At 69.6% G+C, this 57671-nt stretch carries 42 protein-coding genes and 14 pseudogenes (1 of these 56 running past the window's edge); 33 read left to right on the forward strand and 23 right to left on the reverse strand.

The window, feature by feature from the left end; all coding sequences use genetic code 11:
- Nucleotides 1–1130 precede the first annotated feature (1130 nt).
- A pseudogene (gene tnpA, locus LMU33_RS24490) lies at nucleotides 1131–1366 on the reverse strand (IS200/IS605 family transposase); the annotation flags it as partial.
- Here tnpA and LMU33_RS24495 point away from each other — a divergent pair.
- Nucleotides 1253–1489 (forward strand): hypothetical protein, encoded by a 237-nt coding sequence (locus LMU33_RS24495; RefSeq protein ID WP_228622961.1) that lies wholly within the window; start codon nucleotides 1253–1255, stop codon nucleotides 1487–1489. The pseudogene tnpA and the gene LMU33_RS24495 overlap by 114 nt on opposite strands.
- Before the next feature lie 55 nt (nucleotides 1490–1544).
- Here the strand turns inward: LMU33_RS24495 and LMU33_RS24500 are convergent, their stop codons facing one another.
- The 5 genes and pseudogenes from LMU33_RS24500 to LMU33_RS24520 all read right to left on the reverse strand — a co-directional run.
- Entirely contained in the window at nucleotides 1545–2114 is a 570-nt protein-coding gene (locus tag LMU33_RS24500) for a DinB family protein (protein ID WP_228622944.1), read from the reverse strand.
- A gap of 148 nt (nucleotides 2115–2262) precedes the next feature.
- Nucleotides 2263–2370, reverse strand: a pseudogene (locus tag LMU33_RS42050) (transposase); the annotation flags it as partial.
- Between the two features lie 62 nt (nucleotides 2371–2432).
- A pseudogene (locus tag LMU33_RS24510) lies at nucleotides 2433–2897 on the reverse strand (transposase); the annotation flags it as partial.
- Nucleotides 2898–3031: 134 nt separating this feature from the next.
- Nucleotides 3032–4300 (reverse strand): IS110 family RNA-guided transposase, encoded by a 1269-nt coding sequence (locus LMU33_RS24515; RefSeq protein ID WP_228622780.1) that lies wholly within the window; start codon nucleotides 4298–4300, stop codon nucleotides 3032–3034.
- A gap of 181 nt (nucleotides 4301–4481) precedes the next feature.
- Nucleotides 4482–5315, reverse strand: a pseudogene (locus LMU33_RS24520) (IS256 family transposase); the annotation flags it as partial.
- A 93-nt stretch (nucleotides 5316–5408) separates the two neighbouring features.
- Between LMU33_RS24520 and LMU33_RS24525 the strand changes: the two are divergent.
- Both LMU33_RS24525 and LMU33_RS24530 read left to right on the forward strand, forming a co-directional pair.
- Complete coding sequence (locus LMU33_RS24525) at nucleotides 5409–6947, forward strand: ISL3 family transposase (protein WP_249814206.1); 1539 nt, start codon at nucleotides 5409–5411, stop codon at nucleotides 6945–6947.
- Between the two features lie 64 nt (nucleotides 6948–7011).
- Nucleotides 7012–7791, forward strand: coding sequence for an IS5 family transposase (locus tag LMU33_RS24530; protein ID WP_228622947.1), 780 nt, complete (start codon nucleotides 7012–7014; stop codon nucleotides 7789–7791).
- 9 nt (nucleotides 7792–7800) lie between these two features.
- Here LMU33_RS24530 and LMU33_RS24535 read toward each other — a convergent pair whose 3' ends face one another.
- Nucleotides 7801–8946, reverse strand: coding sequence for an FAD-dependent oxidoreductase (locus tag LMU33_RS24535; RefSeq protein ID WP_228622781.1), 1146 nt, complete (start codon nucleotides 8944–8946; stop codon nucleotides 7801–7803).
- Between the two features lie 236 nt (nucleotides 8947–9182).
- On the opposite strand from LMU33_RS24535, the gene LMU33_RS24540 reads away from it, so the two are divergent.
- Nucleotides 9183–9776 carry a TetR/AcrR family transcriptional regulator gene (locus LMU33_RS24540; protein WP_228622782.1) on the forward strand — a complete coding sequence of 198 codons (594 nt, stop codon included), beginning with the start codon at nucleotides 9183–9185 and terminating at the stop codon, nucleotides 9774–9776.
- Nucleotides 9777–10031: 255 nt separating this feature from the next.
- Here the strand turns inward: LMU33_RS24540 and LMU33_RS24545 are convergent, their stop codons facing one another.
- The gene (locus LMU33_RS24545; RefSeq protein WP_228622783.1) at nucleotides 10032–10886 is read right to left on the reverse strand and encodes a patatin-like phospholipase family protein; all 855 of its coding nucleotides are present in this window, start codon (nucleotides 10884–10886) and stop codon (nucleotides 10032–10034) included.
- A gap of 83 nt (nucleotides 10887–10969) precedes the next feature.
- On the opposite strand from LMU33_RS24545, the gene LMU33_RS24550 reads away from it, so the two are divergent.
- Together LMU33_RS24550 and LMU33_RS24555 are read left to right on the forward strand one after the other, a co-directional pair.
- Nucleotides 10970–11530, forward strand: coding sequence for a TetR/AcrR family transcriptional regulator (locus LMU33_RS24550; protein WP_228622784.1), 561 nt, complete (start codon nucleotides 10970–10972; stop codon nucleotides 11528–11530).
- A 78-nt stretch (nucleotides 11531–11608) separates the two neighbouring features.
- Nucleotides 11609–12505, forward strand: a pseudogene (locus LMU33_RS24555) (transposase).
- 57 nt (nucleotides 12506–12562) lie between these two features.
- On the opposite strand, the gene LMU33_RS24560 reads toward LMU33_RS24555, so the two are convergent.
- Nucleotides 12563–13552, reverse strand: a complete 990-nt coding sequence (locus LMU33_RS24560; protein ID WP_228622785.1) for a helix-turn-helix transcriptional regulator — start codon at nucleotides 13550–13552, stop codon at nucleotides 12563–12565.
- A 93-nt stretch (nucleotides 13553–13645) separates the two neighbouring features.
- Between LMU33_RS24560 and LMU33_RS24565 the strand changes: the two genes are divergently transcribed.
- Entirely contained in the window at nucleotides 13646–14044 is a 399-nt protein-coding gene (locus tag LMU33_RS24565; RefSeq protein WP_228622786.1) for a VOC family protein, read from the forward strand.
- A 339-nt stretch (nucleotides 14045–14383) separates the two neighbouring features.
- Here LMU33_RS24565 and LMU33_RS24570 read toward each other — a convergent pair whose 3' ends face one another.
- Nucleotides 14384–15613, reverse strand: a complete 1230-nt coding sequence (locus tag LMU33_RS24570; RefSeq protein WP_228622787.1) for an IS701 family transposase — start codon at nucleotides 15611–15613, stop codon at nucleotides 14384–14386.
- A 100-nt stretch (nucleotides 15614–15713) separates the two neighbouring features.
- Here LMU33_RS24570 and LMU33_RS24575 point away from each other — a divergent pair, with 100 nt between their 5' ends.
- The 4 genes and pseudogenes from LMU33_RS24575 to LMU33_RS24590 all read left to right on the forward strand — a co-directional run.
- Nucleotides 15714–16157, forward strand: a complete 444-nt coding sequence (locus LMU33_RS24575) for a zinc-binding dehydrogenase (protein ID WP_249814221.1) — start codon at nucleotides 15714–15716, stop codon at nucleotides 16155–16157.
- 101 nt (nucleotides 16158–16258) lie between these two features.
- Nucleotides 16259–16537 (forward strand): hypothetical protein, encoded by a 279-nt coding sequence (locus LMU33_RS24580; RefSeq protein WP_228622788.1) that lies wholly within the window; start codon nucleotides 16259–16261, stop codon nucleotides 16535–16537.
- Between the two features lie 241 nt (nucleotides 16538–16778).
- The gene (locus LMU33_RS24585; protein ID WP_228622789.1) at nucleotides 16779–17282 is read left to right on the forward strand and encodes a hypothetical protein; all 504 of its coding nucleotides are present in this window, start codon (nucleotides 16779–16781) and stop codon (nucleotides 17280–17282) included.
- Nucleotides 17266–17538: pseudogene (locus tag LMU33_RS24590) on the forward strand (FAD-dependent oxidoreductase); the annotation flags it as partial. The gene LMU33_RS24585 and the pseudogene LMU33_RS24590, both read left to right, overlap by 17 nt.
- Nucleotides 17539–17567: 29 nt before the next feature.
- Here the strand turns inward: LMU33_RS24590 and LMU33_RS24595 are convergent.
- The gene (locus tag LMU33_RS24595; RefSeq protein ID WP_228622790.1) at nucleotides 17568–18701 is read right to left on the reverse strand and encodes an IS630 family transposase; all 1134 of its coding nucleotides are present in this window, start codon (nucleotides 18699–18701) and stop codon (nucleotides 17568–17570) included.
- An 87-nt stretch (nucleotides 18702–18788) separates the two neighbouring features.
- Here LMU33_RS24595 and LMU33_RS24600 point away from each other — a divergent pair.
- Nucleotides 18789–19106, forward strand: a pseudogene (locus LMU33_RS24600) (oxidoreductase dimerization domain-containing protein); the annotation flags it as partial.
- A 230-nt stretch (nucleotides 19107–19336) separates the two neighbouring features.
- On the forward strand, nucleotides 19337–19996 hold the full coding sequence (locus tag LMU33_RS24605) for an alcohol dehydrogenase catalytic domain-containing protein (protein WP_228622962.1): 660 nt from the start codon (nucleotides 19337–19339) through the stop codon (nucleotides 19994–19996).
- Between the two features lie 491 nt (nucleotides 19997–20487).
- On the opposite strand, the gene LMU33_RS24610 is transcribed toward LMU33_RS24605, so the two are convergent.
- Nucleotides 20488–23325, reverse strand: coding sequence for a type 1 periplasmic-binding domain-containing protein (locus LMU33_RS24610; protein WP_228622791.1), 2838 nt, complete (start codon nucleotides 23323–23325; stop codon nucleotides 20488–20490).
- Nucleotides 23326–23621: 296 nt separating this feature from the next.
- Nucleotides 23622–24221, reverse strand: coding sequence for an Rv1733c family protein (locus LMU33_RS24615; RefSeq protein ID WP_228622792.1), 600 nt, complete (start codon nucleotides 24219–24221; stop codon nucleotides 23622–23624).
- A gap of 298 nt (nucleotides 24222–24519) precedes the next feature.
- Between LMU33_RS24615 and LMU33_RS24620 the strand changes: the two genes are divergently transcribed.
- Nucleotides 24520–25500, forward strand: coding sequence for an Acg family FMN-binding oxidoreductase (locus LMU33_RS24620; RefSeq protein WP_228622793.1), 981 nt, complete (start codon nucleotides 24520–24522; stop codon nucleotides 25498–25500).
- A gap of 93 nt (nucleotides 25501–25593) precedes the next feature.
- On the opposite strand, the gene LMU33_RS24625 is transcribed toward LMU33_RS24620, so the two are convergent.
- Nucleotides 25594–25983 carry an STAS domain-containing protein gene (locus LMU33_RS24625; protein WP_228622794.1) on the reverse strand — a complete coding sequence of 130 codons (390 nt, stop codon included), beginning with the start codon at nucleotides 25981–25983 and terminating at the stop codon, nucleotides 25594–25596.
- 175 nt (nucleotides 25984–26158) lie between these two features.
- On the opposite strand from LMU33_RS24625, the gene LMU33_RS24630 reads away from it, so the two are divergent.
- From LMU33_RS24630 to LMU33_RS24645, 4 genes and pseudogenes are all read left to right on the forward strand, one after another.
- On the forward strand, nucleotides 26159–26599 hold the full coding sequence (locus LMU33_RS24630; RefSeq protein WP_228622795.1) for a pyridoxamine 5'-phosphate oxidase family protein: 441 nt from the start codon (nucleotides 26159–26161) through the stop codon (nucleotides 26597–26599).
- Between the two features lie 175 nt (nucleotides 26600–26774).
- Entirely contained in the window at nucleotides 26775–29036 is a 2262-nt protein-coding gene (pflB, locus tag LMU33_RS24635) for a formate C-acetyltransferase (protein WP_228622796.1), read from the forward strand.
- On the forward strand, nucleotides 29033–29812 hold the full coding sequence (pflA, locus tag LMU33_RS24640) for a pyruvate formate-lyase-activating protein (RefSeq protein ID WP_228622797.1): 780 nt from the start codon (nucleotides 29033–29035) through the stop codon (nucleotides 29810–29812). The genes pflB and pflA overlap by 4 nt, the downstream gene beginning before the upstream one ends.
- Before the next feature lie 127 nt (nucleotides 29813–29939).
- Nucleotides 29940–30302 (forward strand): annotated as a pseudogene (locus LMU33_RS24645) (universal stress protein); the annotation flags it as partial.
- On the opposite strand, the pseudogene LMU33_RS24650 reads toward LMU33_RS24645, so the two are convergent.
- Together LMU33_RS24650 and adhE are read right to left on the reverse strand one after the other, a co-directional pair.
- A pseudogene (locus LMU33_RS24650) lies at nucleotides 30255–30739 on the reverse strand (pyridoxamine 5'-phosphate oxidase family protein). The pseudogenes LMU33_RS24645 and LMU33_RS24650 overlap by 48 nt on opposite strands.
- A gap of 214 nt (nucleotides 30740–30953) precedes the next feature.
- Entirely contained in the window at nucleotides 30954–33641 is a 2688-nt protein-coding gene (adhE, locus tag LMU33_RS24655; protein ID WP_283844194.1) for a bifunctional acetaldehyde-CoA/alcohol dehydrogenase, read from the reverse strand.
- A 642-nt stretch (nucleotides 33642–34283) separates the two neighbouring features.
- Here adhE and LMU33_RS24660 point away from each other — a divergent pair.
- The 4 genes from LMU33_RS24660 to LMU33_RS24675 are packed head-to-tail and all read left to right on the forward strand — an operon-like array spanning nucleotide 34284 to nucleotide 38964.
- Nucleotides 34284–35774 (forward strand): APC family permease, encoded by a 1491-nt coding sequence (locus LMU33_RS24660; protein WP_228622798.1) that lies wholly within the window; start codon nucleotides 34284–34286, stop codon nucleotides 35772–35774.
- Nucleotides 35775–35802: 28 nt separating this feature from the next.
- Nucleotides 35803–37017 (forward strand): arginine deiminase, encoded by a 1215-nt coding sequence (locus LMU33_RS24665; RefSeq protein ID WP_228622799.1) that lies wholly within the window; start codon nucleotides 35803–35805, stop codon nucleotides 37015–37017.
- Nucleotides 37018–37035: 18 nt separating this feature from the next.
- On the forward strand, nucleotides 37036–38037 hold the full coding sequence (gene argF, locus LMU33_RS24670; RefSeq protein WP_228622800.1) for an ornithine carbamoyltransferase: 1002 nt from the start codon (nucleotides 37036–37038) through the stop codon (nucleotides 38035–38037).
- A 3-nt stretch (nucleotides 38038–38040) separates the two neighbouring features.
- A complete protein-coding gene (locus LMU33_RS24675; RefSeq protein WP_228622801.1) occupies nucleotides 38041–38964 on the forward strand; it encodes a carbamate kinase in 924 nt (307 codons plus the stop codon).
- Here LMU33_RS24675 and LMU33_RS24680 read toward each other — a convergent pair.
- A pseudogene (locus LMU33_RS24680) lies at nucleotides 38951–40727 on the reverse strand (SulP family inorganic anion transporter). The gene LMU33_RS24675 and the pseudogene LMU33_RS24680 overlap by 14 nt on opposite strands.
- Before the next feature lie 232 nt (nucleotides 40728–40959).
- On the opposite strand from LMU33_RS24680, the gene LMU33_RS24685 reads away from it, so the two are divergent.
- The 4 genes from LMU33_RS24685 (at nucleotide 40960) to LMU33_RS24700 (ending at nucleotide 44629) form a co-directional block, all read left to right on the forward strand.
- Nucleotides 40960–41586: a hypothetical protein gene (locus LMU33_RS24685; RefSeq protein WP_228622802.1), complete on the forward strand. Its 627-nt coding sequence runs from the start codon at nucleotides 40960–40962 to the stop codon at nucleotides 41584–41586.
- A 158-nt stretch (nucleotides 41587–41744) separates the two neighbouring features.
- Nucleotides 41745–42689, forward strand: a complete 945-nt coding sequence (locus LMU33_RS24690) for a universal stress protein (protein ID WP_228622803.1) — start codon at nucleotides 41745–41747, stop codon at nucleotides 42687–42689.
- Between the two features lie 39 nt (nucleotides 42690–42728).
- Nucleotides 42729–43751, forward strand: coding sequence for a zinc-dependent alcohol dehydrogenase (locus LMU33_RS24695; protein ID WP_228622804.1), 1023 nt, complete (start codon nucleotides 42729–42731; stop codon nucleotides 43749–43751).
- A 5-nt stretch (nucleotides 43752–43756) separates the two neighbouring features.
- A complete protein-coding gene (locus tag LMU33_RS24700; RefSeq protein ID WP_228622805.1) occupies nucleotides 43757–44629 on the forward strand; it encodes a universal stress protein in 873 nt (290 codons plus the stop codon).
- Between the two features lie 17 nt (nucleotides 44630–44646).
- Here LMU33_RS24700 and LMU33_RS24705 read toward each other — a convergent pair.
- A pseudogene (locus tag LMU33_RS24705) lies at nucleotides 44647–45248 on the reverse strand (polyphosphate kinase 2 family protein).
- A 78-nt stretch (nucleotides 45249–45326) separates the two neighbouring features.
- Between LMU33_RS24705 and LMU33_RS24710 the strand changes: the two are divergent.
- Nucleotides 45327–45954 (forward strand): annotated as a pseudogene (locus LMU33_RS24710) (type I glyceraldehyde-3-phosphate dehydrogenase); the annotation flags it as partial.
- 11 nt (nucleotides 45955–45965) lie between these two features.
- Here LMU33_RS24710 and LMU33_RS24715 read toward each other — a convergent pair.
- Nucleotides 45966–47594, reverse strand: coding sequence for an ISAzo13 family transposase (locus LMU33_RS24715; RefSeq protein ID WP_228622806.1), 1629 nt, complete (start codon nucleotides 47592–47594; stop codon nucleotides 45966–45968).
- Between the two features lie 50 nt (nucleotides 47595–47644).
- On the opposite strand from LMU33_RS24715, the pseudogene LMU33_RS24720 reads away from it, so the two are divergent.
- A pseudogene (locus LMU33_RS24720) lies at nucleotides 47645–48040 on the forward strand (type I glyceraldehyde-3-phosphate dehydrogenase); the annotation flags it as partial.
- A gap of 136 nt (nucleotides 48041–48176) precedes the next feature.
- On the opposite strand, the gene LMU33_RS24725 reads toward LMU33_RS24720, so the two are convergent.
- The 3 genes and pseudogenes from LMU33_RS24725 to LMU33_RS24735 form a co-directional block, all read right to left on the reverse strand.
- Nucleotides 48177–48452: a DUF5808 domain-containing protein gene (locus tag LMU33_RS24725; RefSeq protein WP_228622807.1), complete on the reverse strand. Its 276-nt coding sequence runs from the start codon at nucleotides 48450–48452 to the stop codon at nucleotides 48177–48179.
- A 141-nt stretch (nucleotides 48453–48593) separates the two neighbouring features.
- Nucleotides 48594–49022: a hypothetical protein gene (locus LMU33_RS24730; RefSeq protein WP_228622808.1), complete on the reverse strand. Its 429-nt coding sequence runs from the start codon at nucleotides 49020–49022 to the stop codon at nucleotides 48594–48596.
- Between the two features lie 140 nt (nucleotides 49023–49162).
- Nucleotides 49163–49643, reverse strand: a pseudogene (locus tag LMU33_RS24735) (transposase); the annotation flags it as partial.
- Nucleotides 49644–49927: 284 nt separating this feature from the next.
- Between LMU33_RS24735 and LMU33_RS24740 the strand changes: the two are divergent.
- From LMU33_RS24740 to LMU33_RS24750, 3 genes are read left to right on the forward strand one after another with little or no spacing between them, the layout of a single operon-like run.
- Nucleotides 49928–52621 (forward strand): bifunctional acetate--CoA ligase family protein/GNAT family N-acetyltransferase, encoded by a 2694-nt coding sequence (locus LMU33_RS24740; RefSeq protein WP_228622809.1) that lies wholly within the window; start codon nucleotides 49928–49930, stop codon nucleotides 52619–52621.
- Between the two features lie 13 nt (nucleotides 52622–52634).
- Nucleotides 52635–53366 carry a CBS domain-containing protein gene (locus LMU33_RS24745; protein ID WP_228622810.1) on the forward strand — a complete coding sequence of 244 codons (732 nt, stop codon included), beginning with the start codon at nucleotides 52635–52637 and terminating at the stop codon, nucleotides 53364–53366.
- A gap of 16 nt (nucleotides 53367–53382) precedes the next feature.
- Nucleotides 53383–53880, forward strand: a complete 498-nt coding sequence (locus LMU33_RS24750) for a flavodoxin domain-containing protein (RefSeq protein WP_228622811.1) — start codon at nucleotides 53383–53385, stop codon at nucleotides 53878–53880.
- Between the two features lie 26 nt (nucleotides 53881–53906).
- Here the strand turns inward: LMU33_RS24750 and LMU33_RS24755 are convergent, their stop codons facing one another.
- Complete coding sequence (locus tag LMU33_RS24755) at nucleotides 53907–54368, reverse strand: universal stress protein (RefSeq protein ID WP_228622812.1); 462 nt, start codon at nucleotides 54366–54368, stop codon at nucleotides 53907–53909.
- Nucleotides 54369–54624: 256 nt separating this feature from the next.
- Here LMU33_RS24755 and LMU33_RS24760 point away from each other — a divergent pair, with 256 nt between their 5' ends.
- Nucleotides 54625–55524, forward strand: a complete 900-nt coding sequence (locus tag LMU33_RS24760; protein ID WP_228622813.1) for a universal stress protein — start codon at nucleotides 54625–54627, stop codon at nucleotides 55522–55524.
- Nucleotides 55525–55540: 16 nt separating this feature from the next.
- Nucleotides 55541–57671: the 5' portion of a pyruvate, phosphate dikinase gene (ppdK, locus tag LMU33_RS24765; protein ID WP_228622814.1), read on the forward strand. 554 nt of this gene lie beyond the right edge of the window; the window shows 2131 of its 2685 coding nt (coding positions 1–2131); its start codon is at nucleotides 55541–55543; its stop codon lies beyond the right edge, outside the window.

Genomic DNA, 57671 nt, shown 5'->3' on the forward strand with positions numbered 1-57671 from the left:
GACTCGAGGCGTCTCCCTGGCCGGGAAGCCGCCCTCCGGCCCTCATTCACCGGCGCAGCGTCAGCCCAGGGAGACCCCCCAACTGCTCCCGGGACGCGGCGGTGAAGCGGGCCCAAAACGCCGGGCACCCAAGCCTGTCTCACCCCTTCAGGCCGAAGGCGGCGAGCGCTCGGTGGGGCGCCGGGATACTTCGAGCGGCCGGCCCGGCAAGCACTGTTCGCCCCAGATCACCTTGCCCGAGGCGTTAGGACCACTCCCTCCCCCCGGCGAGCCGGGACACGAGATAGTCGAACTGCCAGGCGCGCTGCACGGCCCGGCGGATGCCCATACCGCTGGCGGCAGGAGGTCGGCGCACTTGAGCCGGCGGACCCGGAAACATCCGCGCGGACCACAGGCCGACGCCGCACACCGCGGTGCCGCGAGCGCAGCGGCGTCGTCGATGCCTGCATGTCCTCCAGGCCGATGGCCCCACCGCCTGGCGCCGGGCGAGGTCGTGCAGGTGGCTCGCCATGGCCCGGGACAGTCCGCAGAAGCGCAGACCCCCCACGTCCAGGACGAGGAGCCCCTCGAGGCTGACGGAGCCGCCCGCCACGGCGGTAGATGGTGAGGGCCGCCGCGGTGGAGATCTGTTGGCCCACGATGTGCAGGGCCATGTCCTCGAAGTTCGTCGACGACGGGTAGTCGCGCTCCGCCCAGGTGAACGGGTCGGGCCGCCCGACCCGCTCGGCGAGCTGCGCGAGGACGGGATCCGCGGCGGCCAGATGGTCGTAGGCCGCTGTATCGCGGAGAGGCAAAGCTGCGCCATGCATGTCGTGGCGGAGCGATGCGGCCGGCCTCGCCACGTGCGTGGTCCCTGCGGCACTGACAGCCGCGCTGCCGGGCCTGGGCCTGGGCAGGAGCGGCCCATGCGGCCGGCTTGCCCGCGAACGTCCTCCCTCACGACCGGTCGCCGGCCCCCGGTCTTCCCACGCGCGGCTCCCGGCACCCCTGAGTACCTGAAGAGCGCGTGCCGGGTGCGCCCTCGGCATCTACCTTTGGTCTTGGCCAGTGCTCCGGCGTTCACGCCGGGGGCGAAGGCCGTCTCAGAACTGCTCTGACCCGCGCGTGAGTATGGGTTCGCAGTGCTCAGCTCAGCCCACGGGGCGCTTCTGGTTCTCGATGTACTGCTTCACAACGGTCAGGGGTGCCCCGCCGCAGCTTCTGGCGAAGGAGGAGCCGGACCAGAAGTGTCCGCCCACAGGTACCTGCGGACGTGCGCGTCGTACTCCTTGCGAAGCAGGCGGGAGACTCCCTCGAGGGAGTCGACCGGGTTGGGGAGCTGAACCTTTGCCGGGTAGTGCACGAGCAGGTGTACGTGATCGTGCTGCACGCGGCGGAGGGCGGCCGCGATGTTGCTGTGGCCGTCCTGGCGGTGGACGCGGTCATGGGCTTCGACACCCACATGATCACTGGCGCCGTGCCTGCTCTCGCTTCCGGACGGGGCTTCTGAGGCTTTCACTTCGGGGTGACGTGCTCGTGGAAGCGGGTGTAACCCCCGGCCCTCGTCACTGGCCCACCCTCCCGTCGATGCGCTCGCGCAACAGGTCGGCGTGCCCGCAGTGACGGGCGTACTCCTCGATCCTGTGCACCATCAGCTCCCGAACTGCGATCCGGTCCTTCCCCAGACGCTCGCCCAGATCCGGGTGCTCGGCCAGCGCGGCATCGGTCGCGGCCTGCTCGCGCCCCAGAGCGGAAAACGCGGCGTCGACCTCGGCCTGCTCGGCGACAGCTGCGTCGAAGTCCGCGTCCTTCTCGCCGTACAGCGTCGGCAGCGGGTCACCGTCGCTGATCCAGTTGCGCCAGTCCCGTTCCACCTCTGCGAGGTGCCGAACCAGGCCGAGCAGCGACATCGTCGACGGCGGAACCGACCGACGCGCGAGTTGCCGCGCATTCAGGCCCTCGCACTTCATCCGCAGGGTCATGCGGTAGTTCGTCAAGAAGTCCTGCAGCGTCGCAAGTTCGCCGTCCGGGCCGGGACCTTCTGTGTTGCGGGGGTCGTCATCCGGATTGGCCCACATGTCGGGGTAGACGGTTGCCTGGCTCCATCGCGCGGGTTGGTCACTCATACGTTGCATGTTCGTCTGTGACGGCCCAAGCCAGCCACTGGGTTTTCGCTTCGAGGTGATGTCACCCACCCGCACGTCACCTCGAAGTGAAAGCCTCGGTTGTGGCTCTCGGGCGCGGAGGAGACACCACCGCGTTTCCCTATCAATCACCCAACTCCACTTCTCCCAGAGACCCTGGCATCTCATCGGTGAACGCCTTCCGCCGATACTTGGTGACAAACACCAAGTGGACATCAAGGTTGTAGACGACGTGACGTCCGCTTCGAGCAAGCCGTGGCTGGGCGAGGAGGGTCTGTGTAGCGAACGGTGGAACTCAGTCGGAGTTGTTCAGCGGCGTCCGGCGGTGAGCCGGCCGTCGAAGGTGATGTCGAAGGCTTGGAGTGCGGCCTTCCAGCGCATGGTCCAGCGTTTGCGTCCGGTGCCGGTCGGGTCCAGGCTCATGACGGCCAGGTAGACGCATTTGAGGGCGGCCTGGTCGGTGGGGAAGTGTCCCCGGGCCCGGACGGCCTTGCGGATGCGCGCGTTGATGCTCTCGATCGCGTTGGTGGTGCAGACGATCTTGCGGATCTCCACGTCGAACCGGAGGAAGGGCACGAACTCCGCCCAGGCCGCCTCCCAGAGCCGGACGATCGCCGGATACTTCCCGCCCCAGGCGTCGGTGAACTCCACGAACCGCTCGAGCGCGGCGTCCTCGGTCGGCGCAGTGTAGACGGGCCTGAGCGCCTTCGCGATCTTCTCCCAGTCCTGCCGGGCCGCGTAACGGAAGCTGTTCCGCAGCAGGTGAACGATGCAGACTCCCCCTGTCAACCTTCCGGTTTGTGGATCACGAGGCGTTTGTTCTTTCGGCAGGGTTGCGCGCATGCCAAAGAGCCGAGGGTCGATGACGTGATCATCCCGCGGCTTCGGTCAGACGGGCCAGGAGGTCTTCAGGCTGTCAGGTCGGCCTCCGGGCGGTTGCCGACGTGGAGGTCGGGGTCGTAGAGGGTGTGGTCCTGCCAGCAACGCCAGAGAACGCGGACCCAACGGGCGCCGAGGCCGCGGATAGCGCGGTTGTGGGGCTGACGGCGGGACCTGGCCTGCTCGTATGCCTCGCGCACCCAGGGCACTTCGCGAGCCATATTGAAGACCCACCAGTCCACCGCGTGGCGCATTCGCTTGTTGGCTGCGTAGCGGAAACGGACCTGCCGGGTGCGGCCGGAGGACCGGGTGACCGGGGCGACTCCGGTCTCGGCCATGAGTGCAGCCGGGGTGGGGAAACGATCGCGGTCCTCGCCCATCTCGGCCAGCAGAGTTGCCGCGCAGGAACGGCCCATGCAGGGGAAACTGAGGAAGATGGGCGCGTCGGGGTGCGTAACCAGGAGCTCGTCGATCCGTTTGTTGAGGATGCGGATGTGGTCGTTGAGCAGGGCGAGTTGCTCGGCGAAGAGCACGGCGGTCAGCTGCTTGCCGGCGACCGTGCCTGGGGCTGCGGACAGCAGGTGCGTACGCAGTCGTTCCACCAGCACTTCGGGGCGAGTGCGCCCGGAGTAGCCGTGACGGCCGGTGAACGCCTTCATTCGCTCAGGACCGACGCGGCGGGCCTGCTCAGGGGTGGGGTAGTCCTGCAGGAACGCGAGACTGATGTCGCGGTCGAGGGAGGAGAACAGGTGCAGCACGGCCGGGTGGTAGGACTCGAGGATGGCCCGCAGCTGGTTCTCCAGGTCGCGCTGGTTCCAGACGACGCGTTCGCGATCGCGGATGACGGCCCGCAGCTCGGCCAGCTTCGGTGAGGCGACCGGCAGCGGCCGCCAGTGCCGGTATTCGTGCCGGAGAGTGTCAGCCAGGACGAACGCGTCGAAGGCATCGTCCTTCTTCGGTGCCATCCGGTAGCGTTCCCGCGCTCGCGCGGAGACCTTCGGAGAGACGCAGTAGAGGGTGTGACCCGCGGCTTGAAGGCGCTCGACCAGCAGGCCCTCGCCTCGTTCGATGGCTATCCCGGCCAGTGGTGCGTGACGGCGCAGGTGCCGGTCCAGACGCTCGAGGCCGTCAGCGGTGTGCGCGTAGCGCCTTTGGTGCACGACCTGGCCGGCCTCGTCCACAAGGCAGAGCTGCTGATGGGCGTTGCCCCAGTCGACGCCGGCGAAGACCCCACCCGGATCTGTGGTGTTGGTGGGTAACGAATGGTCCATGGATACCGTCCTGTCGGTCCTGGTCACCGGCTGGGCGGCCCCGCTGGTACCTCATCCCGGCGCTCGAGGCGCGACTCCCGCTGGCCAGTTCGCGGCCCGCCTCCAGCGGGAGGGACTGGTCTGCATGGGGGCCTCGAAGGCAACGCGTCTGCATAGGTCCTCTCCCGCTGGCGCGGTGACCGGCGGGGAATTCCCGCCACCAAGGAGTGTGCACGGATGAGGTCTGGACGATCGTCGCAGGCCAGACGGTGTTCACGGCGTCCGGGAGGCCGGTCAGGCCGTCGCAGACCAGCATCAGGACATCGGCCGCGCCGCGGTTCTTGATCTCGGTCAGGACCTGGAGCCAGTACTTCGCGCCCTCCCCGCCATCGCCGATCCACAGGCCTAGGATGTCCCGGTGTCCCTCGGCGGTGACCGCCACCGCCATGTAGACAGGCCGGTTGGCGACCTGCCCATCCCTGACCTTCACGTTCACGCAGTCAATGAAGACGACCGGATAGACGCTGTCCAAGGGACGGTTCTGCCATTCGCTCATGCCGGCCATCACGCTGTCGGTGATCGTGGAGATCGTGGACTTGGAGATCTCGGCGCCGTACACCTCGGCGAGATGCGCGGAGATCTCCCCGTGCGTGAGCCCTTTCGCCGACAGCGACAGGACCATCTCGTCCACCCCGCCCAGACGCCGCTGCCGCTTCTTGACCAGCTGCGGCTCGAACGACCCGGCCCGGTCCCGCGGCACCGCGATCTCGACCGGCCCCGACTCGGTGATCACCGTCTTGGATCGGTGTCCGTTGCGGTAGTTCTCCCGGCCGCCCTCGGCCCGCTCACCGGGCTCGTGGCCCAGATGATCGGTGAGTTCGCCTTCCAGCGCGGACTCCAGCACCCGCTTCGTCAGCTGCTGCAGCAGGCCGCCCTCCCCGGTGAGCTTCACCCCACCAGCCTGGGCCCGGGCCACCAGCTCGGCGACCAGCCCGTCATCCACGGCGCCCGCTCCACTCACAGCGGCCTTCCCAGCCTCGGTGTCACTCGTCACGTCAGTCATCAACTGTCGCTTCCAGCTTGGGAGTTACACCACTCACCGGGCTCTGTACCGTAGTCGGTGGTAACGGCATGCGACGGGCATCGTTGGCGCTATATGGGTGATGACAACTACCTTGTGGCAACGGTGTTTTCAGGGCTGTCGGCGTTGGTCATCGATGATGTGGCAGACGATGGTGAGGTGATCCGGGTCTTGGCCCGGACACGGGATGTTCCCGTTCCCTGCCCGATGTGCGGGGTGCTGACAGGGAAGGTGCACGGATACCACGGCCGGACGGTGGGGGACGTGCCAGTGGATGGCCGTCGCGTCGTGATACGTCTACGGGTCCGGCGCCTGGTCTGTCCGGTTCTGGGCTGTCGACGGCAGACCTTCCGCGAGCAAGTCCCCGGTCTGCTGGAACGCCTGCAGCGTCGCACCACGCGTCTGGCCAGCCAGGTCTCGGGAGTGGTCAAGGAGTTATGCGGCCGGGCGGCCGCCCGGCTCACGTCCCTGCTGGCATTTCCGGTCTCCTGTGCCACTGCTCTGCGTCTGCTGCGGCGTATCCCCATCCCGACGGTCCCTGTCCCGCGGGTGATTGGGGTCGACGACTTTGCCCTGCGCCGGCGCCACCGCTATGCGACGATCGTCATCGATGCCGAAACGGGCCGGCGCGTCGACGTGCTGCCCGACCGCGAGGCCGCCACATTGACAGCCTGGCTGCGCTCTCGTCCTGAGGTCGAGGTCGTGTGCCGGGACGGCTCGACCACCTACGCCGAGGCCATCCGCCAGGCCCTGCCCGACGCGGTTCAGGTCAGTGATCGCTGGCATGTGTGGCACAACCTGTGCGACAAGGTCCAGGCCGAGGTCCGCGCCCACGCCCCGTGCTGGGCCACCATCAATCCGCCCCGCCCCGGCGGCATCCGCGAGCAGACCACTCGCGAGCGCTGGCACAAGGTCCACGCCCTGCTCGGCCAGGGCGTCGGCCTGCTGGACTGCTCCCGCCGCCTGGACCTGGCCCTGAACACCGTCAAGCGCTACGCCCGCATCCCCGAGCCTCCCACCGAGCGCATCACTCCGCGCTACCGCCCCACTCTGGTAGACCCCTACCGCGAGCATCTGCGCACGCGACGCGCGGCCGAGCCCGGCGTGCCCGTCACCCACCTCCTGCACGAGATCAGGGAACTGGGATATACCGGCAGCGCCAACCTGCTGGTTCGCTACCTCAACCAGGGCCGCGCCGAAGGCGACCGCCCCGTGACCACCCCCCGCCGTCTTGCCCGGCTCCTGCTCACGCACCCCGAACACCTACGGACGAAGGACACCGATCTGCTCGGGCTGATCACTGCGGCCTGCTCCGAGATGACTGAACTTGCGGCACTCATCCGTGACTTCGCCGTCCTGCTGACCCCTGCCGGCAGCAACGACTCCAAGCTCACCGACTGGATCACTCAGGCCCGCGGCGCCGACCTGCCCCACCTGCACAGCTTCTGCAACGGCCTCGAACTCGACCGTGCCGCCGTCAACGCCGGCCTGACCCTGCCGTGGAGCAACGGCCGTACCGAGGGCGTCAACACCCGCACCAAACGGATCATGCGGCAGATGCACGGCCGTGCAGGTTTCGAACTCCTCCGCCACCGCATTCTGCTCAGCACATAGCCACACAACGTCACCACCGACTACGGTACAGAGCCACTCACCGTACAGACCCGTCGAGGACGGTCTGTGGGAGCGGATCGAGCCGCTGCTGCCGGTGGTCGAGCGGCGTTTCCGGTATCCGGGGCGTCGGCGTATCGATGACCGTCGGGTGCTGTGCGGGATCCTGTTCGTGCTGTACACCGGCATCCCGTGGCGGTACCTGCCGCAGGAGCTCGGCTTCGGATCGGGGATGACCTGCTGGCGGCGGCTGCTGGACTGGAACGAGGCCGGGGTGTGGCAGCGGCTGCACGAGCTGCTGCTGGCCGAGCTGCGGTCGGCCGGGATGTTGGACTTCTCCCGGGCTGCCGTCGACTCTTCGCACTTGCGCGCGATGAAGGGCGGGCCGGCCACCGGACGCTCCCCGGTGGACCGGGGCAAGACCGGCAGCAAGCACCACGTGATTGTCGAGGCGCACGGAATCCCTCTGGCGGTGTCCCTGACCGGTGGAAACCGTAACGATGTCACACAGCTAATCCCGCTGATCCAGGCCGTTCCGCCGATTCGTGGCAGGAGCGGCCGAGCCCTGCGCCGCCCCCGCCGGGTCTACGCCGACCGCGGCTATGACCACGACGTCTACCGCGACAAGGTCCGCCGGTTCGAAATCACCCCGGTTATCGCCCGACGCGGCGCCGAATACGGCTCCGGCCTCGGAGTCCACCGCTGGGTCGTAGAGGGCGCGGTCGCGCTGCTGCACTGGTTCCGACGCCTTCGCATCCGCTGGGAGATCCGCGACGACATTCACCAAGCCCTCGTCACCCTCGGCTGCGCCATCATCTGCTGGCGACGGCTGAAGACCTCAGTCTGATCCCAGTTCTCAGGGCTGGGCGTCGTTGTCGCTGCCGAAGTCGGGTACGCCTGCGGACAGCAGGTGCTCGGCGCCGCCTTCGAGGGCCTTGGCCGTCTCGGTAGAGCGGGGGAGCATGGTCTTCTCGTAGGTGCGGATCGCGTCGTCGATGGTGGCGGAGTTCGCGAGAGCGAGGGCGATTTCGCTGGCGTCGAGCATGGCGAGGTTGACGCCGACGCCGAGCGGGGGCATGAGGTGGGCGGCGTCGCCGAGCAGGGTCACCGTCGGGTTGTGTTCCCAAGCGTGCGGGACAGGGAGGGCGAAGATCGGGCGGTCGATGTAGGGGCCGTCGTTTTCGGCGATCATCTGGTGCATGCGGGGCGACCAGTGGGCGTACTCGCCGAGGAGCAGGGCGCGGATGCCATCGGTGTCCTCGACGGTCAGGCCGCTCGTGCTGATCCAGTCGACCGGGACTCGTCGGATGATGTAGACGCGGATGTGGTTTCCGCTGTTGCGCTGGGCGAACAGGCCGCGCTCGCCGTCGGCTGCGTGGGCGCTGCCCTGGCCGACCAGGTCGGCGATGCCCGGGTGCCGGTTCTCGACGTCTGAGAACCATGCTTCCAGGAAGCTCACCCCGGTGTACTCGGGGGTGGCGGGGGACAGGGCCGGGCGTACCCGGGAGGAGGCGCCGTCGGCGCCGATGACCAGATCGGTCTGGATGGTCGTGCCGTCGGTGAAGTGCAATTGCCGCGGTCCGTCGTCGGGTCCGCTGATCGTGTCGAGGGCGTGGCCCCAGTGCACGGTTCCCGGTTGCAGGGAGTCGAGCAGCAGGTTGCGTAGCTGTCCGCGGTCGATTTCCGGCTTGAACAGTTCGTCGATCTCGGGGACTTGATGGGACGTGATCGTGCCGATCGGGTCCATCTGGCGCATTTCCTGCCCTTCGGGGCGAGCGAGCTTGAAGAACTCGTCGAACAGGCCGGCTTCGCGCAGGGCGATCTGGCCGTTGTCGGCGTGCAGGTCGAGCGTGCCGCCCTGGTTGCGCGCGTCGGGGCCCGGGTCGCGGTCGTAGACGGTGACCGCTATGCCGCGCTGCTGGAGGATGCGGGCGCAGGTCAGTCCTCCGGGGCCGGCACCGATGATGCTGATGCGGGCCCGGGCGGGCTCTGGGGAGTTCATGGTTGTTCCTTTCAGCCGGCGAAGAGGGGGCGAGCAGGGCCGGGCATCTTCGACCTCGGCACCGGACGTGCCACGCAGGGGGCCACCCCGATGAACAGGTCGGCGCGGTGCAGACGATGACGAGGCCGACGGCGATGTGCCGGTCAGGTACGCACAGCGTCCATAAAATCAGAGCAAGTAGAAAAGTACAACGACTCTACTTAGCGATTGATTCGACTGTCGGGTACGCTCTAACCATGACCGTGCCCTCTGTCAGCCGCCGCGACCGCAAGAAGGCGGCCACCCGGCAGGCGATCGCCGACGCCGCACTGCAACTCTTCTTGGAGCGCGGCTACGATCAGGTGAGCATCCGTGACATCGCCGACGCCGCCGACGTGTCGACCGCTACAGTGTTCAAGCACTTCAGCGGCAAGGAGGCGCTGGTCTTCGACCAGGACGAAGACCGAGAGTCACAATTGATCGCTGCGGTGCGGCAGCGGCCCTCTGGGCAGAGCATCCTCGATGCCCTCCGACAGCACGTGCTGGACACCTGGCCAGCGATCGGGGCACATCCTCAGGCGGCCGAGTTCACCAACCTGGTGAACTCAACACCGGTGCTGCGCGCCTACGCCGAACGCATGTGGACCCGGTACACCGACAGCCTCAGCGCAGCCATCGCAGACGAGTTCGGCGTGGACCACGACAACCTCGCGTGTGTAGCCATTGCCCGATTCGTACTCGAGATCCCGGTCCTCGCTCGCGGCCGGCAGGACCGCCAGGCCGCCGTCGGGGCACTCTTCGACATCCTCACCCACGGCTGGGAGCCGCCTAGCAAGTCGCCCGGGCGGTAGACCCCTGGGCTGCTTCCTGAGCCTGCTCTCGACCAGCCTCGGCTTGCGCGTTTCGGTCGCACCCACCCCCTGCCTGGCAACGAGAACTGACATCCCGTCACCCCTGAGTGGCAAGCACCTCATTCTGATCCCAGTCCTAAAGGCCTCGGCTTCCTCGTCAAGCTGCCAGCGCAGGCATCCTCGTACTCCAGCGTTAGATCGTGATCCTGGCGACCGGACGACTTATTTTGGTGGCTGCTGGAGATCGGGCGGCGTTCAGTCAGTGTCGGATCCGGTGCTCCAGGCGAGGCGGAGCTGCTCTGCGGCATCGGCGGTTTGGCGAAGACCCGCCTGGTAGGCCGGTTCCCAGACCGTCCGGTCATTCAGGTCCGAGCCGAATGCGCGTATTGATGCCGGATCGGGCTCGATGGTCACCACTGTGTGCGCCGCGGCGACCGCAAGCTCCTGGTGCAGCAACTCGCGGGGAAACAGGTGCGCCTGCGGGTCGATCACGACGAGCGTGCGGGCTCCGGCCGCGAGTCCGGCATTGGTCGCCGACTGCAGGGAGCCGTCCATGTAACGGCGGCCGTTGATGGTGATCGGTGGGTAGATGCCCGGGAAGGCTGTGCTTGCCGCCACGGCGGAGGGCAGCGGCGCGCCACTCGCGCGGTCGAAGACCTCCGGCTCGCCGGTCTCGGCGTCCATCACGGGGATGAGCAGCTGCCGGTCCGGCCATTGGTCCGCGCCGACCATGGCGCACATCCGGGCGACATGTGCCTGCTCGGGGCCGGTCTCGGCAGCGAGCGCGATCTGGCCTACTCGGCGTCGCGCCTCGGCCGGGTCCGAGGCGGCATTACCGAGCACGGCGAACGCCTCTGCCAGCCGGCGCCTGTCCACTTGGGGAGGAATGCTGCCGGAGTCGGCGGGGCGCACTGGGGTGGCGAGCCGGTCGGGGTCCTGTTCGGTGGCCAGCAGTGCGGCGGTGATCGCGCCGGCCGAGGTGCCGACGATCAGTTCAGCCTCGCCGAGATCCACCCCGCCGCGGCGCAGTCCGCGGGCAAGCCCAGCCGTCCAGGCCGTGCCGACGAGACCTCCGGCGCCCAGTACGAGTGCCCGGTCGAGTGAGTGCACGACTGTCTCCCTCCCATTATTGAAACAGTCGTACCATATACTGACGCAGGCTCAGATCCGCAGGACCGAAAGGGTGATCCTCCGTGGGGCGACCCCCAGATCCCGCCCGACGGGAGGCCACGCTGGCGCGGGCAACCGATTACGTCCTGGCGCACGGACTGGCCGGGTTGAGCCTGCGGCCGCTCGCCGCCGCTCTCGACACCAGCCCGCGGATGCTGCTCTACGACTTCGGCAGCAAGCGGCAGTTGGTGTCAGCCGTCCTTGCCGAGGCCCGCCGCCGCGGTGCGACACGACTGGCTGAGAACCTCCCGGCGGAGGCAGCCTCGCCGGAGGAACACCTACGCGGCATCTGGGCCTGGGTCAGCGCACCCGAGCGCGCCCCGTTCGTCCGGCTGTTCTTCGAGGTGCACGCCGACGGCCTCGCTCACCCCGAGAACTACCCGGACCAGGCCGCGGCGATCACGGACTGGTTCCACACCCTCGGCGCCACATTCCGCGACATCACCACCGGCCCTGACGACACCGTTACTCCCACGTTGGTCATGGCCGTTATCCGGGGCCTCCTGTTCGATCTCACGACCACCGGGGACCGCGGCCGCACCGACCGTGCCCTGGACCGCTTCTGCGAACTCCTCCGTCATTGAATGAAGACCAACGATCACGCGGTGACCGCAGGTCACAGCGCAGACTCTGCCCGCTGGCAGGAGGCATTCCAGGCCCTGATGGACCGGATCGCGGGCCGGTTCACGAGGGTCGAACCCCGTCGGTGGACAAAGCGGTCGGTGCTCGGCCTGCTCTCGGATCTGCCCCGCAGGAACTGCTGGACCATCGCCGAGTGGGCCGGGGAGGCGACCACGGACGGCCAGGCGGTACTCGTGGTCGACGAGACCGGTGACGTGAAGAAGGGCAGCCATACGGTCGGCGTCAGCGCCAGTACACCGGCACAGCAGGGAGAAACTGCGCACCGCCCTGGAGTCACGCGGTACCGGCTACGTGCTCGCGGTCGTCTGCAACCACGAAATCATCACCCAGGCCGGGCAGTCCCGCCCGGATGCCCTGGCCAAGAAGATCCCCAAGCGGGCCTGGAGAAGCTGTCTGCCGGAGCCGGAGCCAAGGGGCAACGCTTCTACGACCGGGCCCACATCGACCTATCCATCACCGCTTCCGGCCACCGCCACCTGCTGATCCGCCGAAACCGCACCACCGGCGAACTCGCCTACTACCGTTGCTATTCGCCTCAACCAGTGCCACTGGCGACCCTGGTCCGGGTCGCTGGATCAAGGTGGCGAGTGGAGGAGACGTTCCAGTCCGGAAAGGGCTGGGCCGGACTGGACCAGCACCAGGTCCGCCGCTACGCATCGTGGTCTCGCTGGGTAACCCTCGCGATGCTCGCCCACGCCTTCCTCGCCGTCGTCCGCGCCGACGAACACACCCGCCGGCCCGCCAGGGACAAGCTGATCCCGCTCACTTGCAACGAGATCGCCCTCTTGTTCACCGTCCTCGTTGCCCAGCGCGTCCACGACACGGCCCACCGGCTCTGCTGGTCCCGCTGGAGACGCCGTCACCGGTCCCGATCTCAAGCGAGCCACTACCAACGGCGAGCCGCAGCCCCAGCATGATCACGATCTACCGCCGGAGTACCAGGTGTGCCGTCTCATGACATTGGTTCCTCGCTGTCAGGTTCGGCGGGCGTAGGACGTGAGGCGATCGGCGAGCGCGATGACGAGGTCGCGCAGCTCAGCGGGGCGCTCGATGACGAACGGCCGGTCGAGTGAGGCGAGTACCCGAGGCAACCAGTCGAGCTGTTGCGCCCGTAGCTCGACGCGCAGCCAGTGCTCGGCCGCCGGGTCCTGGCCGGCCGCGGGCTCGTACTCCTCCAGGCTCGCGACGCTGGCGGGGAGGTACGCGCGGATTTGCTCAACTGTCCCGTGGATCCGCAAGGTCACCTCATGCCGGTACTCGGCCGTGGCGAACCCCGACAACACGCGCTGTGCCGGATCGGGACCCATGGGTGCTTCGAATGAGCCGGGCAGGGTCCGCGCGTCTGCGATGCGATCGAGCCGGAAGGTTCGGTCCTCGCCGACCTGGGCGTCCTTGCCCGTGACGTACCACCGGCCCGCATGGGCGACGATCCCGTACGCGTGCAGTGTGCGTTCGCTGCGCCGTCCGTCGCGGTCGGTGTAGCGGATTGAGACCGGTCGGCGGTGGCGCACCGCATCGGCGATGGTGAGCAGGAGCCCGGCGTCCGGGTGGTCCAACTCGCCGGGGTGATCCGTGAAGGCGAGAGCTTCCAGGAGTGTGTCGAGCCGGCGGGCGATGTGCTTGGGCAGCACCCGCCGGATCTTCGCTGACGCCGTCTCGTTGGCCGTGCGCTCCGTCGTCGTCAGCCCTGCCTGGCGGCCGGCGACCAGGCCGAGCAGCACGGCCAGCGCCTCGTCGTCGCTGAGCATGAGGGGAGGCAAGCGGTACCCGGGAGCCAGCCGGTACCCGCCGTAGCGGCCGCGCACCGACTCGACGGGCACGTCCAGGTCGATCAGCTGGTCCACATACCGCCGCACAGTGCGCCCTTCGACGCCGAGACGGTCGGCGAGCTCGGCCACCGTCCGGGTGCCGCCCGACTGCAGCAGCTCCAGGAGTGTCAGCACGCGGCCGGTGGGGCGTGGCATGTTCGCAGTCTAACGCGAATACAGGACCGATTCTGTCCACTATTTCTCCTAGCCTGCGATGTGTACGCCTTCAGCACAGCCAAGGAGATCCCCATGGACTTCGTCTCGATCCGCATCATCACCAGCGACGTCGCACGCCTCGTCGAGTTCTACGAGCGAGCCACAGGGATGAAGGCGATATGGGCCACCGAGGACTTCGCCGAACTCAAGACCGCGGGCGCAACCCTCGCGATCGCCAGCACCCGCACGGTCCCGCTGTTCGCCCCGGGCTCTGCCCGCCCTGCGGACAACCACAGCGTGATCACCGAGTTCCTCGTCGACGACGTGGACCGCGTTCGCCAGAACCTGACCGGCTTCGTCACCGACTTCGTCAACGAGCCCACCACGATGCCCTGGGGCAACCGGTCGCTGCTGTTCCGTGACCCCGACGGCAACCTCGTCAACTTCTTCACGCCCGTCACCCCAGCGGCCATCGAAAAGTTCGCACGCTGACGCCACGCACAGCCGCTCACGCGGGAGACCCGAGATCCCAGGGCTCCCGGTGAACGCGGCCCCCGAGTCCAGGAGGGGGAAGCGGCTTCTGGGCCGAACGCGTTCTGATCAGCGCCGATCATGCGGCAGCCTGTCCACCCGGGCTGGACGCCGTGCACGCGGCGGCACTGCCGGTCAACGGACTCACCGCGTTGCAGGCCCTGGAGAAGCTGGACCTCAGCCTAGTAGTGCTTCGTTAGGTTCTGTTTCTGCTGGTCGGCAGGGGCCGGCCGCAGGTGGTGCAGGTGCCGGTCCAGCACCTCAACAGGTCCTGGAGCTCGTCGAGGACCTGGTAGAGGGTCAGGCCGGCATCTGGGCTTTTGGGTCGAGCCGCCGCAGGGTGAGGAAGGCCTGCGCGGCGGTGACGAGGGTGACGTGGTGGTGCCAGCCGCGCCAGGTGCGACCTTCGAAGTGGTCCAGGCCCAGGCCGTGCTTGAGTTCGCGGTAGTCGTGCTCGATCCGCCAGCGCATCTTCGCCCACCGGACCAGGTCGGCGATCGGGGTGGTGGCGGGCAGGTTGGTCATCCAGTAGCCGGTCGGCTCGTGAGCTTCTTCGGGCTGTTCGACCAGCAGGGTCCGCAGTGGCAGCACACCGTCCCACCGGTTGCGTCCTCCGGCCTGTTCCTGGGCGGTTCGGCAAGCTTCCTTGCCCGAGGGCCGCACCTGAAGCACGGCGAAGTGCGAGGTCATCTTGCCTTTGCTGCCCTGCCGCCAGGTGACCTCCTGGAACACGGCGGTCTCTTCGACGAGGCCTGGCAGCGGCCGGGGCGCCTCGCGGTATCGGGGCAGGGTCGGTGGGCCCAGCCCGCCATAAGCGGGTTGATACGGCTCGGCGTCGGCAGGTCGTGCGATCTCTTTAGGATCGACGGCCATGACATAGGCCCAGCCGCGTTGCTCCAGCGCGGGCCGGAAGGAGACGCTGCGGCCATAACCGGCATCGGCCACGATCACCGGCACGGTCAGGCCCTGCCCGGCCAGGCGGTCCAGCAGTCCCAGAGCCAGGTGCGTCTTCGACGCATGCCCGACCTCCTGGGGAATCCCGGCCCGCCGGCGCCGAGCGTCGTCACGTGTCCACTCCTCTGGCAGGAACAGCTCCCACTCCAGCGGGCACGATGCCGTGTCGGTGGCCGCGTGCACGCTGACCGCGACCTGGCAGTTCGCCCGCTTGCCCAACGCTCCGCAGTACTGCCGGGCCACCCCTGCCGAAGCGGTGCCGCACTTGGGGAACGACACGTCGTCGACGACCCACACCTCAGGGCGGATCGCCTTGCACAACCGCTCGGCGATCCGCCGCCGCACCGGCAGTGGGTCCCACGGCGACTGGTTCACGAACTGCTGCAGGGCCTGCATGTTGCCGTCCGGCAGCCGTTCGGCCATCGGCTGGATCGACTTGCGCCGGCCGTCCAGCATCAGACCCCGCAGATAGCACTCGCCCCACCGACGCTGATCCCGTCGCGGCACCGACCCGAAAACATCGGCAACGAACTCCGCTAACTCACCCCGGAGCCGTTCCACTTCCCCCAGCCTCACACCACGAAGATGCCCACCAGCAGGCGAGATCACTCGACGTAACGAAGCACTACTAGGACAGCGGCTCCTGATCACCAACGGAGGCGGGGCCACCGGAGCCCTGGCCATCCAGCTCGCCGCGGCCAAGGGTATCGAGGTGACCGCGACCGCGTCTGCCGCCGCCGCCGAGCGCCTGCTCGGTCTGGGAGCGAGGGAGGTCGTCGACTACCACGACCCGAACTGGTCGGCCAAGGTACGCGGCGGGTTCGACGCCGCCCTCATCATCGCCACCAGCACGGCGGACGCGGCCCTGCCCTTGGTGCGGGACGGCGGCCGGCTGTGCTCCCTGACCTCGGACGCGCCTCCGGAGGAACGAGGCATCACGAGTTGGGACCTGTACGTCGAGCCCAACGCCGCGCAGCTTGTCCAGCTGGCGGAGCAGGCCGCCGCGGGAACCTTGAAGCTCGCACCGGAACCCCTGCCGCTGAGCGAGGGACCGGCTGCGTTCGCCCGGGTGGTTACCGGACGGGCCGGCGGTAAGAAGATCGTGCTCACCCGAGCATGACCCGACCGGGCACCGCCCGATCCCGATGGTGGGCCACGGTGCCCGCCAGGCGGCGTATCAAATCTGACCCACTTGGTGATCTTCATCTGATCCTGGCCTTGGTGATCAAGGTCAGGAGGGAAGAGGTGATCCACGTGGAAGACTGGGCAGAGATCCGCTGGCTGCACCGGGCCGAGCAGATGCCGATCAGGGCGACCGCCCGGCACCTGGGTATCGCGAAGAACAGTGTTGTGCGCGCTCTGGCGCACGACCGGCCGCAGAAGTACGAGCGTCCGCTGCAGGGCTCGGCGGTGGGCGCGGTCGAGGTGCAGATCTGCGAGTTTCTGCGGGAGACGCCGACGATGCCCGCGACGGTCATTGCGGAGCGGATCGGCTGGTAGCGGGGGATGACGATCCTCAACGAACGCGTACGTGAGCTCAGACCGGCGTGTTTGCCGGTGGGCCCGGTGTCCCGGACGACGTATCGGCCGGGCGAGCTGGCCCAGTACGACCTGTGGTTCCCCGAGGCGGACATCCCGCTCCGCTGTGGGCAGACGGGCCGGCCGCCGGTCTTGGTGAGGGTGTCCGGCTACTCGCCGGTGATCGCCGCGAGGATGCTGACCTCGCGGCGGACCGGGGACCATGATCCTGGCCCCGGTACGGGAACCGTTGGCGATCGCCACCGCCGAGCACAACAATTGCACCTACTGCCTCTCCGTACACACCTGCATAGAGGCATACGTCGCCAAGGTCGACGCCGAGGAACTGGAGTGTGCCCGCCACGCCGAGTCCGCCGAACCGCATGCTGCCGCAGTGCCGGCCCTGTCCGACGCCATCCCGCGGCGCCGGCCATATCGACGAGACGCAGCTCAAGACGGCCCGGGCCGTGAGGGCCACCGACGCCGAGATCGGCGAGTGGTGGGCAATCTGGCGTTGAACATCCTTACGAAGTACTTCAAGGTCCTCGCCGACACCGGCAACGAATGGCCGGTCCTCACCCGCACACCCACGGCTGACCGACGCGCCCTGGCCTGGTCGGCGAGCCCCCGGCAGTTGCGACCAGGCTTGACGGGCGGTGTCAGCACCACCTCGACCGTCCTCAGGCACTCCCAGCAATGCGAGGAAGAACATGAGCGAAGTGGATGAAACCCAGGAAGGCACCACGTACGACGTGGTCGTGCTGGGTGCAGGCCCGGTCGGTGTGAACGTCGCCGACCGTGCCCGGGTCGCCGGCCTCTCCGTAGCGGTAGTGGAACGGGAACTGGTCGGCGGCGAATGCTCCTACTGGGCGTGCGTGCCCAGCAAGGCGCTGTTGCGGCCGGTGATCGCGGTGGCCGACGCGCGCCGGGTGGACGCCGCCCGGCAGGCCGTCACCGGACGTCTCGACACCGACGGCGTGGTTCGTCCAGGGCCGGGCATCCTAGTGCCGCATCAAGCAACGTTCGCCCTGTTCACTACCTCGCGGAGGCGGTTGTCGGCGGCATGCTTGTTCCGCCAGATGACGTAGCGACGGATCATGCTTCCCTGCTCCTTGTGACTGGCGTGGTCGGTGCCGTCGAGGGCGAAGTAGCGCAGGGCGGTGAACTGGGCCTCGATCCGGTTGAGCCAGGAACTGTTTGTCGGGGTGTAGGCGATCTCCACGTTGTTCGCCGCCGCCCACGTCCCGACTCGCTGACACCGCTTCGTCGTCAAGTGCGGTGAGTAGTTGTCGCAGACGATGGCGATGCGTACGTCCCTCGGGTGCAGGGAGCGCAGGTAGCGGCAGAACTCCAGGAACTTCGACCTGTTCTTGGTCTTCTTGATGTGCCCGTAGAGCTGGTCTTTGGCCAGGTCGTAGGCGGCGAACAGGTGGCGGACCCCGTGAGGGCGGGTGTAGGTCGCCCGGCGGCGAGGACGGGGCTCGCGGTCGGGGTCCTTGTGTCTGCCGCCGCGTTCGGCCCAGTGCCGGCCAGGGTGCGGCTGGAGGTTGAGCGGCCCGAACTCATCCATGCAGAAGATGACTTCGGGCTCGCCTTCCTCGGGTATGACGTCACCGTCGGCGATCGCATAGAGGTGTTCGACACGGGCCTTCTTGGTCGCGTAGTCGGGGTCGCGGGAGGTCTTCCAGGTCTTCATGCGTTGAAATGAGACGCCCTCCTCGCGGAGCATGATCCGAAGGCCCTCGTGGCTGATGTCGTCGACCACCCCCTCGGCGACCAGGAAGTCGGCCAGCTTGGCCAGGCTCCAGGTCGAAAACGGCAGGCCGTGCTCGGCCGGCCTGGACTTGGCGATCTTCTTGATCTCCCGGCGTTCGGGGAGAGTGAAGGTCTTCGGCCGGCCACCCTTGTACTTCGGGTAGAGCGAGTCGAACCCGTCCGTGTTGAAGTTGTGGATCACATCCCGGACCCGGTCGTCGCTGGTGAACGTCACCTCGGCGATCTTCGTCACGGGCATGCCCTGCGCGGATAACAGCACCATCTGAGCCCGCCGCCAGGTCACCACCGAACCGGTGCCCCGGCGGATGATCCGCAGCAACCGCCTGCCCTCGTCGTCATCAAATTCCCGGACCCGCACGCGTTCAGCCACGTGATCATTCTGGCCGTCTGGGGCTTCCCGGCGCAGCAACTGGGCGACACATTACGACAGGGCGAACGTTGCTTGATGCGGCACTAGAGCGCCGCACAGGCGGTCGACGTCGGCTACCGCATCAAGACCGTCGACCTGGACTTCAACGCCGCCCAGGGCGCCAACCTCTACGCCGACGGCTACCGGGGCCATGCCCGGCTGGTTGTCGACCTCGACCGGGAAGTTCTCCTCGGAGTGACGTTCGTCGGCCCGGGCGTCAGTGAACTCCTGCACTCGGCGACCATCGCGGTCGCCGGCGAGGTCCCGATCAAACGGCTCAGGCATGCGGTCGCCTGCTTCCCGACCGTCAGCGAGATCTGGCTCTTCCTCCTCGCCGCCTACCGGCACGATCAGGAGACGCTGTAGGCCACCGCCAACTGACACCCTCGCCTCCCCGGTCCGGGGCCCTCGACGCGGCCGCACGCACAGGACTGGCAGCGACCCGGTAACCCGAGCTGACGAAAGGACGAGGAGCGAAAAGCAAGCGGGGTCTCCGCGCCCGGGGCGAGGGAGGTCATCCTCCTCAACCTTTCCGAGCCCCCGGCGTCCAGCACCGGCCGGGTACTCATCGAGGTCGAGGCCGCCGGCGTGGGGCCGTGGGACAGGCTGCTGAACACAGCGGCCGGGATGTCGGCCTGCGTCCCCCCGCCGCACTGGGCGTCGAGGGCGGCGGCCGGATACGCACCGTCGGCGCCGGTGTCCAGGGGATCTCCGTCGGTGACCGTGTGGTGGCGCATGAGGCGCCGCTTCCGGGCGGCAGCGGCTTCTGGGCCGAGCAGGTCCTTGTCACCGCCGCCCACAAAACCCCCGTACCCAGCGAACTGGAACCCGCCGCGGCGGCCGCACTCCCCGTCAACGGCCTCACCGCACTGCAGGCCCTGGAGACGCTGGGGCTCACCACAGGGCAACGCCTTCTGATCACCAACGGAGGCGGCAGCACCGGCTCCCTGGCCATCCAGCTGGCGGCGGCCGCCGGCGTGGAGGCGACGGCAACAGCCTCGCCCTCCGCCGAGGGGCGCCTGCGCAGCCTCGGAGCCGCCGAGGTCATCGATTACCACGTGCTGGCATGGCCTCGACGAGCACACCGGCCACCGCCCCAAGACAGCGACCTGACCCGCGTCGTCGCCGTCCTCGCCCGGGCCCAGCAGGACGCGATCTGGAATCGCCAGCGTGCGACACGAAGTCACACCAGAGAAGTGAGGACAGCCGCATGGAGGGAAGCTCGGAGCGAGGGTCGGCACCGGAGCGGCTCCTGACCGTGGTGAGGACGGTGAGAGTGCGACGGACATCCGTTCGCGTTCCGTCCTGTTCGCGGTGGCCGCGGCAGAGGTCGTCGAGCGCCGTGGGGGCCCAGTCCGGGGCGCCGGGGCGCTGCGTGTCGGCGAGGTAGTCCTCGGCGCCGGCCGCCGGCAGGGCCGGGGGAAGGGCCGCGTGGTGGCCGAGGCGGCGGGCGTCGAGGGCGGCACTGATGAGCGCCTGCTCCGGCGCGGTGAAGAGATCGCCGTCTACGAAGTGGCTCAGGAGCTCCGGGCCGCCGGTCAGGTGCTGGTGCACCCGTCCGTCCGCGGCACGACGCATGGACGACGATCCCCTGGCGGTCCTTCGGCTGGGGTGGATGAGCCCGGCTATGGCTGGCGCATCTGCCGTGGCCGTGGGTAAGCCGTCCCCCACTTTTCATGCGGGCAACTGTCGTCCGACCGACGCGTATGGCGCCCTACAGGGGCAGACCAATGCGCACACTGGGGCATCAGGATGCGTCGTCCGTCGGGCAGGCGAAGCGGTCATCGGGGCCCCAGCGGGTGACGCGTTGCGCGCCCTTGGCGAGCACACCGCAGGTGAGGTCGGTGAGTGGCCCCCCGTTGGGGGGAATCTCGCGGACGTGGATCTCCTTGTCCGGCGGGTAGTTGTGGTCGCTGTTCAGCGTGATGACGCCGGACTCGCCGACGTACTGGGACACGCCTGGATCCTGGAGCTGGGTGACCAGGGAACTGGGTGTGAACTCGGGATCGGTGGTGAAGATGGCGTCCATGACGTCGGAGAGGACGTTGACCGCGTCGTAGCCGACGGCCGCGTCGTTCTCCGCGGACAGGTGGAATGCCGCTTGGAAGAGTCCTGCGAACGGTCCCTGGGGATCGGGCAGGCTGAACTGGTTGTAGAACAGCGTCAGTGCGTCGTATTCCTGCTGCATCCGTTCCGGATGCAGGGTCAGGTCCGGGGCGGGACTCTCGGCCATGACCGCCACCCGGTTCCGGCGGGCGCGGCATCCCGGGTCGCCCTGCATGTAGTGGAACAGGTCCTCCATGACGCCGGAGCGGCCGGCGTACAGAACGAACCCGTTGGTCCGGTGAACGAGTGCGCAGACCGTCTGGGCGACGTTGGAGGTTCGCCGGTCGTCCACCTCGCCGTACGGCACCCGGTACACCGGCCCGGCCGCGTGGTAGTCCGTGTCGAAGCGGTTCGCCAGGTCGTTGCTGAAGTACTTGTCACTCGGGTCGTAGACGACCACGGCGGCCGGTGCCGTGTGGCCCGCGGTGGGCTTGGCCAGGGCACCCAGCCGGGGCGAGTGCTGGGCGAAGGCGGCCATGACCGAGGCGATGCGCGCATCGGGCGGGGAGAGCTGGAAGTAGGACACGGGCGATTCGCCCTCCACCATCCGTTGGCCCGTGACGCCGGTGCCGAGCACGGCGAGGCCTTTGGTACCGAGTTCGATCGCGGCCTGCTGGGACTCCGGACGGCTCTGGGTCAGGCCCATGACGGCCGCGATGTGGTCCGTGCTCGCCCTGTCGAGGATCATCTGTGCGACGTCCACGTTGGTGTGATTGGTGGTGTTGAGACCGCCGCTCGAGCCGTAGCTGAAGTACTCGCCCGCGTTGGCCACGAGCAGCCGGACGGGCACCTGGGATTTCAGATGCCGGTCGTTCACCTCCTTCTGGGCCAGCAGGGCGCCACGCAGCATCTGGAATCCGGTGGGCACGGTGCGCTTCGACTCCGAACCCACACTGAGCGGTGCGAAGAAGACGAGCGTGCGGTACGGGCGGTCCGTGTCGACCAGCGCGTTCTGCTGACCGAGGGTCCGCTCCAGCTTCCGCAGCTCCGGCGCGTACAGGCCATGCGCCAGGTCGCAGCCGTCGTTACCGTCGGTGAGGCCCACGACCTGCCCGGTCGCCACCTGCCGGCAGGAGGCGGCGGAGCGTCCGCCGGGCAGGAGGGACAGCACCGCCCGGTAGCCGGCGAAGCCCCCGGCAAGCAACAAGGTGGCCGCGAGGGCGGCGGCCACAGGACGCCACCAGTCCCAGGCAACGGCGCGACGAGACCCGACGATACGGTGCCCGGCGAGCCACTCTGCCGCGGTGCCGTCGTCCGGGGTCCGGGGCAGCGGCAGCACATGCACGGCCTCGGTGCTCCGGCCGGCCATCGCCGCAGAGAACAGCGCGGCCACCGCCCGGCCTGCTCGGTGGGCGCGGGAACCGCTCTGGGCCGGTACGACCTGGGGTGGGGGAGGCGTGGCATACGACGGGATGCCATCCGTGGCAGCCCCCAGAACGAGCAGAGGGCTGGGACCGGCGTCGCCGGCTGCGGCGGCATAGGTGTCCAGGAGCTTGCGGCAGGCGGACCCCTCGCCGCCCACGGTCGGCAGCAGCAGGACGAACGACCATGCGCGCCGCGGGCGGCGCCGGCTCCACGCCGGGGGTCGTGCCGCCTTGGCCAGGTCGTGGATCAGCGCGATGAGCAGAACCTGGCGGACCACCGCTTCGTCGCGGGCCGCCATGGCGGCCGACTCCGGGGGCTGGGTCTGTGCCGTGTCTTGGGCCCTTGAGTACTGGTGCGCCGCGCGCAGGGCCAGCGCCGCATCGAGGAAACTGCGGCCGGGCTGGTTCAGCCGGGAACCCAGCCAAGGCTGCTGCCGGTCGACACGTATGCCGTACCACAGGCGCCAGAGCCATCCGACCGGTACAGCGGTGACCCACCGCACGGCTGCCGCCCATGGTCCACCGACGGCGTCACCGAGCTGTGCGGCTCCAGGGGCCGGCTGGAACCTACGGGCCTCTCTGTCGACCAGCATGTCCCGCAGAGCTTTCCGGCCGGTCTCGGTGTCGTCCCCCGGTGTCAGCGGGGAACGCAGCACCGTCAGGAGTGTGTCGAACTCGCGCAGCCGTAATGCCCCGGCCCGGTCCGGCATGGAGGTGCGCAGCTGACGGGCCACTTCGTCCAGGAGCAGCACGTGTGGCCCGCCCGCCTCCTCCTCCCGCGGGCCGCCCCTGGCGAGAAGTGCGTCGTCGACGACCGCGTGCGGTGCCAGGCCGGCGAGGTGCTGGACCGGCTCATGTCCCGTGGACAGCAGCCGCTGCCGGTACGCCAGGACCAGAGCGGTGAGTGCTGGGTCCGGTTCGGCGGCGCCTGCCACCGGGTCGCCCTCCGGGTCGCGTGCGAGGAGCACGGCCGGTAGCCGGCGCCCGCGGGAGTGTGCCCGCCACGGCAGGCCGGCCCGTCGGTCGGCGACGTAACGGTCGAGCACGCGGACGACCGCATCGAACCCGGTGGGCAGGACGAGCTGTTGGGCGTCCTCTGGGGGTGGGTGCAGCACGCAGAACCTCCGTGAGTCATATGTCGGCGGACTGTTCGGCGAGCCTAGGGACGCGGCCGGGGAGGCGGGGGGTTTATCTCTATTCGATCGCTTCTGAAACAAAATGAGTGCGTTCTGCCTGCGGGTGGCGCTTCCCACGCGGTCAGCAGCCGGGCAGGACTCCGGTTGCCCCTGCCGGATCGCACCGCCGCTGTCGCGGTCCGCGAGGCAGGGCCGGCCGACCTGCCCGACGTCCGGTCCACCACATTCCCGGAGGCAAGGATGTCTGCGGGTCGCTCGTGCATGGGGTCCGACGGTCAACTGGTCTTGTGGCCCCACTGCGGCCCGACCAGGGCCCACTCCCTGTCCCACTCCTTGATGCGCCGACGGTCGAGGTACCCACGGCCGACGCTCCCGATCCCGAACACCGCGCCGCTCAGGGCGAGGGCGGCGGAGGCTCCAAAGAGTCCCGCCTCGACGGCCGCCTTGCCGGGTGTGGGCGGCTGTGTACTCAGCTTCCCATGGGTATCGATCCAGATCCTGACCGTGGAGCCGGACTTCTTCCCGGTGGTCACCAGCGTCATGCCGCTGCGCGTGGAGCCGTCGGGGTTCGTCCAGCGGACCTTTGCCGAGGCTAGGTCCCTGCCCATCCCCGAGGTCGCGGGACGCGGGACGTCATCGAGGAGAACGGCGCGGACGGGGATCCGGTCGGCCCGCTGCTGGGCGAAGACCTGGTCGGCTGCACGGGCCGTCACCACACCGACCGCCGTGCCACCCACCGTGATGAGCACCCATATGGCCAGCACGAGCCATGCCTCGAGGACGTCGTCGCGTCGCCGGACCGGGTTACTCCGCCATCGCCACAGCGGCACCCTCGTTCGCCTGCGCTTCCTGTTCGCGGGCCTCTCCTCGCGCATCTCTCCGCACCTCCTCGTCGTCATACACACGAAGGTGACAGCCGCAGCCCTTCCGTGGCATGGGCCGATCAGGCGGAAGCGGAGGGCCGATCGGGCCAAGCCCGGGTTGGTGCCGAGCCGTTCGGCCCAGCACACGCACGGGCCGTGGACTCACCGTGGCTCTGTGCCCGTGCGTGGTGGTCGGTGTGCACTGAACGGGCCCGGGAAGGGGACCATCGGCCCCTCACCGTTCTGCCGCGGTGCTCTCACGCTCGTAGGACATCCGCACCCGTCCCACTTCGTAGGGGAGTAGGCCATCATGCGAACTGCGCCCGTCGACGCGGCGTCCCTGGAAGCCTGCATCTCGGCCGCCGGGGCCGCGCCCTCGATCTACAACACCCAGCCGTGGCGCTTTCGGCTCGCCCCGGACAACGTCGCGCTGGAGGTACGCGCCGTGCCAGAGCGTGGCTTGCGCCACGCCGATCCTGTCGGCCGGGCTCTGCATCTGTCGGTGGGTGCCGCCGTCTTCAACCTCCGCGTCGCAATGACCCACTTCGGCTGGGGAGCCGTCGTACGCCTGCTGCCGGAGCCTGAAGACCCGAGCGTGCTGGCCACCCTTCGGCTGTCCGGGACGGGCCAGCGGCACACTGCGGGACACCGCCCCGACCTCTACCCGATGATCTGGCGCAGGCACAGCAGCAGGTTCCCCTTCTCCGGCAGGCCGCTTCCCGCGAACGTTCGAGCGGAACTTGCCGAAGCCGCTCAAACGGAAGGTGCCTCACTGACCTTTTCCCGGCCTGACGAGACGGCACGGCTGCTGCGCGTCGCCACGGAGGCCGAACACCGCAACCGCGCCGACCCCGACCGGGCCGTGGAGAGTCGCCGATGGGTGCACCGAGACCCGGACCACTCCAGCGAAGTCGGCATACCGCAGACGGCGCTGGGGCCGCAGGACGCACACGAGCAGCTGCCCCTACGTGACTTCACCGCACAACGGCACCCTGAGCGGCTCCCCGCCCAGCCCTTCGAGTCCCGTCCTGTGGTAGCCCTGCTGACCACCGAGCACGACCGGCGCAGCGACTGGCTGCGCGCCGGACAGGCCCTGGAGCACCTCCTGTTGGTGGCCACGGCGCACGGTGTGCGTGCCTCCCTGCTGCACCAGCCGATGGAGTGGCCCGATCTGCGTCGCGACCTGAGCCCCGCCCCGGACCTCACCGGGCATGCGCAGATGCTGATTCGTCTCGGGTACGGCCCGGAGGGCCCGGCCACTCCGCGGCGTGCACCGGATCAGGCGTGGTGAGGCTCGACGACCGGGCTGCTTGAGTAGCCGTGAGCCTGGAGCCGCGGCCACTCCGACGGCGTCGGGTGGTTGCGGGTCGCGCCCTCAGACTTGTCAGCCCACTGTGGCGGTGAGGAGCCCGCCGGGCACGGCAGCCAAGGCTTCGGGCAGGTGGTCGTACATCTCGAACACGCCATCCAGCCCCGCACCACGAAGAATGCGAAGGAACTGGTTGCTGTCAGTGACAAGGCGCAGCCGACCGTGCCGTTCCATGACCCTGTTCCGCGCCCGGCACAGCACCCGCAGCCCGGAACAGTCGATGAAGGACACGGCACCGAGGTCCACCACGAGGTCGGGGAGAACGACGGCCGTCAGATCGTCCAGGCGTGATCCAAGGGGCGCTGCCGTGAGGATGTCGATCTCACCGCGCAGCTCCAGGACGGTCGTCCCGCCGACGGCACGCTCGGTGTGGCGGGGTGCGAACGAGATGAGGGTTTCGACCATGGTCAGAGGAAATCCGGGCCGATGGGTGTGCCGGAAGGGCCGTCCGGCCCCCCTTCGCCGGCACGTTTCCTCGGGCCGTTCTCCGGCCAAGGCGGGACCCGTGGCCCTCACCAGCGGCCGCCGGCGGGCTCAGCATGGAGTGTGATGCCCCACCGGGCGAAGGGCGGGCTGACTCATGTACCCGAACGATGGTTTCCGCGAACTCGGTCGTCACGAGTGCCTGCGCCTCCTGGCGACGGCTCCCGTCGGCCGCATCGTCTACACGCGCCAGGCGCTGCCCGCGGTCGTACCGGTCAACTTCGGCCTGGACGCCGACGGAGCGGTACTGCTGCGCACCTCGGCGGCCTCCGAGCCGGCCCGCGCAGTCGACGGCGCGGTCGTCGCGTTCGAGGCGGACGCGGCCGATGTGGAGACGAACTCCGGCTGGAGCGTCGTCGTCACCGGCCGGGCCGAAATCGTCACGGATCCGGCCGAGGCGGCACGCCTGCAGCGGATCGGCCCGCTCTCCTGGGCTCCCTCGCCCGAGGAGGTCTTCGTGCGCATCGAGCCTGAACTGGTCACCGGGCGCGAACTCGTCGGGGGCCGCACGATGTACGGCCTTCACCTCTCCGCCTGACCACTGCGCATCTGAGCCGTGACCTGGCCCGAAGGGCCCAACGGTCCGGGGCCGGACGGCGCGGCGACGGGTTCCCGCCGGCCCTGCCCCGGGCAGGGGCACGCGAGGAGCATCGTCAGCGGAGCCGCTCACGGAACCGTCCGTGTGCGGTGTCGCGAACGATGCGGAGGCAGTGATGACCGTGGCAACCCGTCCGGACGTGGACGCACCCGCCGAGGCCTGGCGTGGATTCGCCGGCCGGCGCTGGCGCGAACGGATCGACGTACGCGACTTCATCCAGGCCAACTACACGCCGTACGAAGGCGGTTCCGAGTTCCTGACCGGTCCGACCGAGCGCACGCTCGCCGTCTGGCACAAGGTCAGCGCCCTGTTCCCCGAGGAGCGCCGCAAGGGCATCCTCGACGTGGACACCGCCACCCCGTCGACGATCACCTCGCACGCTCCTGGCTACATCGACCGGGAGCGCGAGCTGATCGTCGGACTCCAGACCGACGCCCCGCTGAAGCGCGCGATCATGCCCAACGGCGGACTCCGGATGGTCGAGAACGGCCTGCGGGCCTACGGCTACGAGCCCGACCCCTTCGTCACCAAGGTCTTCGGTACCTACCGCAAGACCCACAACGACGGTGTCTTCGACGCCTACACCCCCGAGATGCGAGCCGCCCGCAAGGCGGGCATCATCACCGGGCTCCCGGACGCCTACGGCCGGGGCCGGATCATCGGCGATTACCGGCGCGTCGCTCTGTACGGCACCGACCGGCTGATCGAGGCCAAGCGCGCCGAGCGCGCCCTGCTGGACAGCCGGCCCTCCGCCCCGCACGTCATCCGTGACCGCGAGGAACTCGCGGAGCAGATTCGGGCGTTGCGCGAGCTGGCGCGGATGGCAGCCTCCTACGGCCGTGACGTCACCCGCCCCGCGTCCACCGCCCACGAGGCCGTGCAGTGGCTGTACCTCGGATTCCTGGCCGCGGTGAAGGAGCAGAACGGCGCCGCGATGTCGCTGGGGCGCACCTCGAGCTTCCTGGACGTCTACTTCCAGCGCGACCTGGACGAGGGGCGTATCGACGAGGCCCAGGCGCAGGAGCTGATCGACGACTTCGTCATCAAGCTGCGGATCGTACGCTTCCTGCGCACCCCCGAGTACGACCAACTGTTCTCCGGCGACCCGACCTGGGTGACGGAGTCGATCGGCGGCATCGGCACCGACGGCCGCACACTCGTGACCCGCAGCTCCTTCCGCTTCCTGCAGACGCTGTACAACCTCGGGCCCGCGCCGGAGCCGAACCTCACGGTGCTGTGGTCGCCGCAGTTGCCCGAGGGCTTCAAACGGTTCTGCGCCCAGGTCTCGATCGACACCAGCTCCATCCAGTACGAGTCCGACGACCTGATGCGTCCGCGCACCGGCGACGACACCGCCATCGCGTGCTGCGTGTCGGCGATGGCGGTGGGCAGGCAGATGCAGTTCTTCGGCGCACGCGTCAACCTCGCCAAGGCGCTGCTGTACGCGATCAATGGCGGCCGGGACGAGATGACCGGCGAGCAGGTCGCACCCGAGATGCCCGCCCTGACAGGGGAGTACCTGGGCTACGAGGAACTGACGGCGGCGTACGACCGGATGCTGGACTGGCTGGCGAAGACGTACGTCAACACGCTCAACGTCATCCACTACATGCACGACAAGTACGCCTACGAGCGCATCGAGATGGCTCTGCACAACCACCCCGTTCACCGCTACATGGCATGCGGCATCGCCGGGCTCTCCGTGGCCGCCGACAGCCTGTCCGCTGTCAAGTACGCCCGGGTGAAGGTGATCCGGGACGACACCGGTCTGGCCGTGGACTACCGGGTCGAAGGCGAGTACCCGGCGTACGGCAACAACGACGACCGCGCCGACGGCCTCGCGGTCGACCTGGTGGAGTCCTTCATGGCCAAGGTGCGCAAGCACCCCACCTACCGGGACGCCGAGCATACCCAGTCGGTTCTGACGATCACCTCCAACGTGGTCTACGGCAGGCACACCGGCAACACCCCCGACGGACGGCGCGCAGGACAGCCCTTCGCACCCGGCGCCAACCCGATGAACGGCCGGGACCGGCACGGGGTCGTCGCCTCGGCCCTGTCGGTGGCGAAACTGCCGTACGAGGAGGCCCGCGACGGGATCTCCCTGACCACGACCATCACGCCCGAGGGACTGGGCCACAATCCCACGGAGCGTGCCGGAAACCTGGTCGGCATCCTCGACGGGTACATGACCTTCGGTGGTTTCCACATGAACGTCAACGTGCTGCACCGGGCGACGCTCGAGGACGCCATGGAACACCCCGAGAAGTACCCCGAGTTGACGATCCGGGTGTCCGGATACGCGGTCAACTTCGTCCGGCTCACGCGTGAGCAGCAGCTCGACGTGATCAGCCGCACCTTCCACGGGTCGCTGTGAACACCGCGGCGACCTCAGCGTCCCGGCAGGCGGTCCCGGCAACGGGACCGCTCACGGGCCGGGTGCACTCCTGGGACCTGTCCACCGGCGTGGACGGTCCCGGGACCCGGTTCGTCCTGTTCGTCAGTGGCTGCCCGTTGCGCTGCCTGTACTGCGCCAATCCGGACACCTGGCACATGCGCGACGGCCGGGAGACCTCGGTCGGCAAGGTCATGGGGGAGATCGAGAAGTACCGGGGTTTCCTGACCACCGCCGGGGGAGGGGTGACCATCACCGGCGGGGAGCCGCTGCTCCAGCCGGCATTCACCGGCTCCCTCCTGCACCGCTGCAAGGAGGCCGGACTTCGCACGGCCCTGGACACCTCCGGCTTCCTCGGCACGCGTGCCTCCGACGAACTCATTGCCGACACAGACCTGGTGCTGCTGGACATCAAGTCGTTCGACGCCACCACCTACCGCAGGCTCACCGGCGGCCCGCTGGCCCCCACGCTCAACTTCGCCACCCGCTTGGACCGGCTGGCCGTCCCCGTGTACATCCGTTACGTCCTCGTCCCAGGTTGGACGGACGACCCGTCCGCCGTGGACGCTCTCGGCGCCTTCCTGGCCGGGCTGAGCAACGTCGACCGGGTGGACGTCCTGCCCTTCCACAAACTCGGCGCCCACAAGTACGACGCTCTGGGCATCGACTTCCCGCTACGTGACACGCCCGTGCCCGATCCGGAGCTGACGGAACGCGTGCGCGAGCAGTTCCGGGAGCACGGGCTGCGGGCGTTGTGAGTAGGCCGATCTCCGGCGCACGTTCACCGACGCGTGGACCACTCGGCCTCCGCACAGGGACCTGAGGCCCCTCCTGCCCCAAGTACACGGCCTCGACACTGAATTCGTGACTTTGAAGGAGGCCGAGATGCCCCGCACCATCACCGCAGGCCTGGACGGATCCTCGGAGAGCCTGACCGCCGCCGAATGGGCAGCCAGGGAAGCCCTGCTCCGGGACCTCCCGCTGCACTTGGTCCACGCCCTTGGGCGGCAGCTCTACGCGCCCCTGGGCGGGGCATCCCAGCCGTCCCTGGGCCCGGACGAGCAGATTCGCTGGGCGGACCACATGCTTCGCGCGGCCGAAGCGACGATCGCGCGGCGCCACCCGGGCCTGCGGATCACCACCGACCGTCTCACCGAAGAACCCGTCACCGCCTTGCTTGGCGCGGCTCGGACAGCCGACCTACTGGTGCTGGGCTCTCGAGGCCTGGGCGGTACAGCCGGATTCCTGGCCGGGTCCGTCGCCCAGGCGGTCGTGGCGGGCAGCCGGCGGCCTGTCGTCCTCGTGCGGGGCGGCCTGCGTTCCGAGCAGTGCCTCGTAGCGGGCCAGCTCATGCGAGTCGGTCACCAGTTGGGCGTAGCCGGTGACCACGACGCTCCAGCCGAGGTGGTCTCGGGGTCTATGGAGTCGGCCTCGTATGCCACCACGACGCCCTGGCCGTCGGCCTGCCCGGCGCGGGCGGTCAGTGCCGCGCCCTCATGGGTGCGGATGACGATGTCGCCGTTGTCAAGGACGTGGTTGACCGGGCGGACGGTCGGCAGTGCCTGGCGGGTGAAGACGATCCTGCCGAAGGAGACGCTGCCCAGCAGCCGCAGGGCTTCGTCGCTGTCGAGCTCTATGCTTCGGCGCGGCCCGGTCGGGACAGTCTGCGTGGTGTCAGTGGTCATGGAGTGGCTTCCGTGCGGTTTCGTTGCTCACAGCTGTGTGTCTTCGGCTGGCGTGACCAGGCGGATGCGTGATCTGTCAGGGTGGCGACGGGCGGTGCACCGGTAGGGCCTGTGTGACGTCCCTTCGAGGCCTGCGCGGCTGCCGGTCCGCGGCGCACCAGGTCGGGCGCCGCGGGCAGGCTCGATCCGGTCACTGGAGCGGCCTCGGGGCTCTTCACGCCAGGGCCGTTCGGCCCTTGTCCGTGTCCGGCCGCCCTGGTTCGTCGCCGTAGTAGGCCATGCGCATGATCTCCTGCATGTCGTCGAGCATCGGCATGCGTGGGTTGGCGGGCGCGCACTGGTCTTCGTACGCGTTCAAGGCCTGTCGGGGCAGGGCGTGGAGGAAGGCGCGCTCGCCGACGCCGAGGGCCTGGAAGGACGGCTCGATGCCCACGGCATCGCGTAGCCGCTCCACCGCGCGGGCCAGCGACTCCACGCCCTCCTGCGCGGTGGAGGCGGGCAGGCCGAGGGTACGGGCGATGTCCTGGAAGCGTTCGGGGGCGCGGTAGTGCTCGTACTTGGGCCAGCCCGTGGGCTTCGCCGGAACAGCCCCGTTGTAGCGGATGACGTACGGCAGCAGGACCGCGTTGGTGCGGCCGTGTGCGATGCGGAAGGTGGCGCCCAGGGTGTGCGACATGGCGTGGACGATGCCGAGGAACGCGTTGCCGAAGGCCATGCCCGCGATCGTGCCGGCGTTGTGCATCCTCTCCCGCGCGTCGGGTCGGGCCCTGCGGTCGTTCACCGCCGCTTCGATGTTGTCGAAGATCAGGCGGATCGCGTGCAGGGCCAGGCCGTCGGTGAAGTCGTTGGCGTAGACGGACACGTACGCCTCGATGGCGTGGGTGAGGGCGTCGAAGCCGCTGTCGGCCGCCAGCGCCGGGGGCAGGTCCGCGGTGAGCAGTGGGTCGACGATGGCCACGCTCGGGGTCAGTGCGTAGTCGGCGAGCGGGTACTTCTTGCCGCTCGCGGGGTCGGAGATCACCGCGAAGGGGGTGACCTCCGCGCCGGTGCCGGACGTGGTGGGGACGCACACCAGGCGGGCCAGGGTACCGAGGACCGGGAAGCGGAAGGCTCGCTTGCGGATGTCGGAGAACTTCTGCCGCATGTCGGCGAAGTCGACGTCCGGGTGCTCGTACAGCAGCCACATCACCTTCGCCGCGTCCATCGCTGAGCCGCCGCCCAACGCGATGATCGTATCGGGGCCGAAGTCGCGCATGAGCTGGGCGCCGCGCTGCACGGAGTCGATGCTCGGCTCGGGCTCGACGCTGTCGATGATCTGGAGGGTGACCGGTTCGTGACGGCGTTGCAGGACGCGGCTGACGCGGTCGACGAAGCCGAGGCGGGTCATGGTGGCGTCGGTGACGACCGTGACGCGGTGGACGTCCGGCATGGAGGACAGGTAGCGCAGGGACTGCGGCTCGAAGTAGATCTTCGGCGGCACCTTGAACCACTGCAGGTTGTTGCGGCGCGCGCTGACCCGCTTGATGTTCAGCAGCTGGACTGCGGAGACGTTGTTGGAGACCGAGGTGTGGCCCCACGAGCCACAGCCCAGGGTGAGCGACGGCAGTAGGCTGTTGTAGATGCCGCCGATGGCTCCCTGCGAGGAGGGGGCGTTGACGATGATCCGTACGGTCTTCATGCGCCGGCCGTATGCCTCCGCCAGCGCCTGGTCCTCGGTGTGGATGACCGCGGTGTGGCCCTGGCCGTGGAAGGCGACCATGTCGGCGGCGAGGTCGAAGCCCTGCTGCTCGGAGCCGGCGCGCAGCACGGCCAGCACCGGGCAGAGCTTCTCACGGGTCAGCGGCTCGTCCGGGCCCACACGTTCGGCCCGGACCAGGATCAGTGAGGTGTCGCCCGGGACGGTGAAGCCTGCCTGCTCGGCGATCCACGCAGGGCTCTGGCCGACGGCCCTGGCGTTGACCTTGGGCTCGCAGCCCGCGTTGGTGCGGCCGGTCGGGAACAGGAAGGCTTCCAGCTTCGCCTTCTCCTCGGCGCTCGCCAGGTGGGCGTGCAGGGTGTGGAATTCGGCCAGTGCCGCGTCGTAGACCTCGTCGTCCAGGATGACGGCCTGCTCGGAGGCACAGATCATGCCGTTGTCGAAGGACTTGGAGAGCACCAGGTCGTTGACGGCCCGCCGCAGCTTCGCGCTCTTGTGCACGTATGCGGGAACGTTGCCCGCACCGACTCCAAGGGCGGGCTTGCCAGCCGAGTAGGCGGCCCTGACCATGGCGTTGCCGCCGGTGGCGAGGATCAGCGAGACGCCGGGGTGGCGCATCAGTATGCCGGTCGCCTCGACCGACGGGGTCTCGATCCACTGCACGCAGTGCTCCGGCGCGCCGGCGGCGACGGCCGCGTCCCGTACGATCCGGGCCGCCGCCGTGCTGCACCGCTGGGCCGAGGGGTGGAAGGCGAACACGATCGGGTTGCGCGTCTTCAGCGCCATCAGGGCCTTGAAGACGGTGGTGGAGGTCGGGTTGGTGACCGGCGTGATCGCGCAGACCACGCCGACCGGCTCGGCCACCTCGATCATGTCCTCGATGTCGTCGCGGGCGATGACGCCGACGGTCTTCATCGGGCCCATGCTGTGCGTGACGTGCTCGCACGCGAACATGTTCTTCGCGGCCTTGTCCTCGAAGACCCCACGCCCGGTCTCATCCACGGCGAGGCGGGCCAGCGCGGTGTGCTGGTCCAGGGCGGCGACCGATGCCTTCTTGACGATGTGGTCGACCTCCTCCTGGGTGAGGGCGTCGTAGTCGGCGAGCGCCTTGAGTCCGTTCGTGACCAGCTGGTCCACGGCGATGGTGATGTCGGACGGCGCGTCGGCAGCTGCCATTGCCTGGATGCCGGCCTCATGACGGGTCATTGGGGAGCGCCTCCGTTGACGAGAGCCGTCGGCGGCGGCCGACGGTGGGCGGACGGGAGCGGCACCGCGGGGGATCGGTGTCGCTCACGCCTCCACTCTCGTTCTGCCTGATCCCGACACCCAGGTGCCGATGGTCCCTTCTGAGGGCTGACCGGCACTGGTCCGGCGAGGCCCGGCGACCCGTCCGGGCAGCTCCCTCGCCGAGGCGCAGGAACCACACGTACGCGAAGGAGGGCGACCGCGCTGCGAGGGTGGAGTGGCCGTCCAGCGGGCCGCCTCCTTGCGGTGCAGGACACGATTCGCGTGGCTGCGCAGCCGGTCCTGAAGCCGGTCCGCCAGTTCGTGTCCCGTGGCTTCCTGGGCATTCATGCCGGGCCGGCCGAGGACCGCCTCGACTTCTCCCGGAGTAAGCGACGGCTGCCTCGTCCACATTGCCTTCCACGCGCACCTCCACCGGTCCTGGCCCAGGGGGTCCTGTGGCCAGGAGCACCGGAAGCGGACGAATTGGGCTGTCCAGGCCCACGGCAGCGGGACCATCGGGGTCGGGCGCGGGCCGTGTGGCCGCTGACTGTGCGCGGCTGACGGGCAGAAAGATCAGTCGCGGATCGACTCACCCACACTGATCTGTAAGGAGCCTCAGCCATGCCCAGAACCACAGGAGGCGGAAAGGGGACTGCGCCCACAGCGGCGCTCGGCCTTCCCGCCGCCTCCGCTCTCGTCATCGGCAGCATCATCGGTACCGGAGTCTTCGCGCTACCCTCCGCCCTCGCACCCTACGGGCCCATCTCCCTCGTCGCCTTCATCGCCGTCACCCTCGGCGCGCTCGCGCTGGCTCTGACCTTCGGGGCGCTGTCCAAGCGCGTTCCGGCGAGCGGCGGCCCGTACGTCTATGCCCGTGAGGCCTTCGGTGAGTTCGCCGGGTTCCTCAACGCGTGGTCGTACTGGATCACGGCCTGGGCCGGCAACGCGGCCATCGTCGTGGCATGGGTCGGCTACGTCGAGGTGTTCGTGAACACCGGGCACGACAAGTGGGTCCCGGTACTTCTCGCGCTGGTCGGGCTGTGGATTCCCGCCGCGATCAACCTCACCGGCATCCGCAACATGGGCGCGTTCCAGGTGATCACGACCGTGCTGAAGTTCGTACCGCTGATCTTCATGGCCACCGTCGGGCTGCTGTTCGTCGACTCCCACAACTTCGGCCCGTTCAACGCCAGCGGCCAGTCGGCGCTGGGCGCGATCTCGGCCGCCGGTGCCATCGCCCTGTTCAGCTACCTGGGCCTGGAAGCGGCCTCCGTCGTCGCCGGCCGGGTGCGTGAGCCGGAGCGCAACGTCCCCCGCGCCACCGTCTACGGCACACTCATCTGCGCCGTCATCTACATCCTGGGCATCCTCGCCGTCTTCGGCACCGTTGCTCACGGCAAGCTGGGCGCATCCACCGCTCCCTTCACCGACGCGGCGAACAGCATCTTCGGCGGCAGCTGGGCCGGAGACATGGTGGCCGTCGCCGCGATCATCTCGGGCATCGGCGCTCTCAACGGGTGGACCATGCTGTGCGCGGAGATGCCGTACGCGGCCGCTCGCGACGGACTGTTCCCGCAGGCCTTCGCCCGGCTGCGCGGCGAGGGCGGCGTCCCGGCCTTCGGCATCGTCGCCTCGACGGTGCTGGCCTCACTGATCACCGTGTTTAGCTACACGCGCTTCGACGACGTCTTCACCAAGATCGTGCTGCTCAGCGTGCTGACCGCCGTCATCCCCTACCTCTTCTCCGCCGCCGCCCAGCTGTACTGGCTCCTGGTCCGCGGCCGGGACAGCCTCAGCCCCCGCAGGCTCGCCCGTGACATCACCGTCGCCGCGCTCGCCCTCGCGTTCTCGTACTGGTCGATCCAGGGAAGCGGCTACCAGACCGTGTACTACGGCCTGTTCGTTCTGCTGCTCGGCGTCCCCGTCTACGTCTGGCTGAAGCGGGGGCAGGACACCTTCGGCGAGGCCACGGTGCCGAGGACCGCGGCGACCGTGGACCGGTCGGAACGCGCACCCGAGACGCCCCCGCCGGCCCAGCGGCTCTCCCGAGGGCTCCGTACCAGCCGCATCAGCGGAGCCCGGAAGCGCAATGACTTCCGCCACCACGACTGACCGCCCCAAGCACAGAGGAACCTCCGCGATGAACACCTTCCACGTCGACTCCGAGACCGGCCGCCTGCGCCAGGTGATCCTGCACCGCCCCGGCCTCGAACTCTCCCGCCTCACCCCGCGCAACGTCGACGCCCTGCTCTTCGACGACATCCTGTGGGCCAAGCGCGCCCGCGAGGAACACGACGCCTTCGCCCAGGTTCTGCGCGACCACGGCGCCCGCGTCCACTACTTCGCCGACCTGCTCGCCCAGACCCTGGATGTCCCCGAGGCGCGTGACTGGCTGCTGGACCGGGTCGTCACTCCCGGGACCGTGGGCCCGGCCCTCATCGACCCGGTACGCGAGCTGTGCGCCGAACTCGACGGCGATACCCTCGCCGGTTACCTCATCGGCGGCCTCCTCAAGAGCGACCTGCCGCTCGCCACCCCGCACAGCCTGGTGTGGAACGCCCTCGGCACCGACGACTTCGCCCTCGCCCCGCTGCCCAACCACCTCTTCCCGCGCGACAACTCCTGCTGGATGTACGACCAGGTGTCGGTCAACCCGATGGCCAAGCCCGCCCGGCGGCGCGAGAGTCTGCACGCGCACGCCATCTACCGGTTCCACCCGATGTTCGCCGGCGTCGCGCCCGCACCCCTGCTCGACGGACCCGTCGGCACCCTCGAAGGCGGGGACGTCCACGTCCTCGGCAACGGCACCGTCATGGTCGGGATGGGGGAGCGCACCACGGCCCAGGCCGTGGAGAACCTGGCCACCCGGCTCTTCACGGCCGGTACGGCGAGCAGGCTGATCGCCGTCCAACTGCCCGCAGCCCGTGCGTACATGCACCTGGACACCGTGCTGACCATCGTCGACCGCGACGCGTTCGTCATCTACCCCGGCCTCGCCGACTCCCTGCGCTCGTGGACGTTGCGCCCCAGCTCCGAGCGTGAGACCGGGTTCGACGTCACCGCGAACTCCGATCTCGCGACCGCGCTCGCCGAAGCACTCGCCTTGGACAAAGTCCGCATACTGTCCGCCCCCCAGGACATCCGCAACGCCGAGCGCGAGCAGTGGGACGACGGCAGCAACTTCCTCGCCGTCGCACCCGGCGTGGTCGTCGGCTACGAGCGCAACGTCACCACCAACACCTACCTGCGCAAGCAGGGCATCGAGATCGTCACGATCGCCGGTGCCGAACTCGGCCGCGGCCGGGGCGGACCCCGCTGCATGAGCTGCCCCATCGAGCGCGACCCGGTCGCCTGACCCCGTAAGGACACCATCATGACCGTCGACCTGCGAGGCCGCTCCTACCTGAGCGAACTCGACTTCACCGCCCCCGACATCCACCACCTCCTCGATCTCGCCCAGGACCTCAAGGCGGCCAAGCGCGCCGGCACCGAACAGCCACAGCTGGCCGGCAAGCACATCGCCCTGATCTTCGAGAAGACCTCCACCCGCACCCGCTGCGCCTTCGAGGTCGCCGCCGCCGACGAGGGCGCCCGCACCACCTACCTCGGCCCCGGCGACACCCACGTCGGACACAAGGAGTCCATCGCCGACACCGCCCACGTCCTCGGCCGCATGTTCGACGCCATCGAGTACCGGGGCTCCGCCCAGTCAATCGTCACCGAACTCGCCGCCCACGCCGGCGTCCCCGTCTACAACGGCCTGACCGACACCGCCCACCCCACCCAGAGCCTGTGCGACACGCTCACCATGCGCGAGCACAGCACCAAGCCGCTCACGGACGTCAGCTACTGCTACCTGGGCGACGCCCGCAACAACATGGGAAACTCGCTGCTGTCGATGGGCGCGCTGCTCGGCATGGACGTGCGCATCGCCGCGCCCCAGGCGCTGTGGCCGGACGCCGCGCTGGTCGCCACATGCCGTGAAGCGGCCGGCCGAAGCGGGGCGCGTATCACGCTGACCGAGGACGTGGAGACCGCCGTGCAGGGTGCCGACTTCCTGCACACGGACGTCTGGGTCTCCATGGGCGAACCGGCCGACACCTGGCGCGAGCGGATCGAGCTGCTGCTTCCGTACCAGGTCAACGACAAGACGCTCGCCCTCACCGGCAACCCGGACGTGAAGTTCATGCACTGCCTGCCGTCCCTCCACGACCACCGCACCCGACTCGGCCAGGAGCTGTTCGAGGCCTACGGCCGGGACGGGCTCGAAGTCACCGACGGGGTCTTCTCCTCGGCCGCCTCGATCGTCTTCGACCAGGCGGAGAACCGGCTGCACACCATCAAGGCCGTGCTCGTCGCCACCTTGGAGGACTGAACCATGCGCATCGTCGTCGCCCTCGGCGGCAACGCCCTGCTACACCGCGGCGAACGCCCCGACGCCGCCGTCCAGCAGGCCAACATCGACCGGGTCGCCACCGCACTGGCCGCCCTCGCCCACGAGCACGAGCTGGTCATCACCCACGGCAACGGCCCGCAGATCGGCCTCCTCGCCATGGAGAGCGAGGCCGACCCCGCGCTCAGCGCCCCCTACCCGTTGGACCTGCTCGGTGCCCAGACCGAGGGCATGATCGGCTCCCTGCTCACCCGTGCGATGCACGATGCTCTGCCCGGGCACCGGATCGCCGCCCTCGTGACGCACACCCTCGTGCGGGCCGACGATCCCGCCTTCGAACGGCCCACGAAGTTCGTCGGGCAGGTGTACTCCGCGCCGGTGGCCAAGGCACTGTCGCGCAAGCGGGGCTGGCACATCGCCCGGGACACCACCGGCTGGCGGCGCGTCGTCGCCTCACCTGCACCCGAACGCATCCTGGAGACCGACACCATCCACGAACTGCTGAACAGCGGCACCCTGGTGATCTGCGCCGGCGGGGGAGGGGTACCCGTCACCGCCGACCGCGACACCGGCGCACTGACCGGGGTGGAGGCCGTCGTCGACAAGGACCTCACCGCGGCCCTGCTCGCCGAGGATCTCAAGGCCGACTTCCTGCTCATCCTCACCGACGTCCCCTGTGTCTACGAGGGCTACGGCACCCCTGACCAGCACCCGTTGCGCGACGCCACCCCCCGCGACCTGCGGCACGGTGGTTTCCCGGCCGGCTCCATGGGTCCCAAGACCGAGGCGGCTGCCCGCTTCGTCGAGCACACCGGCGGCCTGGCCGCGATCGGCGCACTGGACGCAGCCCACGAGATCGTCCACGGCAGGTCGGGCACGCTGATCCGGCCGGACCTCACGGTCGGGTGACAGAGAGGGTGGCCGGTCCCGCTCCTTGCCGCGCGTCCAGGACCGGTTCCTCTCGCTCGCCGTTCCACTCGCGGTAGGCGGCCACCGCGGTGGGCAGCGTGGGGAAGATGAGGGCCGTGCCCACGGAGTCCGCCAGGCCGTAAGCCCTCAGGCCGTCCATCAGGTCCTGCTTGACCCGGGCGAGGGCGAACACGACGCCCCGGCGGCCGAGTTCGCGGCGCAGCTCTTCCACCGCGTCGAGCGCCGTGATGTCGACCTCGACGTTCGCCTCGGTGTTGAGCACGAACCAGCGGACGGGAACGGTCTGTTCGTCGACGGCGGCCAGGGCCCGGCGCCGGGAGTCCTCCGCGTTGGCGAAGAACAGCGGAGAGTCGTAGCGGTTGACCAGCAGGCCCGGGATCGTGCGGGCCTGCGGATGGTCATCGATGTCGTGCATGCCGGCCAACCCGGGCACCAGCCCCTCGACCGCGTCGTGCGGCCGCGCCACCCGCGTCAGCAGTTCGGCCACCGCCAGGCCGACCGCCACGATCACCCCGTACAGGATGTAGAGAGCGAGCACGCCGGCCAGACAGCCGAGTGCGAGCAGGAGTTCACGGCGGCGGAAGGAGGCCAGGCGGCGGAAGCCGGCCAGGTCGATCATGCGGGCGGCTGCGTACACGACGAGCGCTCCCAGCACCGCCGAAGGCGTCCGGCTCAGCAGGGGGCTCAAGAACAGCAGGACGGCGAGGACCACCGCTCCGGCCGCCGGCGAATAGCCCTGGCTGCGGGCGCCCGTCGAGGCGGCGAGCGCGGTACGGCTGGCGCTGCTGCTGACCGGATAGCCGTGCAGGGCGCCCGCACCGAGGTTGGCTGCACCGAGCGCCAGGAGCTCCTGGTTGGGGTCGAGGCACGGCTCGTCGTCGGTGCGCCCGGTGAAGGCGCGCGCGGTGAGGATGAAGTCGGTGTAGGCGACGATCAGGACGCCCAGTGCGGGCAGTACGAGGTGCGGCAGCTCGCCCGGGTCCGGCAGCGCGACCGAGGGCAGCCCCGACGGCACCCCGCCGATCACCTTGATGCCGTGCCGGTGGTCGAGGTCGAAGACGGTGACGGCGACCGTGCCGAGTACGACCGCGAGCAGCGGTCCCGGCAGCGCCGGTACGTACCGCTTCGCCGTGAACAGGAACACCAGCGCGACGGCTGAGAAGACGACCGTGGCCGCATCGACGTCCGGAAGGACGACGGGCGAAGGACCAAAGTTGGGGGGGAAGCTGCGCCCCGGTTGTCCGCACGCCGGTGAGCCGGGGCAGTTGGTTCACGATCATGATCAAGCCCACCCCGGCCAGATATCCGACCGGAACAGGGCGGGAGAGCAGGTCCGCGAGGAAGCCCAGCCGCACCGCCCGCGCGACCAGGCACAGCAGGCCGACCGTGACGGCGAGGGCTGCGGCCAGCGATGCGTAGCGCCCGGCGCTCCCGCCGGCGAGCGGGCCGACCACGGTGGCCGTCATCAGGGCGGTCGTCGACTCGGGACCCACCGACAACAGCCGGGAGGAACCGAACAACGCGTACAGGGCCAGGGCGGGCAGGATCGCCCACAGCCCGGCGACCGGTGGCAGCCCGGCCACGCCCGCGTACGCCATCACCTGCGGGACGAGGTACGCCGCCACCGACACGCCGGCCAGCAGGTCGTCTCTCAGCCACGAGCGCCGGTAGCCGAGCAGGGCGTCGAGGCCGGGTACCAGCCGACGCCACCACGAAGACCGTCTGCCCGCGACCTCGGCCATATGCCGCCCCTCTCTGCCTGTGCTCAGCATCCATGGCCGCGCGATCAACCGCGACACTCGCCCGGTGTCCAACCTGACCGGTCCGCCACCGCCAGCCCAACGGGCCTCGCATGCAGGGACGTTCAGCCCAACGGCCGGAGACCTTCGGCATCCGGCGTGGCGTCAGGCATCGGACGAGAGTGAGACACGTCAAGGAGAAGACGATTCATACATTCCCGAAGGGATCACCATCATGGCCGTGCACGAGCACCCTCACCGGAGCCCGGGCTTCCACCTGTCGGCCGCGTTCCGCTGGCACAGGACCGGCTCCAAGTCCGCTGTGTCGGCACGTCTCGGCACGCACACCGCGCAGGCCCACGCCCTCGCCTCACTGCGCATCCTGACCGGGTTCGTCTTCCTCTGGGCGTTCCTGGACAAGACCTTCGGCCTGGGCTACGCGACCGCGTCCGGCAAGGGCTGGATCGACGGCGGGTCGCCGACGAAGGGCTTCCTCAACTCCGTCGCAGCCGGGCCGATGGAGTCGACGTTCCACTCCTGGGCCGGCGACACCTCGGCGGACTGGCTGTTCATGCTGGGCCTGCTCGGCATCGGCCTGGCCGTCATGACCGGTGTGGCGCTGCGGCCGGCCGCGGGGGCGGGCACGGCGATGATGGCGCTGATGTGGATGGCCGAGTGGCCGCCGGCCAGGCACCTGGCGAACGGCTCGCCGAGCATGTCGACGAATCCGTTCGCCGACTACCACGTGATCTACGCTGTCGCGCTGATCGCCGTGGCGGCAGCGGGCGCGGGCGCCACCTGGGGCCTGGGCCGGCTGTGGGCTCGGCTGCCGATCGTTCGCGACCACACCTGGCTGCGCTGACCCGCACGCGGCGGGACGGGCCTCGCCCCGGGCTGGTCCCCCGATCCGTGCGCTGGGCCCATGGTCCCCGCCGAAGGACCAGCGGCCTCTGCCCCGCCAATCCCCGAACACGACGCTGGAATCGGGCCTCTCGGGCCCCGATTCAGGAGGTGGAGAACATGCCCCGCACCATCATGGTGGGTCTCGACGGCTCGCCCGAGAGCCGCGCCGCCGCGGAATGGGCGGCCCGCGAGGCGCAGCTGCGCGGACTGCCGGTGAAGCTCGTCCACGCCTGGGAGCCGATCCCCGGGCACCTGGCCGAAGCGACGCATCGCGGTGCCGAGACTCTCCAGCACTGGACCGAGCGAAGCGAGATGGGGGTACCCCCGGCCGAAGGCTGGGGGAGGATTCCCCGCGAGGCCGCCGAGGGACTGCGGCTGCGCCACCCTGGCGTCGAGGTGACCACGGAGCAGCTCACCGGACTCCCCTCCGAGGCCCTGGGCCGGGCGGCGCAGGACGCCGAACTGCTCGTCCTCGGCTCACGCCGCCTGGGCGGCATCGGCGGCTTCCTGGTCGGCTCGGTCGGTCTCGCGGTCGTGGCGCGCACCGAGCGGCCCGTCGTCCTGGTCCACGCCGGCGAGCAGGCCGCGGACGAGCACGAGATGGACCCCGCGGGCATCCCGTCCGCGGGCACAGGGTTCCGTCCCGTCGTCCTCGGGCTCGACGTCGCCGGCCCCGACGAGGCGCTGATCGGGTTCGCCTTCGAGGCCGCGGCGCGACGCTCGGTGCCGCTGCGGGTCGTGCACGCCTGGAACCCGCCGCCCTACTACGCCTACGGCATGGCCCTGGAGCCCGCGGTCGAGCGGGAGATGGCGAAGAGCGACGCCGTAGTCCTGAGCGAGGTGCTGCGCCCCTGGCGGCAGAAGTACCCCGTCGTCGAAGTCGTCGAGCAGTCGCACTACGGCAGCCCCTCGCTCCTCCTGATCGACGCCTCCCACGAGGCCTCCCTGGTCGTCGTCGGCCGCCGCATCCGCCGCTCCTCCGTCGGCGCCCACATCGGCACCGTCGCCCACGCCGTCCTGCACCACTCCACCGCCCCCGTCGCCGTCGTCGCCCACGACTGAGAGACCACCGACGCACCCCTCCGGAGGAGAGAACAGATCATGAAGGCAGCGGTCGTACGAGCCTTCGGCGAGCCCCTGGTCATCGAGGAGCGCCCCGACCCCGAACCCGGCCCCGGCCAGGTCCGCATCCGCGTCGAGGCCTCCGGGCTGTGCCACACCGACATCCACGCCGCCCACGGCGACTGGCCCATCAAGCCCACCCCACCCTTCGTCCCCGGTCACGAAGGTGTCGGCGTCGTTGAGAAGCTCGGCGAGGGCGTCACCCACCTGTCCGCCGGGCAGCGCGTCGCGGTGCCGTGGCTCGGCAAGGCGTGCGGGCGGTGCGAGAACTGCCTGTCCGGCTGGGAGACGCTGTGCGAGCAGCAGATCAACACCGGATACGGCTGCGACGGCGGCTACGCCGAGAAGATGCTGGCCTGGGCCGACTTCGCCCAGCCTGTGCCCGACGGCGTCACCCCGTTCGATGCGGCCCCACTGACCTGCGCCGGCGTCACCACGTACAAGGCCCTCAAGGTCGCCGGCGTCCGCCCCGCCCAACTCGTCGCGATCTCCGGCGTCGGCGGCCTCGGCCACCTCGCCCTGCAGTACGCCAGAATCGCCGGAGCCACCGTCGCAGCCATCGACGTCACCGACGACAAGCTTCAGCTCGCCACGGAGCTGGGCGCCGACCTCGTCATCGACGCCCGCAAGCAGGACGTCGGCAAGGAGCTGAAGAAGCACGGCGGCGCCCACGCGGCGATCGCCCTCGCGGTGAACCCTGCCGCGTTCGAGGCGGTCAACTCCGGTCTGCGGCGAGGCGGAAAGCTCGTCATGGTGGCCCTGCCCGCGCACGGCACGATCCAGGTCCCGCTCTTCGACACCGTCCTCAACGGCACCTCGGTGATCGGCTCGATCGTGGGCACGCGCCAGGACCTCGCCGAGGTCTTCCAGCTCCACGCCGCCGACCGGACCGAGGTCATCTACGAGACGCGCCCGCTCGCCTCCGTGAACGAGTCCATCGATGCCGTGCTGCGCGGTGACATCAAGGCCCGGATCGTCTTCGACCTGGACGCGGGAAGGTGAGCACGATGGAACTGCCCCTGGTCGTCGGCGTCGACGGTTCGGAGCCGAGCCTGCGCGCCGTGGACTGGGCGGCCGACGAAGCCGCGCTGCGCGGGCTGCCGCTGCGGCTGGTGTACGCCTCGCTGTGGGAACGGTACGAAGGCACCGCGCTGGCGCAGGATCTCGGCAAGCCTTCCGAACAGGTGATGGCCGAGGACATCGTCGAGACCGCCGCACGCCGTGTCCGCACCCGCCGACCCGACGTGAAGGTCACCACCGACGTGCTGCCCGAGGAACCCGAGTACGCGCTGGTACGGGAAAGCCGCACCGCCGCTGCCATGGTTCTGGGCTCTCGGGGCCGGAGCAGCCTGGCCGAGGCGCTCCTCGGCGCCGTCAGCGTGACGGTGGCCGGCCACGCGCACTGCCCCGTGATCGTGCTGCGCGGCAGCCACGACAACCGGGCCGTACCCGGCAGGCACGGCCGCATCGTCGTGGGCGTCGGCGAGGAGCCGGCGGACGCGGCTGCGATGCGCTTCGCCGTCGGGGAGGCACGGCGCCGAGGTGTGCCGCTGGAGGCCGTGCGGGCCTGGCGCTGCCCCGCGCACGAGACGACCGACCACCCCCTGCTGGCGGGTGAACCGGCCCGACTGCACGAGGAGCGGGCCGCGGAGGTGCTGGAAGTGGCGCTGCGGGACGTCCCGGCTGATGTGGAGGTGCATCGGCGTACCGTCGAGGGGCACGCCCGCCAGGTGCTTCTCGGTGCCTCGGCCGACGCCGACCTGCTCGTGGTCGGGGCCCGGCGCCGCGAGGGCCACTATGGCCTCCAACTCGGCCGTGTCGCCCACGCGGTGCTGCACCACGCCGTCTGCCCCGTCGCCGTCGTCCCCCAGCGGGCGTGAGCGAGGTGACCGGCTGCTCAGAGGCGCGCCGCGTGATCGGGCACGTACGTCTGCAGATCACGCGGCGGGCGCTCGTAGCCGGTCGACGGCGGCCAGTGCGGAAGCTCCATCACCGGCGGCGACACCTCGTGACACGGAACCGAGCTCAGCAGGTGGGCCATCATGTTCAGCCGCGCCCGGCGCCTCTCGTCGCTCTCCACGACGTACCAGGGCGCCTCGCTGATGTCCGTGTGGATCAGCATCTCGTCCTTGGCCCGCGAGCAGGCCTCCCAACGGGTGATCGACTCCAGGTCCGTCGGCGACAGCTTCCAACGGCGCAGCGAACCCTCCAGACGACGCCGGAACCGCTCCTGCTGCTCGGTGTCGCTCACCGGGAACCAGTACTTGCGCAGCAGGATCCCCGTCCTCCACGAGCATCCGCCACCCGCGGGTTCAAGTTCTCAGGGACCCGCTCGATCGTGCCGCCCTCGCGCGCCGCGTCCCGCCCCTCGAAGATCACGACCAGCCGGACGCCCTCCGCCCGCACCTACTCCTGCAGCTTCACCAACTCCGTCTGCAGACGCAGCAGTTCCTTCTCATACACCTCGCGCGGCAGCTTCGCCGCCTTCTTACCGGCCATACCGCCTCCACCACCGACGACTCACTGAGTCACTTCTGACCACGGTAGGCCCCCCCGACTGTAAAGGAGCTCCTCACCATGACCGTACGCGTCGGCATCAACGGCTTCGGCCGCATCGGCCGCACCTATCTCCGCGCGGCCCTCGACCGCGCGGAGGCGGGCACCCAGGACGTCCACGTCGTCGCCATCAACGACATCGCCCCGCCCGCCACCCTCGCCCACCTCCTGGAATACGACTCGACGTTCGGGCACATCGGACGCGAGGTCGTGCACGACGACAGCTCGATCACCGTGGACGGCCGGCGTATCGCCGTCACCGCCGAGCGCGACCCGGCCGCCCTGCACTGGTCCGACTACGGAGCCGACATCGTCATCGAGTCCACCGGCCGCTTCCGCGACCGCGACGCCGCGGCCCTGCACCTGAAGGCAGGCGCCCACACAGTGCTCCTGTCGGCGCCCGGCAAGGGCGTGGACGCCACCCTCGTGGTGGGCGTCAACGACGACACCTACGACCGGCACCGTGACCGGATCATCTCGGCCGCCTCCTGCACCACCAACTGCCTCGCGCCGATGGCCAAGGTGCTCGACGAGGACTTCGGCATCGACCGTGGCCTGCTGACCACCGTCCACGGCTACACCAACGACCAGTCCCTGCTCGACGGCCCCCACAAGGACCTGCGCCGCGCCCGCTCGGCGGCACTGAGGGCTTGCAGATCATTAACGCGTTGTCTTGATCATGCTGTTGGGGTCGCCACTCAGGGCTTGAACCCGAGCCTGGAGGGCTGTGAGGGCGGAGGGCGGGGTAGCTGCCGGCGGGATGACGATGCTGTGGGCCTTGAGTAGTGTCCTGATCTTCAGCAGGGTGCGGTGCATGGCGGTGCGACTGCTGTCGAACAGCACGGCGAGGGGTTCCGCGGCCAGGGCGACCCGCAGGTGAAGGACGGCCGCCAGGACCTGGTCGGGGAAGGCGAGTCGGGGCGGGCGTCCGCGCTTGACGTTGCCGTCGACGGCCAAAGTGTCGGTGAGGTCGCTCAGTTGCTGCCGGGTCATGCCGGTCATGGAGGGATCGGACAGTAGAGCATGGTCCCAGTCCGGGGCCGGCTTCTGCGGAGTCCGTGGTGCTGGGACGGCAGGGCACGGATGAGGGTGCACGGCGTAGTTCCAGTCGCCGTGGAAGGGGTGTCGGGCCAGTGGCAGGGCCGCCATCTCCGCGTCGCCGATCTGGACTCCGGTTGGGTAGGTGTTGGTGTCCAGCTCGGCCATGACGCGCAGTCCGGTGCGGGTGGTGGTCGCGGTGATGGACTGGACGATGACTTCGTGGCTGGTCAGCGGGCGGCCGCGCCAGTTCATGGTGATGTGCGAGAAGAGCCGATGCTCGATCTTGTTCCACTTCGATGTGCCCGGCGGCAGGTGGCAGACGGTGATCGTCAGTCCTGTTTCGGCGGCGAGCCGGGCGAGTTCGAGCTTCCAGGCCCGGGTGCGGTAGCCGTTCGAGCCGCCCGCGTCCGCGGTGATGAGCAGTCGTGTCGCCTGCGGGTAGGCGGCTCGGCCCTGGCCGGACCACCAGCGGCGGATCGATTCCACTGCGAACGCGGCGGTGTCGTGGTCGGTGCCCACGTTGACCCAGCCGGTGTCTGCCGCGAGATCGTAGATCCCGTACGGGACGGCCTTGCCCAGCTGGGGGTCGGCGAAGTCATGGACCTTCACCGGCACCGGATCAGCCGCAGGCCGCCACTGGCGTCCGTTGTTCTTGAACTCGCCGACGAGCTCCTTTTTCTTGGTGTCCACGCTGATCACCGGCTGGCCGGCGTCCCGGTGATCGCGAGCCTGCTCGTTGAGATAGCGGAACTGGGCATCCCGGTCGGGATGTTGGCTTCCCTCGATGGTCTTGGCGTTGGCCTGCAGGCTGAAGCCTTCCTCCCGCAGCAGGTCGGCGACGGTGTCCGCACTGACTTTGCGCCCGGCCCGGGCCAGCTCCCGCGCAAGGTTACGGGTCGACTTGACCGTCCACCGCAGTGGCGACATCGGATCACCGCGCTCGTCCGGCTCGACCAGCGCCAGCAGTGCCGGCCGCAGACCCGGATCGAGATCTGCGACCCTCTTGCGACCCCCACCTGGCCGCCGCACCCGTCCCAGAGGCTCCTCACCGGCCTCCAGCTCGAACACGCCCTTGCGGACCGTGGTCTCACTCACCGAGGCCGCCCACGCGACGGCCCGAACACCACCGTGTCCCAGGACACGGGCCTCTGCGGCCATCAGCAGCCGTCGCTGCCGCTCATCCAGATGCGGGAACAACACCTCGAACTTCACAGCGAGTTGGGTACGGATCTCGTCCGGAATGCGCATACCACAACAACGAGCCTTCGGACGGGAAGCAACACCTTGATGATCTGCAAGCCCTGAGCATCATCCCGACCAGCACGGGCGCCGCCCGCGCCGTCGGCCTCGTACTGCCGGAGCTGGCCGGCGCGCTGGACGGGATCGCCGTCCGGGTGCCCGTGGAAGACGGTTCGCTCACCGACCTCACGGTGGTGCTGAACCGAGAGGCCACGGCCGACGAGATCAACGCCGCCTTCGCCGCGGCCGCCGACGGCCCGATGAACGGCATCCTGCGCCTCTCGACGGCGCCCATCGTCTCCCGAGACGTCATCGGCGACCCAGCCTCTTGCATCTTCGACGCCGCCCTCACCCAGGCCAACGGCAACCTCGCCAAGGTCTTCGGCTGGTACGACAACGAATGGGGCTACACCAACCGGCTGCTGGACCTCACTGCGCTGGTCGCCGACGACTGATGGACACGGAAGCGACCAATGCCCCTGTGCCTCAAGCGTGGGGCACAGGGACGCTGGCCCGCTGCACGCGCACTGAGATGGGAACTTGGCACCGCTGAGCAACGGCCAGCAGCTGTAGGCAGTCGCTGGAACCCGGTCAACGAGAACGGCGTAGCACACGGGTCACACGGGCCAGGTTCAGCCCGTATCCGACGCCGAAGGCGTGCGGCGTGAAAAAGGCATCGCTGTCGGGATCCCAGAATTCGCGGGCGATCCTCTCCGGTGTGGGCCGCCGGAAGTCGTACGGGAGGCCGAAGACGCGCCCTGTCCAGGTGCGCGCCTTTGAGGGTTTGCGGAGTTCCTTCGCCAGGGCTGCAGCGACGACCGCGCCGGCGGCAACGAGCACCACGTTCTTTCGCAGTTGCCTGTTCATGGTCAGACGCTACGCGGCGTCCAGCCACGAGGCCAAGGCCACGGCGCAGCGCAACCGGGCACCCGCGTAGCAGGTGCTCCTGGTCGCCCGTGCCGGCAGCAGACTTAGAACCCCTCACAGAATGGACGATGTGAGAGGCGCTTAGGGCCTTCGCCTTCGGTTGACGAGAAGCAGTGCGCAGCAGACGACGGAGCAGGCCAGCCCTGCGTACAGCAGGGGCGCAGTCCAGAACCACACCGCTTCGGTGCTGTGGCCGCTGGTCCAGTGGCAGGTGATGGACGGAGGGAAGCTGTCCACGCTCACCGATGTCAGCCCGTAGTCCCGCCCGGCGTCCATGTACACGCCGTCACCGGTCTTGTCTCCACACACGTCGAGCGGATTCGTGAAGGCGATCCCGTAGACGGTTCCGGCCCCGTAGGCAGCGATCGCTGCCGCGCTGCCGATCACCGCCCAGCGGGCCGCCCGCGAGGGCTTCCTCCTGGCCACCCACAACGCGTACGGAAATGTCCCAGCGGCGAAGAGGAGAAGTGTGATCGCGGGCGGACCGAAGAATGCGAACAGAGACACCATGCGCCCTGACGTTACTTCGAGCAGGGGAACTGCTGCCGGTTCGCCCGGTACTCAGCCCGTCGGAAGGTTCTCGTGGAGGCGCGCTGCACGAGGTTTTGTCGCCGAACCGGAATCTCCCACCGGAGTCCTTTCAGGCGCCGCCAGCAGAGCAGTCCACATCCGAGAGTGAGGAAGGCCTCGTGGATGTCGTCGGCAGACCTCCCAGCGGATCCGCAGGCGGCGGAACCAGTGCAGACGGGCGAACGCGCGCTCCACCACCCAGCGTTGGGTCACGCCAAGGTCCCACACCAGGCGGCGGCCGCGCTTGCCGCGAATGGGCGGCACGGCTTGGAGGAGCGGCAGCACGGCGAGCAGGGCCTCGTGCAGCCGGGGCCACACCCCGGACTCTTTCCACTCCGCCAGTCGGCGCCAGCAGGTCATGCCCGAACCGAAGCCGAGTTCCTGCGGCAGGTGGTCCCGGGCAATTCCGGTGTGCAGCACGAACAGGATGCCCTGGAACACCAGCCGGTCGGGATGCCGCCTGCGTCCTGGGTGCCGCATCCGGCGCTCGATCTTGGGCAACAGCGGCTCGATCACCGCCCACAGCTCGGCATCGACTTCCCGTGGTTTCGCCCGTGCCACCCCGCACCCCCAGATCACCAGTCCTGGAGTGGTCCAACCACTGCGAAGATCATTTCGTTAGAAGTTCTTACAGGACGCCGCCACTGGACAAGACGTGTGCCTCGGCGCCGATGCGGGCCGCCTCGATCTTGTTGCCCCACCGCCGTCACCTCTCACAGACGCGCGGCCGTGAAACGTGAGAACTCGGGGCCAACCGGCCCAACGCCCGGCCCCGGACAGCCCCTGGGACTGCCCTGCCGTCCGTTGGATGCTCGAACCATCGAGAAGCTTGGAGGAGATCCCTGATGCCGGACGCCTTGCTCAACCGACCCCCGGTTCACGCCCTGCTCACTGACGGCACCACCGTGTGCATCCGTCCTGTGACCCCGGCTGACCACGACCAGGTGCAGGGGCTCTACGAGGAGATGTCCCCGGAGAACCTCCGTCTCCGGTTCTTCTCGATGAGCCCCCGGTCCGCCGCAACGGCCGCCGACCGGGCCTGCGCCCCGGCGCACCCCGGCTACCGGGCCCTGCTGGCCGAGACGCACGGTCAGGTGATCGGGCTCGCCGAGTACGACACGGCGGGTGAGAAGGACGAGGCCGAGATATCCATCGCCGTCTGCGACGGGCTGCACCACCGCGGGGTGGGCACCCTGCTCGTCGAGCACCTGGTCTCCGCGGCCCGGGCCGAGGGCATCACGACCTTCACCGCCGACGCGCTCAGCGAGAACCGCGAGATACTCCGGCTCTTCGCCGACCTCGGCCTGCGGACGGCCCGCCACTTCGAGGGCCCCGAGGTCCACTGCACCATCCGGCTCGACGCGGACGACGCCTATCTGTCGGCCGTGGAGGCCCGGGGCCGGGCCGCCGACGTGGCCAGCCTCGAGCCGCTGCTGTGCCCGAACGTGGTCGCAGTCGTTGGTGCCGGACGCAAACCCGGCTCGGTCGGCCGGGCGATCCTGCACCACCTGAAGGCGGGCGGTTACACCCACCGCCTGTTCGCTGTGAACCCGAGCGTGAACCACATCCTCGGCGTGCCGTCGTACCCGTCCGTGAGCGCGCTGCCGAAGACCCCCGACCTGGTCGTCGTGGCCGTCCCGGCCGCAGTGGTCCCGGTCGCGGCCGAGGAGTGTGGCAAGGCCGGCGTCCGGGCGCTGCTCGTCGTCACCTCCGGCCTCGACGCCGGCCAGGCGCAGGCGCTGCTGGACACCTGCCGTACCCACGGCATGCGCCTGGTGGGACCCAACTGCCTCGGCATCTCCAACACCGACCCCGACCTGCGCCTGGACGCCACCTTCGCCGCCGATCACCCCCGCCCCGGTACCGCGGGCGTCGCCGTACAGTCCGGCGGGGTCGGCATCGCCTTGCTCGACGGACTGTCCCGGCTCGGCATCGGCGTCTCGTCCTTCGCCTCCCTCGGCGACAAATACGACGTCAGCGGCAACGACATGCTCCAGTGGTGGGAGAGCGACGGCCGCACCGAACTGGCGCTGCTGCACCTGGAGTCCTTCGGTAGCCCCCGCGCGTTCTCCCGCACAGCCCGTCGCGTCACCCGCCGCATGCCGGTGCTGACCGTCGACGCAGGACGTACCGAGGCGGGCCGCCGGGCCGCTGCCTCCCACACCGCGGCCGCCGCCACCCGCACCATGACCCGGCAGGCCCTGTTCACCCAGGCCGGCATCACCGCCACCCGCTCCGTCGGCGAACTCCTCGAAACCGCCGCCCTGATGCACTCCCAGCCGCTCCCCGCGGGCACCCGCGTCGCGATCGTCACCAACGCGGGCGGTGCAGGCGTCCTCGCCGCCGACGCCTGCACAGAGTCGGGATTGACCCTGCCGCCGCTGACCGCTGACGTCGTCGACGACCTGCTCGCCGTGCTCCCGCAGGGTGCGGCGGTCGGCAACCCCGTCGACGCCACCGCGGCCGTCACGGAGGACCAGCTCGCGGAGTGCCTGGACCGGCTGACGCACCACCCGGGCATCGACGTCGTACTGGTGGCCCTCGTGCCCACGGCGGTCGCCGCCGCGACCGGTGACGACCTCGTCCGGGCTCTCACCGACGTCCCCGCGCACCGGGCCAAGCCGGTTGCCGCAGTACGCCTCGAACAGGACTTGCCGGTCAGGCTGCTGCCCGCCGCCGACGGCGGCACGATCCCTTCGTACGCCGAACCCCAAGCGGCGGCACGGGCACTGGCTCACGCCGCCCGCCGCGCGGCCTGGCTCGCCCGGCCCGTGGGTACGGTCCCGGAGCCCGACGGCATCGACACCACCCGCGCCCAGGAGATCACCGGCACCTTCCTGGCCGCGCATCCGGACGGTGGCTGGCTCGACCCTCGGACCTGCGCCGACTTGCTGGCCTGCTATGGCATCCCACAGCTGCCGTGGGCGTGGGCGGAGACCGAGGACGATGCCGTTCTCGCGGCCCAGCGGCTGCGCGGCCCGGACGGCCGGGTGGTCATGAAGGCCCACTGGCCGGGACTGGTCCACAAGAGTGAGCAGCGTGCCGTGCATCTCGACCTCCAGGGCGATGCCCAAGTCAGGGCCGCCTTCCGGGACTTCGAGACCCGGTTCGCGGGGCTGCTCACCGGTGTGGTCGTGCAGCCGCTTGCCGCGCGCGGCACCGAGCTGTTCGCGGGCGTCGTCCAGGACGAGGTCTTCGGCCCGCTCGTACTGTTCGGGCTCGGCGGCACCGCGACCGAGGTCCTCGGCGACCACGCCGCACGACTTGCCCCGCTCACCGACCACGACGTGCACGACCTGATCACCGCGCCGCGCTGCGCCCCGCTGCTCTTCGGAGCCCGAGGCGGCGGGCCGGTCGATCTCGAAGGCCTGGAGCAGCTGCTGTCGCGCCTGTCCCGCATGGCGGCCGACCTGCCGCAACTCGCCGAGGTCGACTTCAACCCCGTGCTCGCGACCACGGCCGACGTCTCCGTGCTCGACGCGCGGGTGCGGCTGGTGCCGCGCCGGCCCCAGGACCCCTATCTGCGCCGACTCCGCTGAGGAGGAACCGGAGATGAAGCACAACAAGGTCGGTTCCGTGATGGCCACGGACGTCGTCCGTGCCTCGTACGGCACCCCCTTCAAGGAAGTGGCACGGCTGCTGGCTCACCACAGGATCAGCGGACTGCCGGTCGTGGACGAGGACGAGAAGGTCATCGGCGTCATCTCCGAGACCGACTTGATGGCCCGCCAGGCCGAAATGCCCGACCCGTACGCGCCGAAGCGCCGCTTCCGGGCCGTGGCGTTGACACACAGCGGAAGGCGGAGGGCCGCGAAGGCGGCGGCCCGCACCGCCGGCCAGCTGATGACCGAACCGCCCGTCACCGTGCGCGCCGAGGACACCATCGTCGAGGCCGCGCGGACCATGGCTCAGCGGCGGGTGGAGCGGCTGCCGGTCGTGGACGAGGAGGACTGGCTCGTCGGCATCGTCACCCGTCGGGACCTGCTCCAGGTCTTCCTGCGGCCGGACACGGAAATCCGCGACGAGGTGGTCGAGGAAGTCCTCGTCCGCTCGCTGTTGCTGCCGCCGCAGAGCGTCGACGTCTCCGTGGTGGAGGGTGTGGTCTCGCTCGCCGGCCACATGGAGCGCAAGAGTGAGACAGAGATCGCCATCTCCATGACCAAGCAGATCGACGGCGTGGTCGCGGTGGTCGACGACCTCACCTACCGCTTGGACGACAGCCACGCCCAGCCCGCCGAACAGGCCCTGCACGGCGTGGCCGATGACTGGCTGCGCAAACTGTGAGGGGAGGCGGACCGCCATGACCGGCAAGGTCCTGGTCGCGTACGGGACGACGAACGGATCGACCGCGCAGATCGCCGAGGCCGTCGCCCAAGTCCTGTGCAAGGAGGGGCTGACGGCCGAGGCGCGGCCTGCGCCATCCATGGCAGGCATCGAGATGTACGACGCTGTGGTGGTCGGGGGCGCACTGTACGCCGGCCGCCGGCACAAGGACGCGCGCGGCTTCGTCCGCCGCCACCGCCGCGCCCTGGGCGAACGCCCGCTGTGGTTCTTCAGCAGCGGCCCGCTGGACGCTTCAGCCTCGGAGCGGAACATCCCGCCCGTGTCCGGCGTCAGGCGCGCCATGGAGCGGCTCGGCGTCAGGGAGCACGTCACCTTCGGCGGCTGCCTGGAGGAGGGCGCGCGGGGCAGAGCCGCACGGATGATCCTCCGCAACGGCAAGGGTGGTGACTTCCGCGACTACCCCGCGATCGAAGCCTGGGCGCAGCGGGTAGCAAAGGAACTGACGGCAGCTTAGGTCATCACTTCCCAGCCTTGGCCCGCCTACGCTTCCGGCACGATGGCCACGGGACACCGGGCTTCGCGCAGCAAGGCTTGCACGAAGCCCGCGTCCCCGCCGGAGCCCCGTCCCACGACCAGGAGAGCGGCGCCCTCGGCATGGTGGAGCAACGCATGGGCAGGGTCGAGCCGTACGACGTCCTCAAGCACCGGAACCCGCAGGTACTTCACCCGCCAAGGCCGCAGCGCGTCGGCCAGCAGTTGCACTTCGTGGTCTTCCCAAGTGGCACGGTCCTCCTCGGGAATGCCGAAGGGCAACCCGGCGGCGCAGGAGGGAAGTTCCCAGGCATGTACGGCGTGCAGCCGTACACCCCGGACCCGGGCGGCGTCGAAGGCGAAGTCGATGGGCCGCTCAGCCGGGTGACAGGCGTCAATCCCGAGGGTGACCTGTGTGACCCGGCGTGCCGGAGCTGCGACGGGGACGATGGCGTCCGGTAGGAGTACCACGGGGCACGCGGAGGCGGCCGTAAGGGCGAGTACGGCCGGGCTCGTTGCCAGGCCGGTGGTGTCGTGACTCGGCTCACGACGATCGCCTCCCTGGGCCACGGGTGACCCACTCGCACGCCTCCTACCGTGCCGACCACCCCAGGACCGGCGCAGGGGCCGAATGGACCTGCGAGAGCCCTTGCGGCCCATACCCGACCGGGTCACCTCAGGAAGACGCTGGCAGTACCGAGCAGAACAAGCGCAGGAGGTGCGCACCATGCTGTCGCCCGTCATCGCCGGAGTAGACGGATCGACCGAGAGCCTCGCCGCCGCCGAGTGGGCCGCCCGCGAGGCCGTGCGTCGTGACCGACCGCTGCGACTGGTGCACGCCTGGAACTGGCATCCCCGCCAGACGGAAGGGGAGCCGGCGAACGCCGCGCAGCGGCATCTGGCGCGCCGCGTCCTGCGGCAGGCGGAGGAGCGCATCCGCAGCGCCGTACCCGGCGTACATCTCACCGACGAGAAGGTCGAGGGCCCGGCGACCGCGGCCCTGCTGAAGGCCGCCGAACAGGCCGAACTGCTGGTCCTGGGCTCGCGCGGCCTGAGCGGCTTCACCGGACTTCTCGTCGGCTCCGTCGCCCAAGGGGTTGTCGCGAAGGCCACCCGTCCCGTGATCCTCGTACGGACAGGGGAGGAGGCGGAGGACGAGCACTTCCCGGCGGACGACGGTAGCCCGTCCACCCGGACCGGATACCGCGATGTAGTGCTCGGCATCGACCTCGCTGATGCCTGCGACGAGGTGATCGAGTTCGCGTTCGAGGAAGCCCAGTTGCGGCAGGCCCGACTGCGTGTCGTGTACGCCTGGCAGCCGCCTTCCGCGATCAGCCTCGGCCCCGGAGACATCGCTCTGGTCAACGATCCCGAGCGGGCCGAGGAGTGGCAGGGATTCCTGTCCGCCGTCCTGAAGGTGTGGCGGGACAAGTACCCCGGGACCGAGGTCCTGGAGACCGTTGTGGAGGGCAAGGCCTCCACCGCGCTGGTCCGGGCCGCCTCCGCAGCGAGCCTCCTCGTCGTCGGCCGCCTGGCCGAGCGGCCGACGGTTCCGCGCACAGGCCCCGTCACCCATGCCGCCGTCCACCACGTCGGCTGCCCGCTGGCCGTCGTGCCCCACGAGTGAGAGACCGGAGAGCGCGATGGTCACACCGACAACGTACGTGTACGCATTCGCCGAGGGCCGCCGGGAGATGGCCGACCTGCTCGGCGGCAAGGGAGCCGGCCTGGCCGAGATGACCCGGCTCGGACTGCCCGTGCCGCCGGGCTTCACCGTCACCGCCGAAGCCTGCAAGGTCTACCTCGCGACGGGGCAGGAGCCACCCGAACTCGGCATCGAGGAGGCCCGCGTCCTGGCCGGCCTGGAACGGGTCATGGGACGCACCCTCGGTGCGCCCGACGATCCGCTCCTGGTCTCCGTACGCTCCGGCGCCCGCTTCTCGATGCCCGGCATGATGGAGACCATCCTCGACATCGGCCTCAACGACGAGTCCGTCGCCGGCCTCGCCAAGGCCTCCGGACAGGAGCGGTTCGCCTGGGACTCCTACCGGCGGCTCGTGCAGATGTTCGGCCGCACGGTGATGGGCGTCGACGGCGACCTGTTCGAGCAGGCCATCGCCGTGCACAAGGCCCAGCGCGGGACGCGTGACGACCACGACCTCGACGCCGGTGAACTCGCGCTCCTCACCAAGGAGTTCAAGGCGATCATCCGCCGGGAGACGGGTGAGGACTTCCCTCAGGATCCCGTCGAGCAGCTCCAGCGCGCCATCCGTGCGGTCTTCGACTCCTGGAACGGCGAACGCGCCTGTGTCTACCGCCGCCGCGAACACATCCCCGACGACCTCGGCACCGCCGTCAACGTCCAGGCGATGGTGTTCGGCAACCTGGGCTCCGACTCCGGCACCGGCGTCGCCTTCACCCGCGACCCCGCCACCGGCGCCCGCGGCATGTACGGCGACTACCTGCCCGACGCCCAGGGCGAGGACGTCGTCTCCGGAGTCCGCGACGCCGTACCCCTGAGCGAGCTGAAGACCCTCGATCCCCGCTCCTACGTCGAACTCGGCGACCACCTGCGCACGCTGGAGAACCACTACCGGGATCTGTGCGATGTGGAGTTCACCGTCGAGCGCGGCCGGCTGTGGATCCTCCAGACGCGGGTCGGCAAGCGGACCGCCGAGGCCGCCTTCCGTATCGCCCACGACCTGCGCGAGGAGAAGACGATCACGGCCGACGAGGCACTGGCCCGCGTGGACGGAGCCGAGCTGACCCGGCTGATGTTCCCCCGCTTCGACACCACCCCCGCCGACGTGCCTCTCGCGCAGGGCGTACCGGCCTCACCGGGCGCAGCGGTCGGGGTCGTCGTCTTCGACTCCGCCGAGGCCCAGCGCCGAGCCGCCGGCGGGCAGGACACCATCCTCGTGCGCCGTGAGACCACCCCCGACGACCTGCCCGGAATGATCGCCGCCCAGGCCGTCCTCACCAGCCGCGGCGGCAAGACCAGCCACGCCGGCGTCGTCGCCCGCGGCATGGGCAAGGTGTGCGTGTGCGGGGCCGAGTCGCTGACCGTCGACCCGGTCGGCCGCCGCCTCACCACGGACACGGGGGCCGTCGTACGCGAGGGCGACACCGTGTCCGTCGACGGAACGGCGGGCACCGTGCACCTCGGTGCCCTGCCGCTCACCGCCTCCGACGTCGGTCGCGCGCTGGAGACCGGTGAGAGCACCGGCCCGCTGACCGAGGCGGTCCTGGCGGCACTCGCCCACGCGGACTCCGTCCGCCGCCTTCAGATACGGGCCAACGCCGACACGCCCGAGGACGCCGCACGCGCCCGCAGGCTCGGCGCCCAGGGCATCGGCCTGTGCCGCACCGAGCACATGTTCCTCGGCGACCGCAGGACGCTGGTCGAGGCGATGATCCTCGCCCGCGGCGACACGGCCCGCGAGGAGGCTCTGGCGGCGCTGCTGCCGCTGCAGCGCGAGGACTTCATCGGCATGCTCAAAGCCATGGACGGGCTGCCGGTGACCATTCGCCTCATCGACCCGCCGCTGCACGAGTTCCTGCCCGACCGCACCGCGCTGGCCGTCCGACTGGCGAGCGCCACCCACCCGGACGTCCACGACCGCGAACTGCTCGATGCCGTCGAGCGCCTGCATGAGCAGAACCCGATGCTGGGATTGCGCGGCGTACGGCTCGGACTGGCCGTTCCCGGCCTCATGGCCATGCAGGTCCGCGCCCTCGCTGAGGCCGTCGTCCACCGACTGCGCGAGGGCGGCC

It is taken from the genome of Streptomyces barringtoniae (genome assembly GCF_020819595.1).
Classification (GTDB): domain Bacteria; phylum Actinomycetota; class Actinomycetes; order Streptomycetales; family Streptomycetaceae; genus Streptomyces; species Streptomyces barringtoniae.

Excerpts from the sequence above, each read along its gene's own strand:
- LMU33_RS24500 (WP_228622944.1), bottom strand. The coding sequence starts at position 2,114 with ATGCAACGTATGAGTGACCAACCCGCGCGATGGAGCCAGGCAACCGTC.
- LMU33_RS24525 (WP_249814206.1), top strand. The coding sequence starts at position 5,409 with ATGGGTGATGACAACTACCTTGTGGCAACGGTGTTTTCAGGGCTGTCG.
- LMU33_RS24535 (WP_228622781.1), bottom strand. The coding sequence starts at position 8,946 with ATGAACTCCCCAGAGCCCGCCCGGGCCCGCATCAGCATCATCGGTGCC.
- LMU33_RS24540 (WP_228622782.1), top strand. The coding sequence starts at position 9,183 with ATGACCGTGCCCTCTGTCAGCCGCCGCGACCGCAAGAAGGCGGCCACC.
- LMU33_RS24560 (WP_228622785.1), bottom strand. The coding sequence starts at position 13,552 with ATGCCACGCCCCACCGGCCGCGTGCTGACACTCCTGGAGCTGCTGCAG.
- LMU33_RS24565 (WP_228622786.1), top strand. The coding sequence starts at position 13,646 with ATGGACTTCGTCTCGATCCGCATCATCACCAGCGACGTCGCACGCCTC.
- LMU33_RS24585 (WP_228622789.1), top strand. The coding sequence starts at position 16,779 with ATGATCCTGGCCCCGGTACGGGAACCGTTGGCGATCGCCACCGCCGAG.
- LMU33_RS24615 (WP_228622792.1), bottom strand. The coding sequence starts at position 24,221 with ATGCGCGAGGAGAGGCCCGCGAACAGGAAGCGCAGGCGAACGAGGGTG.
- LMU33_RS24620 (WP_228622793.1), top strand. The coding sequence starts at position 24,520 with ATGCGAACTGCGCCCGTCGACGCGGCGTCCCTGGAAGCCTGCATCTCG.
- LMU33_RS24625 (WP_228622794.1), bottom strand. The coding sequence starts at position 25,983 with ATGGTCGAAACCCTCATCTCGTTCGCACCCCGCCACACCGAGCGTGCC.
- LMU33_RS24630 (WP_228622795.1), top strand. The coding sequence starts at position 26,159 with ATGTACCCGAACGATGGTTTCCGCGAACTCGGTCGTCACGAGTGCCTG.
- pflB (WP_228622796.1), top strand. The coding sequence starts at position 26,775 with ATGACCGTGGCAACCCGTCCGGACGTGGACGCACCCGCCGAGGCCTGG.
- adhE (WP_283844194.1), bottom strand. The coding sequence starts at position 33,641 with ATGACCCGTCATGAGGCCGGCATCCAGGCAATGGCAGCTGCCGACGCG.
- LMU33_RS24660 (WP_228622798.1), top strand. The coding sequence starts at position 34,284 with ATGCCCAGAACCACAGGAGGCGGAAAGGGGACTGCGCCCACAGCGGCG.
- LMU33_RS24665 (WP_228622799.1), top strand. The coding sequence starts at position 35,803 with ATGAACACCTTCCACGTCGACTCCGAGACCGGCCGCCTGCGCCAGGTG.
- argF (WP_228622800.1), top strand. The coding sequence starts at position 37,036 with ATGACCGTCGACCTGCGAGGCCGCTCCTACCTGAGCGAACTCGACTTC.
- LMU33_RS24675 (WP_228622801.1), top strand. The coding sequence starts at position 38,041 with ATGCGCATCGTCGTCGCCCTCGGCGGCAACGCCCTGCTACACCGCGGC.
- LMU33_RS24685 (WP_228622802.1), top strand. The coding sequence starts at position 40,960 with ATGGCCGTGCACGAGCACCCTCACCGGAGCCCGGGCTTCCACCTGTCG.
- LMU33_RS24690 (WP_228622803.1), top strand. The coding sequence starts at position 41,745 with ATGCCCCGCACCATCATGGTGGGTCTCGACGGCTCGCCCGAGAGCCGC.
- LMU33_RS24695 (WP_228622804.1), top strand. The coding sequence starts at position 42,729 with ATGAAGGCAGCGGTCGTACGAGCCTTCGGCGAGCCCCTGGTCATCGAG.
- LMU33_RS24700 (WP_228622805.1), top strand. The coding sequence starts at position 43,757 with ATGGAACTGCCCCTGGTCGTCGGCGTCGACGGTTCGGAGCCGAGCCTG.
- LMU33_RS24715 (WP_228622806.1), bottom strand. The coding sequence starts at position 47,594 with ATGCGCATTCCGGACGAGATCCGTACCCAACTCGCTGTGAAGTTCGAG.
- LMU33_RS24725 (WP_228622807.1), bottom strand. The coding sequence starts at position 48,452 with ATGAACAGGCAACTGCGAAAGAACGTGGTGCTCGTTGCCGCCGGCGCG.
- LMU33_RS24730 (WP_228622808.1), bottom strand. The coding sequence starts at position 49,022 with ATGGTGTCTCTGTTCGCATTCTTCGGTCCGCCCGCGATCACACTTCTC.
- LMU33_RS24740 (WP_228622809.1), top strand. The coding sequence starts at position 49,928 with ATGCCGGACGCCTTGCTCAACCGACCCCCGGTTCACGCCCTGCTCACT.
- LMU33_RS24745 (WP_228622810.1), top strand. The coding sequence starts at position 52,635 with ATGAAGCACAACAAGGTCGGTTCCGTGATGGCCACGGACGTCGTCCGT.
- LMU33_RS24750 (WP_228622811.1), top strand. The coding sequence starts at position 53,383 with ATGACCGGCAAGGTCCTGGTCGCGTACGGGACGACGAACGGATCGACC.
- LMU33_RS24760 (WP_228622813.1), top strand. The coding sequence starts at position 54,625 with ATGCTGTCGCCCGTCATCGCCGGAGTAGACGGATCGACCGAGAGCCTC.